Raw genomic sequence first — 57,671 nt, forward strand, 5'->3', positions numbered from 1 at the left:
ACCGCCCTTTTTCGTGCCGGCAGTTGCCCAAAGCAAAACGGCCTCCCTTTCGGGAGGCCGTTCCGCTAACCGTGGGATCTCGTTTCGGGAAAGTCGAGATCAGGCCGCCTTGGCCGTGCGGCGCGGATGGAAAAACAGCGCCTGGCCGATCGCCGCCTTCACCGTTTCCGGCTGGAAGGGCTTGGTGATCAGGAAGGTCGGCTCCGGGCGCTCGCCGGTCAGCAGGCGCTCGGGGAAGGCGGTGATGAAGATCACCGGCACGTCCATGCGGCCCAGGATGTCCTTGACCGCATCGATGCCCGACGAGCCGTCGGCCAGCTGGATGTCGGCCAGGACCAGGCCCGGGGTGCGACGCGCGACGGCTTCCACCGCTTCGGTGCGGGTGGCGGCGATGTCGATGACGTCGTGGCCCAGTTCCTTGACCAGGGCTTCGATGTCGGCCGCGATCACCGGTTCGTCCTCAATGATCAGGACTTCGGTGGCCAGTTCGGCGTCGATCTCGGCCTGGGCGTCGGCGATCAGGCGTTCAACCTCGCCGAAGTCGCAATCCAGGATCTGGGCCGCTTCCGACGGGGTGAAGCCCTCGAGCGCGGTCAGCAGGAACGCCTGGCGCGAACGCGGGGCGATGCGCAGCAGACGCTGGGCGGCGTCGTCGCCGCTGCTGGCGGCCTCTTCACGACGCGCCTCGAGCTGAGCGCCCGAGCTGAGCCAGATCGCGTGGAACACGCGATACAGCGCCACGCGGGGCGACAGCTCGCCATCCAGCGAACGCTCGCCGGCGGCCAGCGCCTCCAGGGCGACGCGGACATAGTGATCACCGGTCGTCTGATCGCCGGTGAGGGCGCGAGCGTAGCGGCGGATATAAGGAAGATGCGGCGCCAGCCGAGCTAGAAGACTCATGACCCCTCCCGATGCGGTGTCTTCGAAAAACATACAAACGAACGGCGAAGCTGCGCCGTTCCGTCGAAGGTCGATAACGTCCCCTCGAATGAGCGGTTCCGTCGATTGCCGTTTTTTGACATCTTATGCTCAAGCTTATGGAACCCGGTACGGAAATCCACGTTGTCGTCTGGCGAAGACACATTCGGCCAAAGGGGGCGGATGCCGATGAATTTCGGTGTCGAGGACATGATCGAACACGTACCCATGGAAGACAAACGCAAGAGCGCCGCGGCGCTGGATGAAGCGCGTCTGCGTCAGCAGGCCATCGGCGTGAAGCTGCGCCAGATGTTCGACGAGGTCGTCAACGAGCCGGTGCCGGACGAATTCCTCGATATTCTGCGCAAGGCTGAGCCTCCGGCGGGAGGTCGCTGAGCATGGATGAGAAGCAAGTGGGGCGTTCTGCGCCCGATCCCGTGCGCGACCCCGTGTTCAAGCGCGAGCTGGTCACGCTGATTCCGCATCTGCGCGCCTTCGCCCGCACCCTGACGGGCGACGCCACCGCGGCCGACGATCTGGCGCAGGACGCCATGATGAAGGCCTGGGACGCGCGCGCCTCGTTCCAGCTGGGCACGAACATGAAGGCCTGGACCTTCATGATCCTGCGCAACCAGTTCTATTCGGAAAAGCGCCGCAGCTGGCGTCAGAGCCAGCTGGACCAGGAAGCCGCCGAGCGGACCCTGGTGGCGGTCGACGATCCCGAGGCGCCCGTCGCCCTGGACGAACTTCGCATGGGTCTGGCCATGCTGCCGGCCGAGCAGCGTGAAGCGCTGATCCTGGTCGGGGCGGGCGGCTTCGCCTACGAGGAAGCGGCCGACATCTGCGGATGCGCGGTCGGTACGGTGAAGAGCCGTGTCAGCCGGGCGCGCCGCGCCCTGCAGGCCATCCTCGAAGCGGGCAACTACGACCGTGACGGGGGCGCCGCCGGCGACGCCATGCGGGCGATCCTGGCCGACGCGGAGCGTTTGAGCTCCTTGCGGTGAATGCTCTGGCCGGCCGCGCTGCGCAGGCCGTAACGTCGATCCGAGTCCGTCTGGCCCTCGCGCTCAGTCTGGCCCTCCTTCCGGTGCTCATCCTGGGCGTCATGCAATCGGTCTTCGCCTTCCGGGCGGAGGCCGATTCGCGACGCCAGAGCCTGGAGCTGGCGGCCGGACGCAGCGCCGCCATCGCGCGCGCTCGAATCGAGGCTGCGGGCGTGCTGCTCCAGACCCTGGGCCCCGGCTCGGTGGGGCTGGAGTGCGCCCAGCGTCTGGCGGACGTGCGCGCGCGCCTGCCGGGCTACGCCAACCTGATCCGCTTCGACGCGCGCGGTCGCGTGGCCTGCGCCGCCGCCACCACGCCTTATGACACCGAGCGCGGCACGCGCGCCTGGTTCCAGTCCTTGCGGACCGGGGCTGGGATGGTCGTGGCCGCCGCGCCGGGCGCCGTCTACGCTAACGAGCCGGCCGTGCTGGCCGCCGTCCGCGCCGGTGGGCCGGACGACTTCCAAGGCGCCATGGCCGCGGTTCTGACGCTGTCGGAACTGAAGGTCGAGACCGCTAACCGCTACATGCCCGGCGGGGCCGAGGTGGCCCTGGCCGACTCCACCGGCAAGGTGTTCGCCGCCACCAATCCGGAGGCCTTCGACACGCCGCGGGCCGGTTGGCGCGAGACCGCCAGCCGCAACGGCTCGGTAATCTGGGGCGGGCACGACGCCCACGGCAAGTCGCGCAGCTATTCGGCCGCGCCGCTGGTCGAGGACAATGTCTTCGTCATCCTGTCGGCCCCGGCGCCGGGCATCATGTCCTGGGCGTCGATCAATCCGATCTCGCGCGTGGCCCTGCCGCTGCTGGCCTTCGTGCTGGCGTTGTCGGCCGTGCTCTACGCCGCCGAGCGCGGGGTGATCCGCTGGATCGTCTATCTGCAGCGCGTGGCGGCGATCTATGCCCGCGGCCGCTTCACCGTCCGCCCGCTGCAGGCCGAGCGCGCGCCGCCGGAGATCCGCGAGCTGGCCGCCACCCTGGACGCCATGGCCGGCGCCATCGTTACCCGTGACGCCTCGCTGATGGACAGCCTGGCCGAGAAGGACGCGCTGATGCGCGAGATCCATCACCGGGTAAAGAATAACCTGCAGATCATCACCTCGCTGCTGAACATGCAGCAGCGGGCCCTGGCCGATCCCGCGGCCAAGGCGGCGATGAACGACACCCGCCAGCGCATCACCGCCCTGGCCCAGATCTACCGCGCCCTCTACCAGGGGCCGGATCTGAAGCGCGTCGACCTGCGGCCGTTCCTGGAGGAGCTGACCGCCCAACTGCTGGCCAACGATATGTCGACCTCGCCGCTGGTGCGGACCGAGGTGCATGCCGACCCGCTGGTCATCGATCCCGACCGCCTGGCGCCCATCGCCCTGTTCGCCGTCGAGGCCATCACCAATGCCCAGAAGCACGCCTTCGGACCGCAGGGCGGGGTGCTGATCGTCGGCTTCCATGTGCGCGGCGAAGAGGCCGAGCTGTCGATCAGTGACGATGGTCCGGGCGCAGCCGAGAGCCTGGGCGGCGGGGTCGGTCGCACCCTGATGACCGCTTTCGCCCGCCAGCTGCGCGGCAAGGTGTCGTTCGAAACCCGCGATCCGCGGGGCCTGACTGTGCGGCTTGTGTTCCCGACGCCACAGGCTTGATCGTGGCGTAAAGAAGCCGGAACCGAGCTTCGCCGCTGACGTTCTCTCCGGGCACTGTTTCAAGCGCCCTTCCCGATCCCTTCGGGGGCGAACAGCGGAGAAGACCATGCGTAAGCTCATCATCCTGGCCGCCATCGCCGCCAGCCTGTCCGTCGCCGCCTGCAACACCGTCGAAGGCGCCGGCCGCGACGTCTCGTCGGCCGGCCGCGCCGTCAGCGACACGGCCAGCGACGTGAAGAACAACTAGGAACGGTCCTCAGCCGTTCTTCGCGGAGGCCCGCCGGTTCATCCGGCGGGCCTTTGTTGTTTCTGGATTCAACGAAACCGTTTCCATTCTGCAACCCAAGGGCGTTCAGCCGATATCCGGCTGAAAAATCCTCGCGCAAGCTTCACCGCCTCTGAACCGAGGCGAAACCCGCTTGCCGACTGCCGATATCCAACCCGTCTTCGTGCACAGCGGCTGGCGTTGCTCCAGCACCTATGTCTGGCACCGGTTCCGGGCGCTGGCCGGCGTGCGCGCCTATTATGAGCCCTGGCACGAACAGCTGGCCCGGATCACCGCCCAGACCATCGACGCCGAAACGCCCGACAACAGCGGCCTGCGCCATCCCGGCGGGACCGAGCCCTATCTGAAGGAATTCCAAGTCGTTCTCGATCCGGCGGGCGGGGTGACAAACTTCAAGGCCGGCTTCGCTCTGGATCGCTTCTGGATCGAGCCCGAGGCCAGCGATCTGGGCCAGCAGGCCTATGTCGAGACCCTGGTCGAGGCCGCGCGCGTTCGGGGCGAGATCCCGGTCCTCGCCTGCTGCCGCACCCTGGGCCGGGTGGGCTGGCTCAAGCGACGGTTCGGCGGCTTCCACGTCGTGCTGGTTCGCGATCCCGTCCAGCAGTGGCTGTCGTTCTATTCGCTGCGCAAGCGGCCCCGGCCGACCTATTTCGAGCAGTGCCACTATGTCCTGCTGTCCGAGATGGCCGGCTGCGAAGACCTTTCCCGCACGATCCTGGGCCATGACTTCGAAGGCGTGGGGACCCTGGCCGACCGGCTGGCCGCCGTGCGCAGCAAGCTCAAGCGCGCTCCGGCCGGCGTGTCGTTCCAGGCCTTCCTGGCGGTGTGGTTGCGCTCATACCTGAAGGCTCTGCCCCAGGCCGACCTGGTGATCGACGTCGATCGGCTGGCTCGCGACCAGATCTATGCCCGCCAGATCGAGGCGGCGATCCAGGTCGGCTGCGGCCTGACACCCGACTTCTCCGACTGCCGCACGCCGGCCCCGCACGGCATCGCGCCGCCGGTGCAATGGCGTCGGGCCGCGCGCGAGGTCGTCGACCTGATGGACCTGCACGGGGCGGTGGTCGGCCCGGACGCGCCGGAGATCCTGTTCCGCAAGCTCGCGCCCGCCTTCGCCGCGGTGACGCCGGCGCCGGTCGGGGCGGTGACGAAGGTGAAAGAGGCGCTGGGCGGCCTGGTCGGCGGCGCCGTGCTCAGCAGGGCCTATGCGGCGGCGGCCGCGGCGCGCACCGACGGATCGCGCAGATAGATGCCCGTCCCGCCTGGCGCAGGCGCCAGGATGTTCTCGAAGTCCGAAACGTCGTCCTCGGCGTCCAGCACCAGCACGCCATCGGCCGGCAGCAGGGCGACCAGGGCCGCGACCACCTTGCCGCGCAGCGACGCGTCCATGCCGCGCAGCACGCCGCGCAGCAGGATGATGTCGAAGCGGCCCATGGCCGACAGGTCGGCCAGCAGGTTCAGCCGCCGCCAGCGCACCATCTGGCGGATGCGCGGCGAGATCGCCCAGGTGTCGTCCTGGTTCTCGAAATACTTGATCAACATGCGGATCGGCAGGCCGCGCTGGACCTCGAACTGCGTGTAGAGGCCGGCCTGGGCCTTCTCCAGCGCCCGTTCCGACAGGTCCGAGCCGAAGAATTCAAACCGCGTGCCGGTCGCCAGATTGCCGGCCTCGTGGGCGGCGATGGCGATCGAATAGACTTCCTGGCCGGTGGCGCAGGCCGCGCTCCAGACGCGGATAGGGCTCTCGCGGCGGCGCTGGGACAGGGCCGGCAGCACATCGTCGCGCAGGGCGGCGAAGGTCTCGCGACCGTTGAAGAAGGTGGTTTCGCCGCGGCACAGGGCCTCGACCACGGCCCAGATCAGCCGATCTTCGCGGCTGGCGCGCAGAGCCGCGATCAGGGCGTCGATCGAGTCATAGCCCTCGCGGCGCGCAAGCGGCGAGAGGCGGCTTTCGATGAGATAAGGTTTCTCGATCTCGACCCGCACGCCGGCGCGGGCGCGGCCCAGGGCCGCCAGCAGGTCCATGTCCTCGGGCGTCACAGCAGGCCCGCCTCGGCGAACTTCGCCTGGATGATGTCGCCGTCAAACGGCTTCATGATGTATTCGTCCGCGCCGGCGTCCAGGGCCGCGCGGATATGGTCGACGCTGCTCTCGACGGTGCAGAACACCACCTTGGGCGCGTCGCCGCCGGGCTCGGCCCGCAGATTGCGCAGGAATTCCAGGCCGTTCATCACCGGCATGTTCCAGTCCAGCAGCACGGCGTCAGGCATGGCCGCGCGACACCACGCCAGGGCCTCCATACCATCGGCGGCCTCAGCGATCTCGAAGCCGATGTCCTCCAGGACTCGGCGGGCGACCTTGCGGATCACCCGGCTGTCGTCGACCACCAGACAGGTCTTCACGGCATGCTCCAATCCAGGCCGCTATCGTGCGAGCGGTCTGGTTAAGGAGCGGTTTGCCCAAACCCGGATCGGGCTGCGGCAAATGTAACATTTACAGTGGAGTTAGGCGGGGACCCAGGCGGCGATGCTGGCGCGCTCCTCGCCGATCTCGACGGCGACCTGGCCGCCGGCCGCGCGGACCAGGGCGTTCAGATAGGCGGCCTGCACCCACGGACCGCCCAGGCCCTCGGCCAGGGGCTCGCCCTTCAGGCCGGCCAGCACCTCAGGACGCAGACGGGCGCGGGGACCGGCCGCGTCGGCGATGATCGAGAAGCGGCCGTCGCCGGCCACGGCCTTGATCGTCGCCACGCCGCCGGCCGGCAAGGCGCTGGCGGCGATCTGAGCGATATTGAGCACCGCGCGCGAAGACGGCTTGTTCATCGCCTGCGGCTCGATTTGCCAGTCGAGCGAGGGGCGCACGTGGGCGAACACGCCCTGGGCCAGTTTTTCCAGCTCGCGGGAGTCGAAGTTCTCGGCTGAGGCCGAAGCGCCGAACGCCACGCGGGTGAATTGCAGCAGGTCGGCCAGCTTGCGGGCCGACGAGGCGATCAGGTTCATGGCGTCGTCGCGCATGTCCTGGGCGGCCGGATCGTCCAGCAGGTCCAGGCCCGAGACGATGGCGCTGGCCGGGCTGATGAAGTCGTGGCACAGGCGCGCGGCCAGCATGGCGGCGAAATCGGGGCCTTGGACGTCCGTTTCGGGGGACGCGGGAGCCGGGGTCTCGGAAACGGTGTCGGTCATGGCGGCGGAGTTTGTCGTGATTTGAGGCTTTGGCAAACCGGCGCTCGCCTCTATGGGAAAGGCCGTGATCGATCCGTTTCTAGAGCCGGGCGTCCTGGTGCGCCATCCCAACCAACCCGATTGGGGGCTGGGGCAGGTTCAATCCGTGATCGGACACCGCGTGACCGTCAATTTCGAAGAGGCCGGCAAGCAGACCATCGACGCCACGCGCGTGCGTCTGGTCTTCGTCGGCGACGACCCCAGGGGATAGGCATGAGCAGCGAGAACCTCGCAGACTGGGGCCGCCAGCTGGCGCTGATCACCGAGGAGGCCGCCAAGGTCATCCTGCCGTTCTGGAAGACCGAGCTGGCCGTGGCCCAGAAGGCCGACGAGAGCCCCGTCACCGAGGCCGATCGCGCCGGCGAGCGCCTGATCCTGCAGCGCCTGGCCGAGCTCTATCCGGATGTTCTGGTGATCTCCGAGGAGCACGCCAGCGAATTTGGCACGCCCGACGCGGTCGGTTCGCGCTTCTTCCTGGTCGATCCGGTCGACGGCACCAAGGCCTTCGTGCGCGGTGACCCCAACTTCACGGTCAATATCGGCCTGATCGAGAACGGCCTGGCGGTGGCCGGCGCCGTCTGCGCCCCGGCCACGGGCGAGGTGTGGTTCACCACGGCCGAGGGGGCGGTCAAGCGCGCCGGGCCGGACGCGCCCGAGACGCCGGTGCGGGTGCGTCCCTGGCCGAAAGGCGAGGCGCTTGGCCTGGTCAGCCACACCATGCGCGAGGAAAAGGCCGCCGAACTGGCCGCCGAGTACGGCTTCGACCTGCGCGCGCCAATGGATAGCTCGATCAAGATGTGCCGCATCGCTGAAGGCTCGGCCGACATCTATCCGCGTCATGGCCCGACCTCGGAGTGGGACACCGCCGCTGGTCATGCCGTGCTGGTCGCCGCGGGCGGGGCCTTCACCCAGCCCGACGGCTCGCCGTTCACCTACGGCAAGGCCGACCAAAGCTTCCGCAACGGCTGGTTCGTGGCCCGCGGCGGCTAGAGGGCGACCTCTTCGGGCGCGATTTCGGGCGGCGTCGTCAGGATCGTGCCGACCGAGGCGGCGATGATCGCGCCGATGGCCAGCCATTGGGTCAGGGCCAGGTGCTCGCCCAGGATTACCAGGCCCGCCAGCGCGCCCACAGCCGGCTCGGCGCTCAGCATGACGCCGAAGCTGCGCTTGGGAATGCTGCGCAGGGCGATCATCTCCAGCGAGTAGGGGATGGCGCTGGACAGCACCGCCGCGGCCAGGCCCATGCCAACGTACTTCAGGTGGAAGAGCTCGGCCCCGGCCGAAGCGATGCCGATCGGGGCGACGATCAGGGCCGCCGTGGTCATGCCCAGGGCCACCGAGCGCCCGGCGTGCAGGTGGCCGATCCGCTTGCCCAGGATGATGTAGAGCGCCCACATCACCGCTGCGACGCAGGCGAAGCCGACGCCGACCGTGTCCAGATGCGTCGCGCTGTCGCCGATCGGCAGCAGCAGGCCCAGGCCCAGAACGGCGAGGCCGATCCAGACGAAGTGGATCAGCTTGCGCGAATAGGCCACCGCCACCAGCAGCGGGCCCATGAACTCGATGGCGATCGCCAGGCCCAACGGGATCGTGCGCAGCGCCATGTAGAAGCTGAGGTTCATCACCCCGACGGCCGCGCCATAGGCGGCGACCTTCTTGAGGTCCGCGCGGGTGATGGGGTGACGCCATGGCCGCCAGATCAGCAGCAGGATGATGGCGGCGAAGGTGACGCGATAGGCCGTCGTGCCGGCGGCGCCGACGGCGGGAAACAGGCTCTTGGCGAACGAGGTGCCGACGCACAGCGTGACGATCGAGCCGAACAGGGCGGCATAGGGCAGAAGATGCGGACGGGAGGCGGACATGGGGTCCTAATACGGACCCAAACCTATCCCGTCATCCCGCGCTTCATGCGCGGGACCCATTGTTCAGCTTTCACGTGAGAGCCTGGTTCCGCTCCGCACCTGCGGCGGACAAATGGGTCCCGCGCACAGGGCGCGGGATGACGAGCTATTTCAGGTCGTTACTTCTTCACCCAACCGCCATCCAGCGGCTTCCAGTACTGGCCCGGGCCCACCTTGGCGTAGAGTTGCTTGGCGGTGGCCTGGCCGGCCGCTTCGGGGGTCACGCCGGTCTTGGCGGCGATGTCCTTGTAGGCGGCGGTGCGGCCGGTGTTGATCTCGGCCACCGCGGCGCGCAGGGCCGCGTCCCCGCCGGACACGATGCCCAGATAGCCGTCGGCCTGCTCGCCGACCGTGCCCGAGGCCTTGCCGGCGTCCACCGCCGCCTTGGCGGCAGCCGACTGGGCCAGGGCCAGGTTCGCGCCGGCGGCGGTCATCGCCAGGCCCAGCGCCAGAACCGTCATCGTCTTGCGGATCATGTCGGTTCCTCCTTCTTAGAACAGGTTCGGGTTCTGCTGGATCAGCGACTGGACTTCCTTGTCCAGCCGCACGCGCACGTCGGCGTCCAGCTTGGCGTAGATGTTGATCGGATCGACCTTGACGCGGACGGTCGGCGTGCACGCGGCCGCGCCGAGCGCTCCCGTCGCGATCAGGGCCATCAAGAGGGCGCGCTTTCTCATGCGTTGGTCTCCATTGCGGACGCGAGATTGGCCGGTCACGGTTGAACCGAACCTGAACGGGGCGGGGCCGCTTCCTCCTCGGCGAACGAGCGGCGCCAGGCCGCCAAAAGCTCGTCGAAGTTCAGCGACGTGTCGAGGGTCAGATCGACCGGCGTCTTGGCCGGCAGAGCGATGCGCTTGTTGAACGCCTGGCCGCGGATCAGGTCGAGGATGCCGACCCGGGCCTTCTCGGCGACCTTGGGATCGTGCTCGCCCTTGATGTGGAACAGCACGCCCAGGCGGCCCTTGTCGGTGCTGTTGACACCGGCTTCCAGCTGCTCGAACGCCAGGTTCTCCATGGCCTGATAGGCGAAGTCCTGGATGGCGTTGACCTGGGCGGGCGCGGCGGGCGGCGCGCCCGGGGCGTCGGCCGGGCTGGCCTCGACGTTCGACAGGGCGGCGCGCGACAGCTCCACTCGGCCGGGCTGGATCGCCCGGATCTTGCCGTCCTGGAAGCGCAGGCCCTCGGGACCGAAGGTGAAGGGCAGGCGCCCGTCGATCACCGCCTCGACCTTGACCTTGTCGGCCAGCGACGAGGCGGCGAGCAGTTCGCCCAGGTCCAGATGCTCGATGACGATGACGCCGCGCATGGTCTTGTCCAGGCCCAGCGGCACGTCGATCGGCTCGATCGACACGCGCCCCTTGGCGGCCTCGAAACTGGCCTTGGAGATCGACAGGCTGTCGGCGCCCAGCTGGAACACCGACTCGATGGCGGTCAGCGGCACGATGGAGTCGACGCGCACCACCTTCAGGCTCTGGCCCGGACGGGTGGTCAGCGGGGCCAGGCTGTCGAAGTCGACCGCGCCGTCCAGGGTGGCGACGAAGCCGATCGGGCTGGTGAAGTCGATTTCCTTGGCTTCCAGGCGGCCTCGGCTGGTCGCGCCCTTGTCGTCCCAGGCGAAGACGCCGGTGAAGCTGGCAGGCCCTTGGGCGTTCTTGGCGAAGGCGGCCATCGGCGACAGGTCGGCCGGCTGCAGCCCGTCCTTGGCGAAGGCCAGCTTGGAGGCGTCGATATCGGCCTGGCCCTTGCCGGTGGCCACCACGTGACGAAGTCGGATCTCGCCCAGCGACTGGCCGATCGGGGTTTCGGCCTGGAAGGTCCCGCCCCAGACGCCGGCTGACAGCGTCAGGCCACCCTTGGCGAGAATGCTGTTGAAGCGGCGCTCGGCGGCGGCGTCGGTGATCGCCGCGCCGTCGACGCGGACATTGGCGTGGTCGAAGCCGCCGGTTCCGCCCAGGGTCGCCTCGCCCTTGATGTTGCTCAAGGTCGCTTCGGCGACCTTCAGCGCGCCTTCGCCCTCCTCGAAACGCAGGGCCGCGCTCCAGCCGTTGGCGCCGGCGGTGACCAGCGGGGCCTTGGCCGGGCACAGGCGCGCCTTGATGCCGGTGACGGGCGCATCGCCCAGGGCATAGGCCTTGGCGGTGATCGGCGCGCACTTGGACTGGGTGAGGGTGAAGCGGCCGCCGGCGATCCGCGCCTGGCCGTCGATCTGGGTGGTGACGCCCTCGATCGGCGGCAGGTCGAAATTCTCGGTAGCTAGCGACAGCGGCGAGGTCATGACTCCGCCGGCCATCTTCCAGTTGGGCGCCAGCGCCTTGACGGTGGGCAGGCCGCCGCCGGACAGCGCGACCTGAAGGGCCCCGCGCGCGCCCTCGGGGCCGGCGTCGACCAGCAAGCCCTTCGGCGCGCTGGCGGTCAGGGTCACGCCGTTGGGCGCGGCCAGGCGGGCTTGTTCGGGCAGAGTGACCCGCGTGCGGCCGCCCTTCATGTCGACCGCGAAGGCCGGCAGGGCCAGGTCGAAGGTCCGCAGGGCCTGGCTCAGCGGCTTGCCGTAGGCGGGGTTGGGGATCAGGGCGGCCAGCCGCTCGGCGTCGGGACCCGAGACTCCGCTGCGGCCGCCGGCCGAGCCGGCCAGGGTCAGGGCCAGGCCGCCGGGGCCCTGGTCCAGCTTGCAGCGGGCGTTCAGCTCGGCATTGGCCAGCGCCAGGGCGCCGGAGGCCAGCCGCGCGGCGGCAGCGTCGATGGCCAGCGGGCCGTTCACGGTCGCGCCCTGGGCGTCGAGGATGAAGGCCAGGTTCGACGAGCCGGCCTTGGCCTTCAGGCCGCTGAGGGCGGTCCCCGCCGCCAGGGCCTGGCGGGCGTCAAGATTGGCCTCGACCGCGCCCCGAGCCGTGGTGCGGTCCTTGCGGTGGTCAACGGTGATGCGTGGTGCGGACAAGGCCAGGCTGGCGCCGCGCGCGTCCAGCGACGGGGCCAGCAGGCGCTCGCCCCGCAGGTTGCCGCGCGAACGGCCCAGGAAGGCGAAGGCGTCCAGCCCGCCGTCCAGGCGGCCGGCCAGGGTCAGGTCGCCGGCCAGCTTCTCGGCCTGGCTGTCGCCGATCCGGCCGCCCTCGGCGCGCAGGGCCAGGCGGGCTTCCAGCGGTCCGCTGGCGGCCATCTTGGCCAGGTCCGGATAGGGCAGGTCGGCGCTGAGCTTGGCGTCGGCGTCGGCCAGCTCGGCGGCCTCGGCCTCCAGGCTGTCGATGGCCATGGTGACCTCGACCGTCAGCCGGTCGCCGCGCTTGCGGGCGGTCACCGTCGCGCCCTGGGCGTCGATCGCCAGGTTCTGGACGGCGTAGCGCAGCGGGGCCAGGCGGCCGTCGAACCGCAGCAGCTGGCCGTTGTCCAGGCTAGCGTCGCCGGTGATGCGCGCGCGGCCGCCGGGGGTGATCAGATCGACGCGGGCGTCTTCGACCAGCACGGCCGGACCCGGGACGTTCGGCTTCTTGGGCGACTTCAGGAATTCGTCCAGCAGCGGCTGCAAGGCGCCGAAGCTGAGTTGGCCCTTCTGGTCGATACTGGCCATCACGCGCGGACGGACCAGGCGCACGGCCTTGGTCTGGATGCCGAACGTCTCGCCGTTCCAGGGCGTGGAGAGGTCATAGGCCACTTCCAGCCGGTCGGCGGCGAACACCGGGGCGTTGCGCGACCCCAGGCGCACCCGGCCGGTGAAGCCGGTGGCGTCCAGGTCGTCCAGCTCGACGGCGGCCTCGATGCCGTGGTCGCGCAGCCAGCTCTCGGCCAGCTCGCGGCTGATCTCGCGGCGGCCCGACCACACGACCAGACCCGTGGCGATGAAGGCCAGCATCGACAGCGACAGGGCTTCCAGGCCCAGGTCGATCAGCCGCTCGCGGCGGCCCCACGTCGGGGTGGGCGTCTTCTTGCTGTCGGGGGCGGTCGAAGGCTCGGCCATCGGATCCTGAAAAGCTCGCGTTCCTAAAAGCCCCCCCGGCTCAGCTTCGATCCCTAGCGGGAAAATCCAAGCACGTCCTGCATGTCGTAGAGGCCTGGCGGCTTTCCCTTTACCCAGGCGGCGGCCTTGACCGCGCCGCGGGCGAACAGGCCCCGGTCGATGGCCGAGTGCGACAGGGTCAGGCTCTCGGACTCGCCGGCGAAGATCACGCTGTGCTCGCCGATGATGCCGCCGCCGCGCACGACCGAAAAGCCGATATTGCCCTCGACGCGCGGACCGGTGACGCCGTCGCGGGCGCGGTCGGCCACGGCCTCCAGATCGACGCCGCGGCCCTGCGCGGCCGCCTCGCCCAGCATCAGGGCCGTGCCCGAGGGGGCGTCGACCTTGCGCTTGTGGTGGGCCTCATAGACCTCGATGTCCCAATCCTCGGCGGGCAGGGCGGCGGCGGCCTGGCGCACCAGACCCATCAGCATGTTGACGCCCAGCGAGTAGTTGCCCGAGCGGACAATCGCCACCTTGGTCGCGGCGGCCTCGATGCGGGCCAGCTGCTCGGGCGAGAAGCCGGTCGAGCCGATGATCAGGGCCGGCGCGTGGGCGTGGTGGACGGCGCGGGCCGCGGCGGCTTCGGCCAGCAGGGCCGAGGCCTCCGGAAGCGTGAAGTCGATCACTGCGTCGGCGGCGGCCAGGGCGGCATCAGCGGTCACCAGATGCTCGCCCTCGGCGCCCGGACGGTCGAAGCGGGCGGCCAGCACGACCTCGTCGCGGGTCTCCACCACCTGGATCACGGCCTGGCCCATGCGGCCTAGGGCGCCGGCGACGGCGATCTTCACGGGCTGGGACAAGGTTCTTCCTCTTACGCGTAGTCGGATTCCTGATCGCCTTTCAGCCGCCGCAGGTCAACCTTTCGAACCCTTACGGAGCGTAAGCCTCGTTGACGCAACGCCAATCCTAACAAGCGTTTGCTGGGATTTTCCAACGTCGGCCGGTTGTGACGCGGCGCCCCCATCGCTACGCTGGACGGCGCATAAGGGCGCGTTCGCACCGATCGGCGCGCCCCTTCATCGACTTGCGCAGGAAATGGGGAACGCCGGATGAGCGACGCGGAACGCAAGACCTTCACGGACGAGGAGGCCTTGGCCTTCCACCGCTACCCGCAGCCCGGCAAGCTGGCGGTGACCCCGACCAAGCCGATGGCGACCCAGCGCGACCTCAGCCTGGCCTATTCGCCCGGCGTCGCCGTGCCGGTCCACGCCATCGCCGCCGATCCCGACGCCGCCTATGAGTACACCTCGAAGGGCAACATGGTCGCCGTGATCTCGAACGGCACCGCCATTCTGGGTCTGGGCGATCTGGGCGCGCTGGCCAGCAAGCCGGTGATGGAGGGCAAGAGCGTCCTCTTCAAGCGCTTCGGCGACGTCGACAGCATCGACATCCTGGTCAGCTCCAAGGATCCCGACGAGATCATCACGGTGGTCAAGAACATCGGGATCACCTTCGGCGGCATCAATCTGGAAGACATCAAGAGCCCCGAGTGCTTCCGCATTGAGACCGAGCTGCAGGACCTGCTCGACATTCCGGTGTTCCACGACGACCAGCACGGCACGGCGATCATCTGCGCCGCCGGCCTGATCAACGCCTGCCACATCACCGGCAAGAAGCTGGAGGACGTGAAGGTCGTGCTGAACGGCCCCGGCGCGGCGGGGATCGCCTCGCTGGAGCTGATCAAGGCCATGGGCGTCCACCCGCAGAACGTCATCGCGGTGGACAGCAAGGGCGTGCTCTACGAGGGCCGCACCGAAGGCATGAACCAGTGGAAGAGCGCCCACGCGGTCAAGACCGACAAGCGCACCCTGGCTGAAGCCGTCGCCGGCGCCGACGTGCTGCTGGGTCTCTCGGCCAAGGGCGCCTTCACGCCCGAGATGATCGCCTCGATGGCTCCCAATCCGGTCATCTTCGCCATGGCCAATCCCGATCCGGAGATCACGCCCGAAGAAGTCCACGCCATCCGCAAGGACGCGATCATGGGCACGGGCCGCAGCGACTATCCCAACCAGGTCAATAACGTCCTGGGCTTCCCCTATATCTTCCGCGGCGCCCTCGACGTGCGCGCGCGTCGTGTGAACCACGAAATGAAGATCGCCTGCGCTCAGGCCTTGGCCATGCTGGCCCGGGAAGACGTGCCGGATGAGGTCGCCGCCGCCTATCACGGCCGCCAGCTGAAGTTCGGCCCCAACTACATCATCCCGTCGGCCTTCGATCCGCGCCTGATCTGGTACGTGCCGCCGTTCGTGGCCCAGGCGGCCATGGACACCGGCGTCGCCCGCCGTCCGATCGCCGACATGGACGCCTATCGCGCCGGCCTGGCCCAGCGCCTGGATCCGACCGCCGGCTTCCTGCAGAAGATCTCCGGCTCGGTGCTGGCCAATCCCAAGCGCATCGTGTTCGCGGAGGGCGAGGACCCCAGCGTCATCCGCGCCGCCTATGCCTTCCAGAGCGGTGGTTTCGGCAAGGCCATCCTGTGCGGCCGCGAGAACCTGGTGCACGAGAACATGCGCCTGGTGGGCCTGGATCCGGCGACCACCGAGCTCGAGATCCACAACGCCCGCCTTTCCGACCGCAATCCGGACTATGTCGATGCGCTGTACGCCCGCCTGCAGCGCCAGGGCTATCTGAAGCGCGACGTCCAGCGCCTGATCAACCAGGACCGCAACAGCTTCGCAGCCTCGATGGTCACCCTGGGCGAGGCCGACGGCATGGTCACCGGCGTCACCCGCAGCTTCGACCAGGCCCTGGAAGAGGTGCTGCGCGTCGTCGACCCGGCCCCTGGCGGCCGGATCATGGGCATGTCGGTGGTGCTGGCCAAGGGCCGCACCGTCTTCGTGGCCGACACCAACGTCACCGAACTGCCCGACAGCGACGAGCTCGTCGAGATCGCCTGCGAGGCCGCCCGCGCCGTCAAGCGCCTGGGCTTCAAGCCGCGCGTGGCCTTCATGAGCTATTCCACCTTCGGCAATCCGATGGGCGAACGTTCCGACAAGGTGCGCGAGGCCGTGGCGATGCTCGACGAGATGGACGTCGACTTCGAGTACGAGGGCGAGATGCCGCCCGAGCTGGCCCTGGATCCGGAAAAGCGCGCCAACTATCCGTTCATGCGCCTGACCGACAGCGCCAACATCCTGGTCATGCCGGCCATCCACTCGGCCTCGATCGCCACCAAGCTGGTGCAGTCGCTGGGCGGCGCCACGGTGATCGGACCGGTGCTGCTGGGCCTGTCCAAATCGGTGCAGATCGCGCCGCTGTCGGCCTCGGTGTCCAAGATCCTGAACATGGCCATGATGGCCGCCTACGACCAACCGGTCGAGGAGAACGCATAAGCTTGACCACAACCTGCGCGGCAGGGCGTCGCACCGTCTTTTCCAGTGCGCGCCCGGCCCCATCTAAGTCCTGTCGGCAACAGTAAGCCGGCGCGTAAGCCCTCCGGCCGGCGTCATTCCCTTGCGGCGCCGGCCGGCCCTTACGCCTTGCGCACGCGGGCGCCGGCGCGGCTCAATCCCCGGCGTTCGCCACCTAGAACCTCACGAAATCAAGTGCTTGTTGATTTTTCGCGCGATCGAATGATCCGCGTTCAGGGCCGTGCTCATACTCTCTGCACCTGACGGCTTGGAAGGGACGTCCGGCCGGCGATCGTGACGGCTGTCAGGGGTGGTCGAGCGGGGGTGGCCTGGGCTGAAATCGCCCAGGCGCTCCGGGACCGGGGTCGTCGCCTCGGCCCGCCCGTCGGGGGCCTCTTTCGGAAGCGGGTTAAAACCCCGCGCGTCGATGGCTCATCGGATAACGGCTGCGCGGAGCGTCTGGCTTCGTCGAAACGGTACTCTAGTTCAAACACTCCGGACGTGGTCCGGACGCTCCGCTTCCCTTTCTGTGACTTCAGCGGGCAGCCGCGTGAAGCGGCGGACTCATGACTGGCCCCCACCTGACCTGCTGCGCAGGTCTGTCCGCCCCCAAGCGGGGCGGAGAGATTTCTCCTCCCCCTGTTGGGGGAGGGGGACCGGCGAAGCCGGTGGAGGAGCCAGCGCCGTCAAAACGCCTCGCTGACGATGGTCCCGTCCAGGAGCAGCGCGGCGCGTTTCAGGCCGCTCGAAGCGAACGGCATGGCCACCTCGCCGTCGCGATCCACGGAGACCAGACCGCCATGACCCCCCAGGTCCGCCACGCCCTGTATCGCCGCGCGAGCGGCCTCTTCCAGGCTCTGGCCGCCGAAGCGAATCCGGTGGGCGATCTGCACCCCCACGGCCGTGCGGATGAAGTACTCGCCCTGGCCGGTGCAAGAGACGGCGGCATGGCCGTCGGCCCAGGCCCCGGCCCCGATGATCGGGCTGTCGCCGACCCGCCCCGGCAGCTTGCCGAACACCCCGGCCGTCGAGGTCGCCGCGGCCAGGCGTCCTTCGGCGTCGCGGACCACGCAACCGACCGTGCCAGTGGGCAGCGCATCCGGCGGATGGTTGTCCTCGAACGCGCCGGCCTGGGTGAACCAGGTCGCCGGATCCTCGACGCTCTCCAGGCCTTGGGCGCGGGCGAAGTCGATGGCCCCCTGGCCGGCCAGCATCACGTGCGGGGTCTTCTCCATCACCGCGCGGGCAGCCAGGATCGGGCTCTTGAAGCCCTGCAGGGCCGCGACCGAGCCGGCCTTCAGGCTAGCGCCGTCCATCAGGCTGGCGTCCAGTTCGTATTCGCCGTCGGCGTTGGGCGAGGCGCCCTTGCCGGCGATGTAGAGGCCGCTGGCCTCCAGCCCGACCACGGTCTCGACTGCGACGTCCAGGGCGCTGGCGCCGGCGGCCAGCCGGTCGCGCGCCGCTTCGACCAGGCCGCGCATGTGGGCGATCTCGACGCTGTAGTCATGACCGGGCTTGGCGCCCGCGCCGCCGTGCAGCGCGAGGCTAAAACGTTTGTTTGACATTCTGCTTCCTTGGGCCGGCGCCCTGCGCTAGCGTCGGCTTGATTAAAGATAAATATCGGGAGAAGCGAGATGAAGGCGGTGCTCAGCAAGGTGGTCGGCGGACCCGAGACCCTGGTGCTGGAAGAACTGCCCGATCCCGTCGCGGGACCCGGCCAAGTGCTGATCAACGTCAAGGCCTGCGGTGTCAACTATCCCGACGTGCTGATCATCGAGGACAAGTACCAGTTCAAGCCCCAGCGCCCGTTCGCGCCGGGCGGCGAGGTGTCGGGCGTGATCTCGGCGGTGGGCGAGGGCGTGACCCGCTTCAAGGTCGGTGACCGCGTGCTGGCCTCGACCGGCTGGGGCGGTTACGCCGAGAAGCTGGCCCTGGAAGAGCAGCGCTGCACCCACATTCCCGACAACATGCCCTTCGACGAGGCCGCGGCCTTCGTCCTGACCTACGGCACCTCGTACTACGCCCTGAAGGATCGGGGCCACGTGAAGCCGGGCGAGACCCTGCTGGTCCTGGGCGCCGCCGGCGGCGTCGGCCTGGCCGCGGTGGAGCTGGGCAAGGCGATGGGGGTGCGCGTTATTGCCGCAGCCTCCAGCCAGGAGAAGGTCGATCTGGCCATCAAGCACGGCGCCGACAGCGGCGTCGTCTACCCCCGCGGCCCGTTCGACAAGGACGGCCAGAAGGCGCTGGCCAGCCTGATCAAGGACGCCTGCGGACCCAACGGCTGGGACGTCGCCTATGACGCGGTCGGCGGCGACTATTCGGAGGCCACCATCCGCGCGGCGGGCTGGAACGGCCGCTTCCTGGTCATCGGTTTCCCGTCCGGGATTCCGAAAATCCCGTTGAATCTCACGCTGTTGAAGTCGTGCGACATCGTCGGAGTGTTCTGGGGCGCGGCGGTGGCGCGCGATCCCAAGGGCCACGCCCAGAACCTCAAGGAACTGATGGACCTCTACGCGGCCGGCAAGATCAAGCCGTACGTCTCCGAGCGTTTCCCGCTGGCCCGGGCCGGTGACGCGATCGCCCACCTGTCCAGCCGCAAGGCGATGGGCAAGGTCGTCATCACCGTCGACTAACATGGTCATTTAGCGTGGTTAAAAGTCGCTAAGTATCCTTTTTAGCGAAAGAAACAGGATACCCGCCGCAGACTGTCTCCAAGATTAGGAGACCTGCGGCGATGTTCGTCCAGAATGAACAAGGCGGTGCGCCAAGCGGTGGGGGCGATGTGGCGCCGGCCGCGGTGCGCCGTCCTTATCGTCTGAACCGGCGCCCGGAAGAGCGCGTGCAGGTGCTGGGCGGGACCATGGATCTGGTGCGTCCCGAAGAAGTCTTTCACTTCGTCACCGGCAAGCTGGCGGCGGGCCAGAGCGCGATCGTGGCCAACCACAATCTCCACAGCCTCTACCTGATCGGCAAGGACCACCAGATCGGTGAGTTCTACAAGGCCGCCGACCTGATCGAGGTCGATAGCGTGCCGCTGATCTTCTGGGCGCGCCTGGTCGGCCGCGCCAGCCGGCGCTTCCACCGCTGCACCTATCTGGACTGGCGCGACGACTTCTGGGCGCTGGCCGCTCGCAAGAGCTGGAAGGTCTTCTTCGTCGGCGGCGCCCCGGGCGTGGCCGAGAAGGCGATCGCGCGCGTCCAGCAGGACTATCCGGCGGCGCAGATCGCCAGCCACCACGGCTATTTCGACGTCACGCCCGGCTCGGCCGAGAACGAGGCGGTGGTCGCCAAGATCCGCGCCTACAAGCCCGACATCGTCCTGGTTGGCATGGGCATGCCGCGCCAGGAGATCTGGACGCTGGAGAACCACAAGGCCTACGGCCCGGCCGTGACCTTCACCGTCGGCGGGGCCTTCGATTATGAGGCCGGCGTTCAGCAGGCCGCGCCGCGCTGGATGGGTCCGATGGGCATGGAGTGGCTGTACCGGCTGATGGCCGACCCGCAGCGTCTGTTCTCGCGCTACTGCGTCGAGCCCTGGTCGCTGATCGGCCCGGCGTGCCGCGATCTTGCGCGCGTTGCGACCCGGCGTGGTCCCAATAGCGACGTCCGCGCCGCGGAAAACGCGCGCTGGGAGCAAATGCGTGCACGGAACGAAGGTGCGCGTTAATGATCGTTTCAGTAAAAGCGTTCGTGATCTCCAAAGAGGGGCTTGGGGGATAATGGGCCTGGATGTTCGTGTCATGACGCTGGAGGCCAATGAGCGCTCCGGCTTTACGCACCGCGCCGTCGCGGGACTGGGCCTGGTGGGACTGGCCCTGGCCTGGGCCGTGCTGCTTGTGCCGTGCATGCTGTGGCTGGGTGTGACTCACCTGGGCCGCCTGCTGCAGCCGCTGGTTCGCCGCCCGGCCTGATTTCCCTGTGGCATTTGCCTGGGTCGGCTGGGGAATAGCCCCTAGCCAACACCTGTTTGCTCCGCGAATATGATCATTGATCACCCTGCCCACTGAGAGGCTGGGGACGCGGAGGAATTTCCATGGTCGGACGTCTGGACGGCAAGGTCGCCGTCGTCACCGGAGGCTGCTCGGGCATCGGCCTGGGCGCGGTCGAACTGTTCGTCGCGCAGGGCGCCAGCGTCGTCGCCGCCGACCTGCAGGACGAAAAGGGGCGGATGCTGGAGCAGCGTTTCCCCGACAAGGTCCGCTTCCAGCGCTGCGACGTCACCGCCGACGACGATCTGGCCGCCACGATGGCGCTGGCTGAGAGCGCGTTCGGCGGCCTGGACATCCTGTTCAACAACGCCGGCCATGGCGGCACGCCCGCAGGGGTCGCGGAACTGACCGCCGAGGGCTGGGACAAGACCTTCGCCCTTCTGGTGCGCGGCCCGGCCATGGGCATGAAGCACGCCACGCCCCTGATGCTGAAGCGTGGCGGCGGCTCGATCATCAACACCGCCTCGATCGCCGGCCTGCAGGCGGGCTTCGGGCCGCTGGCCTATTCGGCGGCCAAGGCGGCGGTGATCCACATGAGCCGCTGTGCGGCGGCCGAGCTGTCGCCGCTGAAGATCCGGGTCAACGCCATCTGCCCGGGCCTGATCGCCACCTCGATCTTCGGGGCCTCGATGGGGCTGCCGCGCGAGGTTGCCGATCAGATGGCCGCCCAGGTCGCCCAGATCGGCCCCAAGATCCAGCCGGTTCCCAAGTCGGGCCTGCCCGAGGACATCGCCGCCGCCGCCCTCTATCTGGCCAGCGACGACTCGGTGTTCGTGACCGGCACGCACATCGTCGTCGACGGCGGCATCACGGTCGGTCCGCGCAGCGCCTGGGACAAGAACACGCCTTCGCCGATCCTGGCCGCCATGGGCATCTCGCCCGAGCAGGCCGAGGCGATGCGCGCCCAGCTGATCGCCGCCGGCGGGGCGGGTTGACCCTCACCCCAAACCTGCGTGGCGCCGTGTGGATGCTGGCCTCGGCGGTCGGCTTCACGGCGATGACCACCCTGATCAAGTTCCTGGGCGACGACTATCCGGCCGCCCTGCAGACCTTCTATCGCCAGCTGGCGGGGGTGATCGTGCTCCTGCCGCTGATCGCCTGCGACTGGCGCGGAGCGTTCCGCACCACGCGGCCGGGGATACTGGTCTTCCGCTCCAGCGCCGGGGTGCTGGCGCTGATCCTGGGCTTCTACGCCTATCAGAAACTGCCCCTGGCCGACGCCAACGCCCTGTCGTTCACCCGGACGCTGTGGCTGGTGCCGCTGGCGGCCTTCGTGCTGCGCGAGCCGATCGGCCCTTTAAGGATCGGCGCGGCCCTGGTCGGCTTCCTGGGCGTGCTGATCATGCTGCGGCCAGGCGCGGGCGGGGTTCAGGCCTGGCTGGGCTGGCCCCAGGCCGCGGCCCTGGCCTCGTCGCTGCTGTTTGCTTTGACCATCACCGGCATGAAGGTAATGACCCGCGACCACAGCCCGTTCGTGCTGCTGGTCTACGCCGCCGTGCTGGGCCTGGTGTTCGCCATTCCGCCCGCCCTGTTCGTCTGGCGCTGGCCGACCTGGCCGGACCTGGGCCTGCTGGCGGCCATGGGGGTGATCGGCACCTTCACGCAAGGGGCCTATATCAGGGGCATGCAGGCCGGCGAGGCGGCGGTCATGGCGCCGATCGACTACACGCGGCTGGTCTTCGCGGTCGGGGCCGGCTTCCTGCTGTTCCACGAGATCCCAAAGCCGGCGACCCTGGCGGGCGCGGCGATCGTCGTGGCCTCGACCCTGTTCATCTCCTGGCGCGAGCACCAGCTGTCGAAGCGCCAGGCGGCTCAGCCGGCGTAGGCGCGCCGCCACGCGACGAAACGGGCCAGGCCCTCCGCCAGCTTGACCTTGGGCTTGTAGCCGCACAGGGCGTGGATCTTGTCGATATTGGCGAAGGTGGCCGGCACGTCGCCCGGCTGCATCGGCAGCATGACCTTCTGGGCCTCGACGCCCAGCGCGGCTTCCAGCGTCGAGATCATCTCCATCAGCCCGACGGGATCGTTGTCGCCGATGTTGTAGACCTCGTGGCCGCCCTCACCCGGCGGATGCTCCAGGACACCCAGGATGCCGTCGACGATGTCGTCGATGAAGGTGAAGTCACGGGCCATCTCGCCCTCGCCATAGACGTCGATCGGCTCGCCCTTCAGCATTTTCTCGGTGAAGCTGAAATAGGCCATGTCCGGTCGGCCCCAGGGGCCATAGACGGTGAAGAACCGCAGGCCCGACTGCGGGAAGCCATACAGCCTGGCGTAGCTCTGGCTCAGCATCTCGCACGAACGCTTGGTGGCCGCGTACAGCGACACCGGATCATTGGCCGGATCGGTCTCGCGGAAGCCGTCGCCGTTCAGCGGCCGGTCGCCATAGACGCTGGATGAGCTGGCATAGACAAGGTGCTCGACGCCGGCGTGGCGGCAGGCTTCCAGCACCGCCAGGTGGCCGGCCAGGTTGCTGCGCTCATAGGCGAAGGGGTTCTCGATCGAGTAGCGGACCCCGGCCTGGGCGGCCAGATGCACGACCCGCTTGGCGCTGGAAGTCTTGACCAGGTCGGCGAAGGCTTGGTGCTCGGCGATGTCCAGGCGGACCATCGTGAAGCCCTCCCGGCCAGCCAGCCGGGCGGCCCGGGCGTCCTTCAGGGCCGGATCGTAATAGGCGTTGAAGACGTCGACCCCGATCACCGTCTCGCCGCGATTCAGCAGGCGTTCGGCCACATGCATGCCGATGAAGCCCGCGGCGCCCGTGACGATGATCGGAGTCGCCATGCCTCAGCCCCGACCGATCGAGGCGTAGGTGAAGCCGTGGCGGACCATCTCGGCCGGCTTGTAGACGTTGCGCAGATCGACGACGACGGGCGTGTTCATCAGGAGCTTCAGGCGGTCCAGGTCGAGGGCCCGGAATTGGTCCCACTCGGTCAGGATGACCAACGCATCGCCCCCCTCGGCAGCTTCATAGGCGCCGGACTTGAAGTCGACGTCCTCCAGTAGGTGGGCGGCTTCCTTGGCGCCTTCGGGATCGAAGGCCTGGACCTTGGCGCCCAGGGCCTGCAGGGCCGGGACGATGTCCAGGCTGGGGGCGTCGCGCATGTCGTCGGTGTTGGGCTTGAAGGTCAGGCCCAGCACGCCGATCGTTTTGCCGGTGAGGTCTTCCGCGCCGATGGCCTTGGCCACCTTGCCGGCCATGGCCTTCTTGCGGGCGTCGTTGACCTCGACCGTGGTCTCGATCAGCCGGGTCGGCGCGCCGTAGTCCTGGGCGGTCTTTACGAGCGCGATGGTGTCCTTCGGGAAGCACGAACCGCCGTAGCCGGGGCCCGCGTTCAGGAACTTGCCGCCGATGCGCTTGTCCAGGCCGATGCCCTTGGCGACCTGCTGAACGTCCGCGCCGACCACTTCGCAGAGATCGGCCATCTCGTTGATGAAGGTGATCTTCATCGCCAGGAACGCGTTGGCGGCGTACTTTATCAGCTCGCTGGTGCGACGGCCGGTGAAGACCAGCGGCGTCTCGTTCAGGGAGAGCGGGCGATAGAGGTCGCGCATCACCGCCTGGGCGCGTTCGTCGTCGGTGCCGACCACGACGCGGTCGGGGCGCTTGAAGTCCTCGATCGCCGCGCCTTCGCGCAGGAACTCGGGGTTCGACACCACAGCGAACTGGGCGTTCGGATTGGTCTTGCGGATGATGGCCTCGACCTCGTCGCCGGTGCCGACGGGCACGGTCGACTTGGTGACCACGACGGTGAAGCCATCGATCAGGCCGGCGATCTCTTCGGCGGCGGCATAGACGTAGCTGAGGTCGGCATGACCGTCGCCGCGACGGGTCGGCGTACCCACGGCGATGAACACCGCGTCGGCGTCCTGGATGGCCTGGGCACCTTCCAGGGTGAAGAACAGTCGGCCTTCACGCATGTTGCGGGCGACCAGGTCATCAAGGCCTGGCTCGAAGATCGGGATCTCGCCGCGCTCTAGCCGCTCGATTTTGCTGGGATCCTTGTCGATGCAGGTCACCACGTGACCGAAGTCGGCGAAACACGCCCCCGACACCAGGCCCACATAACCCGTGCCAATCATCGCTACGCGCATCGAAGCATCCTGGTCCGCATCCACAAGGACGCCGCGGCAAGCGGCGCTCCCGCCTAATCCAGCAATCGCCGCGCCGAGGCAAGCGGCCCCATCAAAACTGCGCGCACCGTGACATTCTCATGACCAGGAACGCCAGTTTCCCGGTAAAACTGTTGCGTCGACTTCAAGACCTTACGTAGCGAAACTGGGATTGCGCCGGGCCGCCGTTTTATTGAGGACCGTCAAGTTAAGGCAGGAAATTGCGCGAGGAATGAGCGCTACGGCCATTTGTCGCGCCCCGACTGTCGCAACGGTTTATTTGTAACTCCTGGCGTAGCTCTCTCCGGAAGTAACTCTCGGGGGACGTGCGTGCTGAAGTTCCTGAACTGCCTGACGACCGAGCATGACCTGCGTCTGGTGGTCGTCGCGGCGGTGGTCTGCATCGCCGGCTGTTTCACGACGTTCCGCCTATATTCACGGATGCGCGGGGCCCGCGGCCACGTGCGCGGCGCCTGGCTGCTGCTGACCGGCCTGGTGGCCGGGTCCAGCGTCTGGGCCACCCACTTCATCGCCATGGTCGCGTTCACCCCGGGCCTCAAGACCGGCTACAGCCCCAGCGGCACGCTGCTGTCGTTGATGATCGCGGTGGTGTTCATGGCCGCCGGCTTCGCGGTCGCCTCGGCCCAGCGCTCGACCACCAACGACCTGACCGGCGGCGTTCTGCTGGGTCTGGGCGTGGCGGCCATGCATTATATGGGCATGTCGGCCTTCGTGACCCAGGGCCAGCTGGTCTGGGAGCACGCCACGGTCGGCATGTCGGCCATCCTGGGCATCGGCGGCGCGGCCGCGGCCCTGGTCCTGGCGGGCACGGCCCGCACCATCAAGCGCCAGATGATCGGCGGCGGCGTGCTGTGCCTGGGCATCGTCTCGCTGCACTTCGTGGGTATGTCGGCCATCACCATCGTGCCGGACGCCACGATCGTCGTCCCCGATCAGCTGCTGTCGGGCGGCATCCTGACCCTGGCCGTCGGCTCGATCACCGGCATGATCATCCTGGGCGGCCTGGGCGCCGTCGCCATCGAATCCCAGACCTCGCGCTCGGCCCTCGAGCGCATCCGCCGCCTGGCCAACGCCGCCTATGAAGGCCTGGTCGTGGTCCAGTCGGGCAAGATCAACGACGCCAACGCCGCCTTCTGCGAACTGGCCGGCGCGCCGCTGTCGGAACTGGTGGGCCGCCCGCTGCTGGGCGCCATTCTGACCTTCGACGATGACGCCGCCGCCCGCGACGGCGTGCGCCGCGAGGGCAAGCTGGCGCCGGTCAATGGCGATCGCCAGATCCCGGTCGAGGTGTTCTCGCGCCTGATGGACGACGGCGCGCGCATCGAGACCACGGGCCTGACGGTCCTGGCCGTCCGCGACCTGCGCGAGCGTCGCGCGGCCGAGGAGAAGATCCGCTACCTGGCCGAACATGACGGTCTGACCGGCCTGCCCAACCGCAATTCGCTGCAGGCCCGCCTGGCCGCCGCCGTCGAGCGCGTCGAGGCCTCGGGCGAGAGCCTGTCGGTCATCTGCATCGACCTGGATCACTTCAAGGAAGCCAACGATCAGCACGGCCACGTGGCCGGCGACTCGCTTCTGGTCGAGACGGCCCGCCGCCTGCAGTCGGTCGTCCAGGCCCCGTCCTTCGCCGCGCGTCTGGGCGGTGACGAATTCATCGTGGTCCAGATCGCCGGTGGCGACCAGCCGACGGCGGCCGCCGAGCTGTCGGGTCGCCTGATCGACCTGCTGGCCGCGCCGGTGATGTACGACAGCCAGGAGCTGGCCATGGGCGCCAGCCTGGGCGTCAGCCTCTATCCCGACGACGGCCGCACCGCCGAGGCTCTGATGGCCAACGCCGACATGGCCCTGTACCGCGCCAAGGAAAGCGGCCGCGGCGTCTATCGCTTCTTCAAGCGCGAGATGGACGACAGCATCCGCGAGCGCCGCAACCTGGCCCGCGACCTGCGCCAGGGCATCGCCGACGAGGAGCTGGTGGTCCACTATCAGCCGCTGGCCCGCGCGGCCGACGGCGAGGTCTGCGGCTTCGAGGCCCTGGTCCGCTGGAACCACCCGACCCGCGGCATGATCTCGCCGCTGGAGTTCATTCCCGTCGCCGAGGAAAACGGCCTGATCGGTCCGCTGGGCGATTGGGTCCTGCGCCGCGCCTGCGCCGACGCCGCGTCCTGGGAAAAGCCGCTGCGCATCGCGGTCAACCTCTCGCCGATCCAGCTGCACAATCCGGCCCTGCCGACCCTGGTGCACGAGGTGCTGATCACCTCGGGCCTGTCGCCGTCGCGCCTCGAGCTGGAGATCACCGAGAGCGCCCTGTTCAAGGACTACCAGCGCGCCCTGGACAACCTGCGCCGCCTGAAGGCGCTGGGTGTGCGGATCGCCATGGACGACTTCGGCACCGGCTTCTCGTCGCTGTCGACCCTGCAGTCGTTCCCGTTCGACAAGATCAAGATCGACAAGAGCTTCGTCGAGAACATCCATCGCCACGACCGCGCCACTGTCATCGTGCGCGCCGTTCTGGGCCTGGGTCGCAGCCTGGAGATCCCCGTCGTGGCCGAGGGTGTCGAGACCGAGGAGCAGATCCTGTTCCTGCGCGGCGAGAACTGCACCGAGCTGCAAGGCTACGCCATCGGCCGCCCGGCCCCGGTCGACGCCATCGGCGCCTGGACCGTGGCCAGCGCTCAGGCGGTCGAGGCCATCGTTCCCTCCGCCGACCCGGCTCGCCGCTCGGCCTGACCCTGATCGGAACCTCCGTCTGCCTGGAACGTTAGGCGAAGCCTAAGCGGGCGGCAGGCGGGGTTTCCAAGGTGCTGGGACGGACGGCCATTAGGTTCGTGACGGCGGCCGATCGGCGGGAGCTTCGCTACGCCCTGGCGCTGCTGTTCGTGCTGCTGGCCATCGCCGCCCGCATGGTCGCGGTCGCCCTGACCGGCGTCACCGTCAACTTCCCCCCGTTCTTCGTGGCTGTGATGGTCGCGGCCATGGTCGGCGGCCTGGGGCCGGGGACTCTGGCCCTGGCCCTCAGCGCCGTGGTCGCCTGGCGGTTCTGGCTGGCGCCGGACGATTCCTGGACGCCGCATTTCCGCGAGACCGTTCAGCTGTCCATGTTCCTGCTGTGCGGCGGCCTGATCGTCGTGCTGGTCGAGGCCCTGCGTCTGGCCGTCCGTTCGGGCCTGGCCGCCGAGGAGCGGTTCCGCTCGGCCCAGGAGGTGTCGCTGGACGCCTTCGTGATCCTGGAGCCGATCCGCGACGCCGGGCGGGTGGTCGACTTCCGCTGGACCTACGCCAATCCGATGGCCGACTCGATGCGGCCCGCCGGCGTCTCGACCCTGCTGGGGCGACGGGTGACGGACGTCTTCCCCGACGAGACCGGTCGCGACATGATCGAGCGCTTCAAGCGCCTGCTGGACGCCGGCGGGCCTGACGACATCGACGTGCGGCGGGTCATCGACGGCGACGAGCGCTGGGTGCGCTCCAGCGGCGTGCGGCTGGGCTGCGACATCGCCGTCACTTTCCGGGACGTGACCCAGGAGCGGAAGGCCGCGGCGGCCTTGCGCAGCAGCGAGGAGCTGTTCCGGGGCGTGGCCAATTCAGCCCCGGTGCTGATCTGGGCGTCGCGCACCGACGGCGCGCCGGACTGGTTCAATCAGGCCTGGCTCGACTTCCGGGGGCGCACCCTGGAGCAGGAGCTGGCCGGCGACTGGTTCGACGGCATGCATTCCGACGACCGCGCGGCCGCCCTGGAGATCGCCGAGGCCGCCGCCCGCCGGCGCGAGACGTTCCATGTCGCCTTCCGCCTGCGCCGCGCCGACGGGACCTGGCGCTGGATCAACAGCGTCGGCGCGCCGCGCTTCGACGCCGCCGGGACCTATGTCGGCCACATCGGCAGCAGCTTCGACTTCACCGAGACGGTCGAGGCCCGGCGCGACCTGGAGGACCGGGTGGTCGAGCGCACCGCCGCCCTGGAGGCCAGCATGGCCGAGACCGCGACGGCCCAGGCGGCTTTGGCCCAGGCCCAGCGGCTGGAGACGGTTGGTCGGCTGACCGGCGGCGTGGCGCACGACTTCAACAACCTGCTGACCGTGATCGTTGGCGGGCTGGACATGATCCTGCGGCGGCCGGGTGACACGGCCCGCGTCACGCGGCTGGGCGAGGCGGCGCTGGCGGCGGGCCGGCGCGGCGAGCGCCTGACCCGGCAACTGCTGGCTTTCTCGCGTAATCAGGAACTGAAGCTGGAGGTGGTCGACGTCGTCGCCATGCTGGGCCAGGCCGAGCCGCTGCTGCGGCGCGCCGTCGGCGAGGCGGTAGCCCTGGAGGTCCTGCGCGGGGACGCAGCGCGAAACGTGCGCGCCGACGCCGCCCAGTTCGAAGCCGCCCTGCTGAACCTGGTGGTCAATGCGGCCGACGCCACCAGCCCGGGCGGCCGGATCCGCATCGCCGTGGAGCCCGCGACCTTGAAGGCCGGCGATGTCCCCGATACCGACGCCGGCGACTATGTGCGGGTGGCGGTCAGCGACACCGGCGCGGGCATGGCCCCCGACGTCCTGGCCCATGTCTTCGAGCCGTTCTTCACGACCAAGGAGGTCGGCAAGGGCACGGGGCTGGGCCTAGCTCAGGTCTACGGCTTCCTGCGCCAGTGCGGCGGCGGGGTGAAGATCGAAAGCGTCGAGGGCGAGGGCACGACCGTGGCCCTGTACCTGCCGGCCACAGACGAGCGCGCCGCGCCGGCCGGGGCGATCGTGGCGCCGCTGGCGGTCCGTCTGGACGGCGCCCGCATCCTGCTGGTCGAGGACGATCCGGCCGTGCGCGAGATCGCCGGCGGCCAGCTGCGCGACCTGGGCGGCGAGGTGACCACGGCCGACAATGGCGCGGCGGCGCTGGAGGCCCTGAAGAGCGGTCAGGTCTTCGACCTGCTGATGACCGACATCATTATGCCCGGCGGCGTGTCGGGCGTGGAATTGGCGCGGGCGGCCTCGACGGATCGGCCGGACCTGGCCGTGCTGCTGACCACCGGCTATGCAGGCGACCACGTAGATCGTGCGCCGGCCGACCTGCCCTGGCCCGTGCTGCGCAAGCCGTTCCAGGTCGATCAGCTGGCCAGCATCGCCGCGGCCCTGCTGGAGGGGCGCACCCCGCCCAAGCGCGCCCGTCGCCGAAAGGTCAGCGCCGCCGGCGCGTGAGCCCGCCCAGCAGGCCGCGCATCAGCTCGCGCCCGGCCGTCGAGGCCACGGTGCGGACCAGGGTGACGGCGAAGGCCTCGGTGACGCTCTGGCGGTTGGAGGCGCGGGGACGGGGCGCCTGACGCGCCTCGCGGGCTTCCTCGCGCTGACGGACCTTGGCCTCTGCGGCCTCACGCTTGTCCTCTTCGGCCTGGGCGCGATCGGCGTCGGCCTGGCGTTGGGCCTGCTGGGCGCGGCCCTGCAGGATCTCGTAGGCGGACTCGCGATCCTGGACGGCGTCATAGACCCCGGCGACCGGGCTCTGGGCCTGGAGGGCGGCGCGTTCGGGCGGGGTCAGCGGGCCAAGGCGCGAGGCCGGCGGGCGGATCAGGGTCTTCTGCACCACGCGCGGCGCGCCCTTCTCGTCCAGGGTCGAGACCAGGGCCTCGCCGACGCCCAGGGCCTGGATGGTCTCGGCGGTGTCGAAGGCCGGATTGACCCGGAACGACTGGGCGGCGGCCTTCAGGCCCTTCTGGTCGGCGGGGGTGTAGGCGCGCAGCGCGTGTTGCACCCGGGCGCCCAGCTGGCCCAGCACCGCGTCGGGAATGTCGGCCGGGTTCTGGGTGACGAAATAGACGCCGACACCCTTGGAGCGGATCAGGCGCACGACCTGCTCGATCTTCTCGAGGAGGGGCTTGGGCGCATCGTTGAACAGCAGGTGCGCCTCGTCGAAGAAGAAGACGAGCTTGGGCTTCTCCGGATCGCCCACCTCGGGCAGCACCTCGAACAGCTCCGACAGTAGCCACAGCAGGAAGGTCGAATACAGCTTGGGCGACTGGATCAGCCGGTCGGCGGCCAGCAGGTTGACGTAGCCGCGCCCGGCGACGTCGGTGCGCATCAGGTCGGTTAGGTCCAGGGCCGGCTCGCCGAAGAAGTGCTCGGCGCCTTGGGTCTGCAGGGTCAGCAGCTTGCGCTGGATGGCGCCGACCGTGGCGGCCGAGACGTTGCCGTACTGGGTGCCGATCTCGTCGGCGTGGTCGGCGACATATTTCAGGCAGGCTTGCAGGTCCTTCAAGTCCAGCAGCAGCAGGCCGTCCTGGTCGGCGACGTGGAAGACGATGTTCATCACGCCTTCCTGCACGTCGTTCAGTTCCAAGAGGCGCGACAGCAAGAGCGGTCCCATCTCGGAGATGGTCGTGCGGATCGGGTGACCCTTCTGCCCGAACAGGTCCCAGAACATCACCGGCGGGGCCGAGGGCGACAGGGCCAGGTCCATCGAGGCGGCGCGAGCCATCATCTTCTCGTTCGGCGTCCCCGGCATGGCCACGCCCGAGAGGTCGCCCTTCACGTCGGCCGCGAACACCGGAACGCCAGCGTCGGAGAAGGCCTGGGCCATCACCTGAAGGGTCACGGTCTTGCCGGTGCCGGTCGCGCCGGCCACGACGCCGTGCCGGTTCGAGCGGTCCAGGCGCTGGGTCACCGGGCCTTCGCCGAGGCCAACCAGGATCTCGTTTTCGCCAATCGACAGGGGCATGGGGCACAAACTCCAGTATTGCTCGTTGGAGCGTAGCTGGCGCCTTGCGCTGCGCCAATCGGCGTAGGCAATGTCCGCCGCCTTCCAGGAGATTTTTTACAAATGCCCGCGCCTGCTTCGCCTCCCGTCACGACGCGTAACGCCGTGGTGTTCCTGGCCGTCGTTGCAGCCGTTGCGGCGCTGTACTGGATGCGCAGCATCCTGATCCCGCTGGCTCTGGCGGTGTTTCTGGCCGTGATGATCGACAGCTTCGCCCGGGTGCTGACGGCGCGAGCTCCAACCCTGTTCCCGCCCCGCGTCGCCCTGCCGGCGGCGGTGGTGCTGTCGATCCTGCTGTTCGGGGCCTCGTTCTGGGTGGTGATCGCCAACGGCAAGGGGTTCTTCGACCAGCTGATGGACTATATCCCGAGGCTGAACGGGATCATCGCCAAGGTCGCCCACGCCGTTGGCATCCAGGTGGCGCCGACCATCGACAGCCTGATCAACCAGCTGAACCCGCAGCGCTATATCGGCCAGGTCGCCAGCTCATTCGGCAACTTCGCCTCCAACGCCCTGCTGGTGATGATCTATCTGGGCTTCATCATCGCCTCGCGCCGGGGCTTCGCCCGCAAGATCGTCGCCCTTTATCCGCAGCACGCCGAGCGCGAGCAGAACATGAAGCTGTTCCAGCGCATCCGCGATGGCGTCGAGCAGTATCTGTGGCTGCAGACGGTGACGGGCGTGATGATCGCCGGCGCGGCCTGGGTGGTGATGATGCTGGTTGGCCTGGACAACGCCTTCTTCTGGGCCTTCCTGATCTTCCTGGCCGCCTACATCCCGATCCTGGGCGGAGCGATCGGCTGTTTCATGCCGCCGCTGTTCGCCCTCGTGCAGTTCCCTGACAGCCTGTGGCCGGCGGTAATCCTGTTCTGCGCCCTGCAGGCGATCTTCTTTGTGGTCGGCAATGTCATCCTGCCCCGGATGCAGGGCGACAGCCTGAACATGGACCCGACTGTGGTGCTGCTGTCCCTGGCCGCCTGGGGTGCGCTGTGGGGCGTGACAGGCATGTTCCTGTCCACGCCGCTGACCGTGGCGGCCATGCTGATCCTGGCGCAGTTCGACGGCTCGCGCTGGATCGCCATCCTGCTGTCGGAAGACGGTGATCCGCAGGGCGAGCGGCTGCTGGCGGCCAAGCCGAAGAAAACCTCAAATCCGAAAATCGCCGGCGCAAAAACTTCGTCACAAAAGAAGTGAGGCGCAGCCCTTAAACCCGGGGCCCTGGCGCCTATGTATGGTCTGTCCGGTTATCCCCCACCCGGACCCCCGCCGATCCCGGCAGGCTTAGCCGCCGCGATCGTGCTTGAAACGCCCGCATCCCCCTCGCGGGCCTGCGCCGCCGGCCCCCCCCAGCCGGCGGCGCTTCCGTATCCGACCTGTAAAAATGGCTGGCAGAAATACATGAGATTTCCCACCTAGTCGGTTGAACGCACGCTCGAAAGGGCTAGGTTGCGACCAAAATTCGCGAGGAAATCCTATGTTCGGCGGAAAAACCGGCCCCGAGTCGTCTGAAGCTCCGATTGGCCCTCTGGTCATCGCCTTTGCTCAAGCGCTCGGGTCGCCGGTCGAAGCCCTCTCCCCCGCCGCGCGCGACTTCGCCGCCCAGGCCCAGGATGACTGGTCCGCCGAGGAGCTGCCGGGCCTGGACGTCGCCGACGTCGCTCGCGCCCTGGCCGACTTCTGGCGCTTCGGCGAGCAGGCCAAGGACCTGTCCGAGCCGGCCCTCCGCATCCGCCGCGCCGACGGTGGCGAGACCCCTTCGGACCTGCTGGAGATCGTCCAGCCCGACCGTCCGTTCCTGGTCGACAGCATCATGGGCGAAGTGACCGAGAACGGCTTCTCGGTCCGCGCCATGTTCCACCCCGTATCGGACTGCGGCGGCACGCGCCGCTCGATGATCCAGATCTGGCTGGCCCCGGTCGGCGAGGACCGTGAACAGGCCCTGCTGGAAGGCGTCCGCGAAGTGCTGGGCGATGTCGGCCTGGCCGTCCAGGACTTCGATGCCATGCGCGCCCTGATGCGCCGCACGATCGAGGAGCTGAAGACCGCCGCCGTCCCGGTCTCCGAAGCGGAGAAGGCCGAGGACGTCGCGTTCCTGAACTGGCTGGAAGGCGACCACTTCGTGTTCCTGGGCGCGCGGGTCTATGAATATCCTCGCACCGCAGACGGCGGCTACGCGGCTGAGGAGCCGCTGTACCAGCCCGAGGGCAGCCTGGGCGTGCTGCGTGACCAGGCCCGGACCGTGCTGCGCCGGAGCAGCGAGCCGGCCATCCTGTCGGCCCACATCCGCACCCAGATCGACATCGGCGACCCGATCGTGGTGGCCAAGTCCAACCTGCGCTCGCGTGTCCATCGTCGCGGCTACACCGACTATATCGGCGTTCGCCGCTACGGCGCCGACGGCAAGGCGGCCGGCGAGGTCCGCTTCGTGGGCCTGTTCACCGCCGAGGCCTATGAGACCCAGGCGCGCGACGTCCCGCTGATCCGCCACAAGGTGGCCCAGGTGCTGGCCCGCGCCGGCAAGGATCCCGACAGCCACAACGGCAAGCGTCTGCGTAACATCCTCGAGACCTGGCCGCGCGACGAGCTGTTCCAGACCGACGTCGACCAGCTGCTGGCCATGGCCCTGGGCGTGCTGCACCTGTTCGACCGTCCGCGCGTCAAGCTGTTCGCCCGCCGCGACCCGTTCGACCGCTTCATCTCGGTGCAGCTGTTCGTGCCGCGCGACCGCTATGACTCCGGCGTCCGCGCCCGGGCCGGCGACATCCTGGCTGAGGCCTTCAACGGCCGGGTGTCGGCCTATTATCCCAGCTTCTCGGATGCGCCGCTGGCGCGGGTCCACTACATCCTGGGCGTCCAGCCGGGCGAGCACGGCGAGCCCGACCTGGCCGCCGTCGAGGCCGCCATCGCCGAGACGGCCCGCACCTGGGACGACCGCTTCGAGGCGGTGATCCGCGAGGGCCAAGCCGGCCGCGTCGCCCAACTGCTGACCCGCTATGCCGGCGCCTTCCCGCCCGGCTATCGCGACCAGTATGACGCCGACGAGGCCCTGGCCGACATCCAGGTCATCGACGACTTGGCGCAGGGCGAAGCCGTCCGCGTCCGCGCCTTCCGCCGCGCCGAGGACGACGCGGTAACCATGCGCTTCAAGCTCTATCGTCCGGGCGCCGCCGCGCCGCTGGCCGACGTGCTGCCAATCCTGGAGCACATGGGCCTGAAGGCGCTGATCGAGGAAGGCTTCAAGGTTTCGCCCAAGGGCCAGAAGGTCTGGGTGCACGAGTTCGTCCTGCGCGATGAACGCGGCGAGCACCTGGTGTTCGCCGACATCAAGCAGGCCTTCGAGGCGGCGTTCGTCGCCATCTGGACCGGCCGCGCCGAGAGCGACGGCTTCAACCGCCTGGTGATGGAGCTGGGCATCGGCTGGCGCGAGGCCTCGCTGATCCGCGCGCTGGCCCGCTATCGCCAGCAGTCGGGCCTGGATCCCAGCCAGGGCGTGCAGGAGCAGGCGTTGTCGGATCACCCCGGCGTCGCCCGCCTGATCCTGGATCTGTTCCAGACCAAGTTCGATCCGGCGGTCCGCGCTGATCTGAAGACCCGCAAGGAGCAGGCCGAGGCCGTCCAGGCCAAGATCGTCGAGGCCCTGCAGGCCGTCGAGAGCCTGGACGCCGACCGCGTGCTGCGCCGCCTGGCCGCTCTGATCGGCGCGATCCAGCGCACCAACTTCTACCAGCCGGACGCCGACGGCGGGCCCAAGGCCTATATCAGCTTCAAGATCGCATCCCGCGAGCTGGAAGACCTGCCTGCGCCCAAGCCCTATCGCGAGATCTATGTCTCGGCGCCGTATGTCGAGGGCGTGCACCTGCGCTTTGGTCCCGTCGCCCGCGGCGGCCTGCGCTGGTCTGACCGCCGTGACGACTTCCGCACCGAGGTCCTGGGCCTGGTGAAGGCCCAGCAGGTCAAGAACGCCGTGATCGTACCGGTCGGCAGCAAGGGCGGCTTCTATCCGAAATGCCTGCCGCGCGGCGGCGATCGCGACGCGATCCAGGCCGAGGCGATCCGCGCCTACAAGACCTTCCTGTCGGGCTTGCTGGACCTGACCGACAACATCGACGCCGACAACCAGGTCGTGCCGCCGCCGTCCGTTGTGGCGCATGACGACCAGGATCCGTACCTGGTCGTGGCCGCCGACAAGGGCACGGCGACCTTCTCCGACATCGCCAACGGCGTGGCGGAGTCGTACGGCTTCTGGCTGGGCGACGCCTTCGCGTCGGGCGGTTCGGTCGGCTACGACCACAAGGTCATGGGCATCACCGCCCGCGGCGCGTGGGAAGCGGTCAAGCGCCACTTCCGCGAGCTGGGCAAGGACATCCAGACCCAGTCGTTCACCGTCGTCGGCGTGGGCGACATGTCGGGCGACGTGTTCGGCAACGGCATGCTGCTGTCCAAGCAGACCAAGCTGCTGGCCGCTTTCGATCACCGTCACATCTTCCTCGACCCCAACCCGGACGTGGCCGTGTCGTGGGAAGAGCGCGACCGGATGTTCAAGCTGCCGCGCTCGTCGTGGGAGGACTATGACAAGTCGAAGATCTCGGCCGGCGGCGGCGTCTTCGCCCGCAGCCTGAAGAGCATCCCGCTGTCGAAGGAAGTGCGCGAGCTGTTCGAGATCAAGGCTGAGTCCGTCTCGCCCGCCGACCTGATGACCGCGATCCTCAAGTCGAAGGCCGAACTGCTGTATCTCGGCGGCATCGGCACCTATGTGAAGGCCAAGGGCGAGACCAACGCCGACGCTGGCGACAAGGCCAATGACGCCATCCGCATCAACGGCTCGGACCTGCGGGTCAAGGTCGTGGGCGAGGGCGCCAACCTGGGTCTCACCCAAGCGGGCCGAATCGAGTTCGCGCAAATGGGCGCAGGAGGGGCCGGCGGCCACATCAACACCGACGCCATCGACAATTCGGCCGGCGTCGACAGCTCCGACCACGAGGTCAACATCAAAATCCTGACCGGGATCCTGGAGCGCGGCGGCGAGCTGACCCGCGAAAGCCGCAACACCCTGCTGGCCTCGATGACCGCCGACGTGGCCCACCACGTGCTGGAGCACAATTTCGACCAGACCCTGGCCCTGACCCTGCTGGAGAGCGACGCGCCGTCGGAGGTCGACGCCCAGATCCGCTACATGGTCGATCTGGAGCAGCGCGGTCGCCTGGACCGCCGCGTCGAGGGCTTGCCGACCAATACCGCGCTGCTGGAGCGCAAAGCGTCGAACAAGGGTCTGACCCGTCCGGAACTGGCGGTGCTGCTGGCCTATGGCAAGCTGGATCTCTTCGACGAAATTGTCGCCAGCCAGGCGCCGGACGATCCGTGGTTCGAGGCCACCCTGCGCGGCTACTTCCCCAAGGCGCTAGATCGATACGCCGACGCCATGCAGAAGCACCGGCTGAAGCGCGAGATCATCGCCACGGTGGTCGGCAACCAAATGGTCAACATGTGTGGCCCGACCTTCCCGAGCCGTCTGAAGGCCGCCGCCGGCACCGATATCGGCGCGGTGGTTGTCGGCTTCGCCGCCGCCCGCGAGATCCTAGGCGTCGACGGGCTGTGGGACCAGGTCAACGGCCTGGACAACAAGGCCTCGGCCGCCGGTCAGACGGCGCTGTACAAGGCCCTGGCCTATGCCCTGCGCAGCCTCAGCTTCTGGCTGGCCCGCCGCGCCCATCGCGACAAGTCGACCGTCCAGCAGCTGGTCGAGACCTATGGTCCCTCGGTCCAGGCGCTTAAGGCCCTGACCCCGGCGATCCTGTCGCCGTTCGAGCAGAAGACGGTGGCCAAGCGGACCAAGGCGTATGTCGCCGAAGGCGCGCCGGAAGCCCTGGCCCAGGCCGTCGCGGCCCTGCAGCCGTCGACCACGGCCGCCGACCTGGTCGATCTGGGCAACGCCTCCAGCTGGAACGTCGAGAACGTGGCTCGCCTGTACCATCAGGTCGGCGCGGCCTTCGGTTTCGACCGCCTGCGCGGCGCGGCCGGTTCGTTCGTGGGCGGCGACGCCTTCGAGCGTCTGGCGGTGCGTCGCCTGATCGAGGACATGCTCAGCGAGCAGACCGCGATCACCCAGTCGGTGCTGAAGTTCGCCGCCACGTCGCAGGCCGGCGAGGACGAGGCTTCGGCCAAGGCGGCGATCAACTCGTGGGCCGCCCTGCGCGGCGATCGTCCCAAGACCGCCAAGCGCACGATCGAGGACATCGAGCAGGCCGGCGGCGGCTGGACCTTCGCCAAGCTGACCATCGCCAACGCCGCCCTGCGCGAGCTCTCGAACGCCGGCTAAGAAGGCTGGCTCCTTCGCCTCCGCTCCCCTAGGGAGTGGAGGTGGAGAGGGAGCTTTAGAATGGACCAGGGCGATCGTCGACGCGTGGCGTGGACGCTCTATGAGTGGGCGCAGCAGCCTTACTGGGCGCTGATCGCAACCTTTATCTTCACGCCCTATTTCGCCGCCGGTTTCGTCGGCGACCCGGTCCGGGGCCAGAGCCTGCTGGGCTTCGCCGGGGTGATCTCGGGCCTCTTGATCGCGGTGCTGTCGCCGCTGGTCGGGGCCAGCATCGACGCCCATCGCCGGCCGCGCGCCTGGCTGATCGGCCTGGCCATTCCCTTCGTCATCGCCAGCGCCGGCCTGTGGCTGGCCGCGCCCGGCGAGACCAGCCGTATCCCGCTGATCCTGGCCTGTCTGGTCGTCGCCGGCGTCGTGGCCGAACTGGGCGTGACGGTGATGAACGCCCTGCTGCCGGCGGTCGCCAAGCCCGGCCAGCTGGGCCGGCTGTCCGGCACCGCTTGGGCCCTGGCCTATGTCGGCGCGCTGATCACCCTGTTCATCGTGCTCTTCTGCTTCTCGCTGCCCGAGGTTCCGATGCTGGGGCTGTCGAAGGCGCTGCATGAGCCGGACCGCATCGTCGGGCCGCTGGTCGCCGTCTGGTTCCTGGCCTTCGCCTGGCCGCTGATGCTGACCGCGCCCAAGCCCGCGGCCGGCAGCGGCGAGAAGCCCCTGAAGGAGCTGTGGGAGACGATCCGCAGCCTGCGGTCCAAGCCGCACATGCTGACCTTCCTGATCGGCCGGATGCTGCTGGGCGACGGCATTTCCAGCTTCATCGCCTTCGGCGGCGTGCTGGCCGCCGGGCTGTTCGGCTGGACGACGACGCAGCTGGGGCTCTACGCAATCGCCCTGTCGGTCGCCGCCGGGATCGGGACCTATATCGGCGGCCGGGTCGACCAGAAGGTCGGCTCCAAGAAGACCGTGCTGCTGGCCACCGGCGTGATCCTGTTCGGCGCGACCGGCGTCGGCCTGGTCGGTCGCGACACGATCTTCTTCCTGATCACGGTCGAGCCGGCCCAGGCCGGAGCCCTGTTCGCCAGCACGCCCGAGCGGATGTTCCTGTTCTTCAGCCTGTTCGTGGGCCTGACCTTCGGCCCGGCCCAGTCGTCCCTGCGGGCCTGGATGGCCGAGCTGGCCCCGCCGGGCGAGACTGGCCGCTGGTTTGGCCTCTACGCTCTGTCCGGAAAGGCCACCGCCTTCCTGGCCCCGCTGGTCATCGCCATCGGCACCCGCCTGGCCGGCGACCAGCGCATCGCCGTGGTGGTCTCGGCGGCCTTTATGGCGCTGGGTGCAGTCGTCCTGGCCAGAGCGCCCAGCCGCGCTCCGGTTGTCGGCTGACGCAAAAGGCGGCAGGCTCCTCCGCCGGGGGAGAGTTTCATGGCCAAGGATCGGATTGTCCTGCTGGATGCGCTGCGCGGTCTGGGGGTGCTGGGCATCCTGCTGTGTAACGCGCCGGACTTTGCCGTCATCCCGGCGCTGTCGGAGTCGGTGCTGCGGCGGCCGCACGGGACGGGTCCCGAGACCCTGAGCGTCTGGGCCGTGACCCAGTGGCTGTTCCAGCGCAAGTTCGTCACCCTGTTCTCGATGCTGTTCGGCGTCTCGCTGTTCCTGGTCGGCGGCGAGCGGGGCGACCCGGAGCGTGGCGGCATGCTGACCCGGCGGCTGGTCTGGATGATCGTGTTCGGCGTCCTGCACGGCTTTCTGCTGTGGTACGGCGACATCCTGCTGAGCTACGCCATTGCCGGCCTCTTCATGATGCGGGCCCGGTCGTGGAGCGCCCATCGCCTGCTGAAGACTGGGATCGCCATCTGGTCGGTCCTGTCGCTGATGTTCATCGTTGGGCCGGTGCTGTCGACCTTGGAGCCGGCCGCGTCCAACGCAGAGCGGTCCGCCAGGATCGCCGCCGAGAACGCCCAGACTGCCGCGGCGTTCAGCGGCGACGCCTGGCGCTCTCTGGTCGCCAACGCCGAAGAGCGTCTGCAGCGCCTGGCCGCCGAACCGGTGATCGTGCTGATGACCAGCGCCCTGATGATGATCGGCCTGGGCTGCTTCAAGACCGGCGTGCTGACCGGCGAGGCCTCGGCCCGGACCTATCGCCGGCTGCTGGCCTGGGGCCTGGCCTCGCTGGTCCTGCTGGGCGGCCTGATCGCCTGGGTCTTCGCCTCGCAGCTGTCGAAGCTGGCGGTCAGCGTGTTCATGGGCGTCCAGAGTGCGACCGCGCCGCTGGCGACCCTGGCCTATGTCAGCCTGATGGTCTTCGCCGCCCGGTCCAGCGGGATCTGGAAGGCGATCCCCCGGCTTCTGGCGCCGGTGGGGCAGATGGCGTTCACGAATTACATCGCCCAGTCGCTGATCATGGTCACGATCTTCTACGGCGGCCGGGGCCTGTCGCTGTTCGGCCAGGTCGACCGGCCGGGGCTGGCGGCGATCACGGCGGCGATCTGGGTCCTGCAGATCCTGTGGTCGCACGCCTGGATGTCGCGGTTCTCGATGGGGCCGCTGGAGTGGGTCTGGCGGCGGCTCTATCGCGGCCCGCAGGCCCCCAGCGCCCCGGTCAGATAGGTCTTCATCTCCAGCACGAGGTCGGGTCGGTAGCGGGCCCTGGGATCATTGGCCTTCTCGTCGTCGAAGGCGTGAGTGGCGTCGGGCAGGAAGCGCTGATCCACCGACAGGCCATCCTTGGCCAACCTGTCCAAGGCCAGCTTCGGCGCCTTCCAGCCCACGACCTGGTCGCGGCCGGCCAGCACAGACCACACCGGAGGCGGCCCCTCGCCCCAGCCATGTCGGGTCGTCAGCGCGGGATAGCCGGCGAAGGGATAGACCAGCAGCGCGCCCTTGACTGCGCCCCGCAGCGCGGCCTGCGAAGCGTCGGCCAGGCCCGTGATCGCGCCCGCCCGCTCACCCAGGGCGAAGGCGTCCATGATCGTCCAGCCGCCATGGCTCCAGCCGGCCAGGAACAACTGCGACGCGTCGGCCCAGTCCTGGGCCTGCAGCCACGCTTGCATGGCGAAGACGTCGGCGGCCCGCTTGCTTCCGCGCAGCCGCATGCCGGTGCAGATGGTCAGCTTGGCGTCCAGCGGGGTCAGGCCGCGCGGCGCCAGGCTGTCGACCACTACGGCCGCCCAGCCCGCCGCCACGGCGACCCGGGCGTAGTCTTCGAGAAACGGCGTCTTGCCGCCGCAGCCGTGCAGGATCAGCGCCACCGGGAACGGGCCCGGACCATCCGGTCGGAAGACCTTCGAGTGCTGGGCGACCTTCTCGCCCCAGGCGGCGCTGTCCATCATGGTTTCATACTTAGTGACGGAACACCCGCACGCCAGTGAAGGCCATGGTCAGGCCCAGCTTGTCGGCCGCCTCGATCACTTCCGGATCGCGCATCGAGCCGCCCGGCTGGATGATCGCCGTCGCGCCCGCTTCCGCCGCCTGGATCAGGCCGTCGGCGAACGGGAAGAAGGCTTCCGAGGCGCAGGCGCAGCCCTTCAGGTCCAGGCCGAAATCGGCCGCGCGCAGCGCCGCGATCCGGGCGCTGTCCTTGCGGTTCATCTGGCCGGCCCCGACGCCCAGGGTCTGGCCGGCGCGGGCGTAGACGATGGCGTTGGACTTGACGTGCTTGCCGACGGTGAAGGCGAACAGCATGTCGCGCACCTCCTCGTCGGTCGGCTGGCGCTGGGTGACGATCTTCAGGTCCTCGGCCTTGATCCGCGCGTCGTCGCGCGACTGCACCAGGAAGCCGCCGGCCACGCTCTTGAAGGTGTCGCCGGTCGACAGCGCGTCCGGCAGGCCGCCGGTCACCAGCAGGCGCAGGTTCTTCTTGGCGGCGAAGACGGCGATGGCGTCGTCGTCGGCCTCGGGGGCGATGACCACCTCGGTGAAGATCTCGACCATGGCTTCGGCCGCCTCGCGGGTCAGGCGCGAGTTGACGGCCACGATGCCGCCGAAGGCCGAGGTCGGGTCGCAGGCCAGGGCCCGCTCATAGGCTTCGCGCTGCGAAGCGCCGACCGCCACGCCGCACGGATTGGCGTGCTTGATGATCGCCACGGCCGGGCCTTGCGCCGGGTCGAACTCGGCGATCAGCTCGAAGGCCGCGTCGGTGTCGTTGATGTTGTTGTAGCTGAGCTCCTTGCCCTGCAGCTGCTTGGCCGTGGCCACGCCCGGGCGCGGGTTCGGGAAGGTGTAGAAGGCCGCCTTCTGGTGCGGGTTCTCGCCATAGCGCATGGTCTGGCGCAGCTCGCCGGCGATCGCCTTGCGGGCCGGGAAGTCCTGCTCAAGAGCCTGGGCGAACCAGGCCGAGATCGCCGCGTCATAGGCCGCCGTGCGGGCATAGGCGCGGGCCGCCAGGGTCTGGCGCAGAGCCAGGGTCGTCCCGCCGGCCTTCAAGGCCTCCAGCACGTCGGAGAGGTCCGACGGATCGGTGCAGACGGCGACATAGCCGTGGTTCTTGGCCGCCGAGCGGATCATGGCCGGACCGCCGATGTCGATGTTCTCGACGCATTCGGCGTAGCTGCCGCCCTTCGCGACGGTCGCCTCGAACGGATAGAGGTTCACGTACAGGATATCGATGCCGCCGATGCCGTGGTCGGCCATGGCCTTGGCGTGCTCGGCCGCGTCGCGGACGCCGAGCAGCCCGCCGTGCACCACCGGGTGCAGGGTCTTGACGCGGCCGTCCATCATCTCGGGGAAGCCCGTCAGGTCCGAGACGTCCTTGACCGGGATCCCGGCCGCGGCGATCGCGGCCTTGGTGCCGCCGGTCGAGACCAGCTCGACGCCGGCGGCGTGCAGCACCTGGGCGGCTTCCACGAGGCCGGTCTTGTCGGAGACCGACAGCAGGGCGCGCTTGGGGGCGACGAGATCGGGGGCGGACGGATAGTCGGGGGCGGCGGGCACGGCGGACTCCAGGTTTCGTGATCGGAAAAGGGAGCCCAGGCGCGCGGCTTATGCGTCGCGGGCTCCCCGGTGGTTTCCCACCTTCAACGCCAGTCACCCGAACGGGCCGGAAAATACGGGGGCGGGCGGGGGAGTCAATGTGCGGCGGGGACGCTTGCCCCCTCCGCGCTTCGCGCTCCTCCCCCAGAGGGGGAAGACGGATCGTCGTCTGCCCCCTCTGGGGGCGGACGACCGCGTAGCGGTCAGGTGGGGGCAAGTGACATCGGCTTCACGCGGCCAGCCGCTGAAGTCACGAAAGGGAAGCGGAGCGCCCGGGCCGCGCCCGGTGTGTTTGAGTAGAGTACCGTTTCGACGAAGCCAGACGCTCCGCGCAGCCGTTATCCGGTGAGCCCTCGACGCGCGGGGTCTTAACCCGCTTCCGAAGGAGGCCCCCGACGGGCGGGCCGGGGCGACGACCCCGGTCCCGGAACGCGAAAGCGATTTCAGCTTCCGCCTGTCGCCCTCATCAGCCCGACATCCCACGCCGTTTTTGTGTTCCAGAGCCGGCCGCTGCCAGAGGGATGCGGTTGCGGCGTTTCCCCCGCACCGACGAGCGCTTCCCGCTCGACCACCCCTGACAGCCGTCACGATCGCCGGCCGGACGTCCCTTTCGTGCTGTCAGGTGGAGTTAGTATGCGGCCGGGCTGAACGCGGATCATTCAGAGCGGCGAAAAATCGACAAGCGCTTGATTTCGTGAGGTTCGAAACAGCGAACGCCGAGCATTCAACGCTCTGAACTCCCTCTCCCATAGGGAGAGGGCGGGGCCCACGCGAAGCGTGGGAGGGTGAGGGGTTACACCCCCGCCGACCGAAGCGCGGCCAGGATCTCCTCCGTCACCCCGCCCGGATCACCCAGCACCCGCTCGTTGGGAAACCGCAGCACCACATACCCGAACAGCCCCAACACCTCAGTCCGCCGTGCGTCGTAGTCCTCCCGCCCATCGTGGGAGGCGCCGTCCAGCTCCACGATCACCTTCGCCGCCTCGCAAGCGAAGTCCGCGAAATAGCGGCCGACCGGGACCTGTCGCTTGAACTTGAAACCGCCCAGACGCCGGTTGCGGACAAGGCCCCACAGCGCCTTCTCCGCCAAGGTCTGGTCCTGCCGAAGGCGACGAGCGTTGGCGATCGTGTCCATGGCGCGAGCATGGGCCGATGGCCCATCTGCCTTCAACGAAAGGAATGAGGATTTTCCGGCCAACGGTGAAACCCCTCACCCTCCCACCGCTCCGCGGCGGGCCCCGCCCTCTCCCTATGGGAGAGGGATTGGTTCGACTCTGCACCTCATGATCTTCACACGGCCAGTTATCGAATTGAATGTAGTTCGTTGTCTGCCCTAGGAAGCATGGGTAGAGCGTAGTATTTTAATGAAAAATGTGAGAAATGCGCCAATGCTAGCCGCTATTATCACGTGATGATCATTCCATAAAAATATCATCTTTAGAACGGTAACTATTGATCCGGCGACCGCTATAGATGGTTGAATTGCTTTAAATGCTTTGTGGTTTATAATGATTTTTCTTGCGAAGAAGGCGCGTTTTCGCCAGTTGGGCAATCTAGCTAATTTTTCGCCGCTGGGCAGCAGGGACGCAAGTTGAACCGGGAAGCTAAAGAAGGAATTCTCCTTCTTTAGGGAAACGATCTTTCCAGAGACCAAGCCCCAGCGGGATAAGTTTCCAAGATATTGAGAAACTTGCCGTGTTCGCTCTTTAAGGGCTGCGGCGTCGTTTGCAGCAATCCCATCACGTTCCAGAATGGCTTTGGCAATATCCTCGCTCGATTTGCCATCCGCTGAAGACATCATCTCACTGCTGACAAAATCGAACCAAATTACCCATCGATCGAGTTGCTCGAACATGGAAGTGGCAGTCGATTTTCTAGAGACCATTCCCCCCACCTGTTGCTCGAATTCAAGAGGGCCTAACGTCCGTCCAACGGGCGCCGGTAGCGATCTAACCCCCCACCCGCTCCCGCACCGCCTTGAACAGCATCGCCATCTCGATGTGCGTGTGGATGTACCCGCGCTCGAACAGATAGGTCAGCATGCGGTCGTAGGCGTCGTCGTAGTCGGACATCGGCGTCGTGGCCGGGTCGCGGCGCAGGACGTCCAGCAGGTCCGGGGCGTTGGCGGCCAGGGCCTCGACGACTTCCGAGATCTCGTCTTCGGTGTACTCCGGCGCCTGGTGCGTGCGGCCAGGGTCCTGCGGGAGGCGGTGTTTGAAACCCATGGGTCAGCCCTCGGCCCGGGTCAGTTTCCAGCGGATCTTGGCGCCGACCTCGGGGCGGACCTGGCTCTTGAGCACGATCTGGCCGGCCTTGCGGGCCAGGCCGTGGTCGAAGTGGGCGCTGGGGGCGATCTCGACGTCGACGGCGTCGTTGCGCAGCCACCAGCCGATGTTGTTGGGCCCCCGGATCAGCACGCTCTTGCCGTCGCGGGCGATCGAGGCGCGGGCCTCGGGGTGCAGGTGGAAGCGCACGGCGAACGGCAGATAGCGGCGCGGGCCGTCGGCCGCCGTGGGATCGAGGGCGATCGGCGAGAGGCTGTCCTCGCCGCGCAGCTCGTCGGCGACGGCGTCGAGGAACAGGCGGCGGGCGTGGGTCAGGCCGTGGCGGCGCCAGCCGTCGTGGATGATGTCCAGCCACACCCCGCCGACGTCGTCATGGCGCTTGGCGTCGACGCGGGTGGGGCCGTCGACCAGCCAGGGACCCAGGGCCTTGGCGCGGAAGCCTGAGAGCGGGCGGCCGGCCGAGCCGTCGCCGACCGAGACGGTGGAGGCCGCGTCGGAGAGGCGGAAGGCGTGGGCGCCGGCGGCCTCGGGGCTCCAGCCGCAGCTGGTGATCAGGCGGTCCTTGGCGCAGACGATCTCGACGGCGGCCGGCTGGGCGCAGGCCGCGACCGACAGCGGGCCGGCGGGCGGCGTCGCGCAATCGGCGATGACCTCGATGCTGCCGCCGATCATCTTGTGATAGCCGCTGTGCGGGGCGGCGTTCAGCGGGCGCGGGCCGCTCTCGTCATGGGCCAGGGCGGCGCGGATGCGGGCCGGAGCGATGGCCTCGCCGCCGTGGAAGGCCGCCAGGTGGCCGTCGCCCAGGGTGAAGAACCGCGCGGCCGTCGACAGGCGGTCGATGGCTCGGGTCAGGGGCTCGGGCGCCGGGCGGCCGCACTGGCCCAGGGCGTCGTCGAGGGTCAGGAGGTCGAACAGGAGCTCCAGGCCGGCCTCGGGCGAGCGGGTGGCGTGGCCGCCGTCGGCCAGCACCATGGTGTCGATCTGGCGGGCGATGACCTTCAGGGCCTTGTCGATCAGGGCCTCGCCCGGCTTGCCGGCCAGGGCGCAGCCGGCGATGGCGGCGGCGACGGCGCGCTCCAGCCGGCGTTCGGGGCTCTTGTCGATCTCCAGCAGGTGGCGGGCCTGGCGGGCCAGGTCCAGGGTCAGGTCGGCGACCTCGGCGTCGCTGCCCTCGGCGGCCAGGATGCGGGCGGCGCAGGCCAGGTGGAAGACGCGGCGCTCCAGGCAGTCGGCGCTCCACGAGAAGGCGTTCCACTTGCCGAACACCCGGCGCCAGTCGTCGATCAGGCGCAGGGACCGGCGAGCCCCATCGGAGCCCGCTGAAGACAGGTCCGGCAGCCAGTCGAAGCGGTGCAGGCTGACGGCGAAGCGGCGCGAGGGGCTGGCGGTGTCGAACGGGTCGCCGTCGGGGCCCAGGCGCAGGGTGCCGCCGTCGAGGGCCAGCGTGCCGGCCAGGATCTTCTTGCCATGCTCGGGATCGACGGGGCGGGGATCGTGCGGCCGGGCGGCCAGGCCTTGCGGCCGGGGCAGGGCGATCTGCAGGCGATGCGGGCCGCAGCCGAACCACTCGCGCTGGGCATGGCTGGCGATCTCGGCCCCGATGGCGCGCAGCAGGACGCCGCCGCCCCCCTCCAGCGCTTTGGGCAGCGTCGGAAACTTGAAGCCGTTGGCGGAGGGACGCTTGACGGCTGGGCTCAAGGATCAGCCGCCCTTCAGCGCGCGGATGTTGGCGGCATAGGCCTCGCGACCGCCCTTGAACACCGCCGAACCGGCGACGAGGGCGGTGGCGCCGGCCGCGACGCACTGGGGCGCGGTGACCGAGGTGACGCCGCCGTCGACCTCGATGATGATGTCGAGGCCGGCCTTGTCGACCATCTGGCGCAGGGCCTCGACCTTGCGCAGCTGGCCGGGAATGAAGCTCTGGCCGCCGAAGCCGGGATTGACCGACATCACCAGCAAGAGGTCGACGTCCTCCAGGATCCACTCGACATGGTCGATGCTGGTGGACGGGTTGAAGACGACCCCGGCCTTGGCGCCCAGCTCACGGATGCGCTTGAGGCTGCGGTGCAGGTGCGGGCCGGCTTCCGGGTGGATGCTGATCAGGTCCGCCCCGGCGGCGCGAAACGCTTCCAGGTACGGGTCGGCGGGGCTGATCATCAGGTGCACGTCGAACGGGATCGTGGCGTGCGGCCGGATGGCTTTGACGATGTCGGGGCCCAGGGTGATGTTGGGCACGAAGTGGCCGTCCATCACATCGACGTGGACCCAGTCGGCGCCGGCCGCCTGGATGGCGGCGACCTCCTCGCCCAGGCGAGCGAAGTCGGAAGCGAGGATGGAGGGGGCGATGATCGGCGCGGTCATGGTCCTGGGATAACCGCGTCGGCGCGTCCTGTCAGCCCTTTAGACCTTGCGGAATCGGGCGGCGAAGAAGCCGTCCTGGCCGCCGTCGCGGTGATGCGGCAGCAGGCGCAGGGTCCCGCGGGCGGTCAGGCTGGCTTCGGGCGAGCCGCCTTCGCCGGCGGTGATCGGCTCCAGCGTCATGTCCTTGCGGCGCGCGAGAAACGCCTCGACCTGGGCCTCGCCCTCTTCGGGCTCCAGCGAGCAGACGCAATAGACCAGCTGGCCGCCGGGCTTCAGGCGATCAGCGGCGCTATCCAGAATGCGCGACTGCACGCCGGCCAGGCTGGCCACATCGCCGGGGCGGGCGGCCCACAGCACGTCCGGATGGCGGCGGAAGGTGCCGGTCGCCGAGCAGGGGGCGTCTAGCAGGATGGCGTCGAAGGTGCGGGTATCGTCCCAGACCGCGGCGTCGGCGGCGACGACCTCGGCGGTCATCTGCGTGCGCTCGAGGTTCTCGTCGACGCGCTTGAGGCGGGCGGCCGAGCGGTCCAGGGCCACGACGGTCGCGCCGGTGGCGGCCAGCTGCAGGGTCTTGCCGCCGGGAGCCGCGCACAGGTCCAGCACGCTGTCGCCGGGCTTGATGGACAGCAGGCGGGCGGGGACGGCGGCGGCGGCGTCCTGCACCCACCAGGTCCCGTCCTCGAAGTGCGGCCAGGTGGCGACGTCGCCCTTGCGGCGCAGGCGCAGGGAGCCGCCGTCCAGGACCTCGGCTTCCAGGGCTTCGGCCAGGGCGGTCGCATCGGCCGAGGGCTTCAGCGACAGGTCGGTTGCGGGCTCCAGGGCGATCTGGCCGGCGACCTCGCGGGCGGTGGCCTCGCCGAAGGCGGCGACCCAGCGGGCATAGAGCCACGGCGGGGCCAGCAGGGCCGGATCATCGCCCGGCGCGCCGTCGCGCAGCAGGCCGCGCAGCACGGCGTTGACCAGACCCTTGAACGGCCGGCTGGCCTTGTGAGCGCCGGCCAGCTCCACCGAGGTCGCCACGGCGGCGAAGGCAGGGACCTCCAGATAGAAGGCTTGGGCCGCGCCCAGGCGCAGCAGGTTCATCACCCGCTCGGGTGGGGCCTTCTGCAGCTTGGCGGTCAGGGCGCGGTCGATGGGGCCCAGATGGCGCAGCACGGCCATGGCCAGGGCGCGGGCGAACGCGCGCTCGCGCGGTTCCAGGAAGCGGAAGCCGTTGGCGGAAGCGGCTTCGTCGATGCCGCCGCGACGCGACAGGGCCGCTTCGATCAGGGTCAGGGCGGCTTCCCGGGCAGGGAGGCCGTCGTTCAATTCTTGAGTCACCGCCTCGCCGTGCCAAGTGCGGAGCCTTAGCGCAAGCGTCTTCCGCAAAAAATCGGGGGGCGAACCCGGCCTAAACTGCTAGAATCGCCCAATGTCCGAGCCTTCCGAGCCCCTTTCCGACCTCCCGCCCGAAGTCCTCCCTGAAGTCTTGGGGGCTGCGCCGGGCAAGGAACTGACCCCCGCCGCCCGCCGGGCGCTGGAGGAGGCCGCCGCCCGCCGCGCGGCCGAAGAGGCCCTGGCCCTGCCCACCGAGCAGGGCGGCCGCGACGGCCCCGAGCCCACGCGCTTCGGCGACTGGGAGAAGAAGGGCGTCGCCGTCGACTTCTAAGGTCAGGCGTAGGCGACCCAGCCGCGCCAGGTGAAGGCGGCGTAGAACTGCGTCACATCCGAGAAGCCCGCCTGGCGCAGGATGGCCTCATCCTGCTCGGGCGAGAACATCGACACGTGGGCCGCGACCGCCTCGCGCGCGCCGCGGGCCTTGTCCGCATCGAAACCCGACGCGATGGCGAAGGCGGCATAGCGATCCAGCCACAGATCCCGCTCGCCCGGGCCTTGCGGGAAGCTGCCATGGGCGGCAACGAACGGCGCGCCGGGCTTGAGGCGCTTGCGGATCTCGCCGGCGGTGCGCACACGCTCGTCCGTGTCCAGGAAATGCAGGGTCAGCAGGCAGGCGGCGGCGTCGAAGTCGCCGGCCGCCACGTCCTCGACATAGCCCTCGACCAGCTCGACCCGGTCGTTCAGCGGACCCAGCAGCCGCTCGGCGCCGCGCAGCATCTCGGCGGCCGGATCGACGCCGACGAAGGTCCATCCGGGATAGGCCTGCGCCAGATGTTTCAGCTCCATGCCGCCGCCGGCCCCGACCACCAGCACGCGGGCGTTCTGCGACGCGCGCTCGGCCAGCAGTACGCCGCACATGCGGTGCAGGCTCTCCAGTCCGGGCACGAAACGCGGCGGGCCATCGACGTAGCGGGCGGCCGCTTCGGGGTCGTTGAAGGCGTCGATGAAATGGCGCGCGCCGGCGCTGGGAGGGGCGGCTTTCAAAGTCATGTAACTTTATATGTTGCGAGAATCGGCAGGCGTCAAGGCGACCTCAGACACACTCGGCTACACGTCACGGGGTGGTCATGCGTCGCCGTTGCCCGTAACCATGGCGTGCAGGGGTCGAGGGAACGGACAGGATAAGATGCGAAAATTCTCGCTGCGCCCCCGCGGCCTGGTCGCCGGCTCCATCCTGGTGGTGGTGGTCGTGGGCCTGGTCGAGCTGGTGGCCAGCGTCGCCTTCTACCAGGCGATCGACCGACAGACCCTGCGCGAAGACCAGGCCCGCCGCATCGCCGAGTTCCTGGTCGTGGGCGATCGGGTCAACCGGCTGGGCATCGAGGTCAACCAGGTGATGACCTCGCACTATCTGGAGGCCACGGTCATGGCCGGCCCGCCGACGCGCACCGACCCGCAGGGGGACGAGGCCGAGGCGATCGCCGACTATGTTCGCCAATGGGAGCCGTCGCTGTCGGGCCGCTCGCTGCGCCTGTGGTCCGAGGACCAGGCTGACGGCGGCCGCGACCTGGTCGGCACCCTCGAGCTGGAGGACGGCCGCTGGCTGTCGTTCCGCTCGCACCATTTCCCGCGCCCCTGGCCCATCGCCCTGCGCGCCGGCGCCACCACCCTGGCCTTCACCCTGATCTGCGTGGCCCTGGGCGTCTTCGCCCTGCGCCAGCTGGGCGCGCCGCTGCGTCGCCTGACGCGGGCGGTTCAGACGGTCGGCGAAGGCCCGCCCTCGCCGGTCGCCGTCGAGGGACCGGCCGACCTGGCCGCCCTGGGCAGCGCCTTCAACGACATGCAGCGGCGCATCACCGGCCTGATCGAGGACCAGGCTCGGGCGATGGAAGCGCTAAGCCACGACCTGCGCACGCCGCTCAGCCGCCTGAAGCTGGCCTCCGACTTTGTCGAGCCGCCCGAGATGCGCACCCTGGTCTCGGACAATGTCGACGAGCTGGGCGACATGCTGAAATCGCTGTCGGCCTGGCTGCGCGCCCAGCACGAGGCCAGCACCGCCGAGGAGGTCGACCTGCCGGGCCTGGTGCGCCAGGTGCTGGCCCGCTGGCCCGACGGGGCCGTCCGCTATGAAGGTCCCAAGACCCTGACCCTGCAGGCCCATCGCGGTCCGCTGGAGCAGGCCCTGATCCGCCTGGTCGACAACGCCGTGCGCTTTGGCGGCCGCGCCACCGTGCGGCTGGTCGACGACGCCGATGGTCGCCGTCTCGAGGTCCTGGACGAAGGCCCCGGGCTGTCGGCCGAGAACCTGGCGCGGATCTACGAGCCGTTCTTCCGCGGCGACGCCGCCCGCGCCCGCGACACCGGCGGCTTTGGCCTGGGGATCCCGACGGCCGAGCGTCTGCTGAAGCGCTTCGGCGGCCGGCTGGCGATCGTCAACCGGCCCGAAGGCGGCCTGCGGGCGTGCATCTGGCCGCCGCTGGCCACGGCGGAGTAAGGGCGCTCAGGGCTAGGGCGGGCCGACATTCAGAATCGATAACCCCCAAAAATCGCTCATCCCCGCGAAAGCGGGGATCCAAGCTGAGTCCGAGAAGAGGCTCCGGCAGCAGATGGATCCGCAAACGCCGCTTGGGTCCCCGCTTTCGCGGGGATGAGCGGTTTGGGTTAGGTCGGTCCGCTGAATGTCTTTGGCCTTAGTCCTTGAAGGCGGGGATCAGGCCGCCCAGGCGCTGACCCATCTCGGCGGCCAGGGCCTGGACGCCGTTCATCGGCCGCATCATCACCTCGAAGTCGACGATCAGCCCGTCGTCGTCGAAGCGGACGAAGTCGATGCCCTTGACGCCCTTGTCGCCGACCCGGGCGGCAAACTCGAGCACCACGTTCTGCCCGTCGGGCGTGGCGGCTTGGCGGTGGTACTCGAAGTCCTCGAACACGGTGATCACCGTCGACAGCGCCAGGATCACCGCCTGGGCGCTGCGATAGGGCTTGAAGGCCACGGGCGAGCGGAAGGTCGCGTCCGGATGGACGATCGAAGCCAGGTCGCTGAGGTCGCCGCGGGCGATCATGTCGTGCCACTTGGCCAGGGACGCCGCCGCCGCGGGCGTCAGGTTCAGATCCGTCGTCATGGCTGGTGTCCCTCCCTGGGTTCTTAGGAGCGAGGCTAACGGACCCAGGCCGCGCCGGGCAACACCGCAAGCCGAGAGGTCGTATCGGCTAAATTGGTTGACCAATTGGTACGATGTTGCGGGCGGTCTTGGTGTGAAAATAGGTTGACAAAAGTGCCATGCCAATCCAGCGTCCCGGCAACAAATAAAAGACAGTTGGGAGGCTATGATGCGTCGGATGATGATCGGCGGGGCTCGAACGGGTTCCAGCGTGCGGTTGACCACGCTTCTGCTGGCGGGAACCGCGATCCTGTTCGCCGAGCCCGCCCTCGCTCAGACCGCGCCCGCCGCCCCGGTAGAAGACACTGCGGTCGAGGAGATCGTCGTCAGCGGCATCCGCGCCTCGCTGCAGAGCGCCCTGGTCCAGAAGCGCAACGCCGACAACCTGGTCGAGGTCATCCAGGCCGAGGATATCGGCAAGCTGCCCGACCAGAACCTGGCTGAAGTCCTGGAAAACGTCACCGGCGTGCAGATCACCCGCGAGGCCGGCGTCGGCCGCGGCGTGCAGATCCGCGGCACTGACGCCAACCGCGTCGAGATCAACGGCGTGTCGACCGTCGGTTCGGGCTCGGGCCGTTCGGGTATCAGCTTCGACGACCTGGCCGCCTCGATGATCAGCGCGGTCGAGGTCGTGAAGGTGCCCGAGGCCCGCACGATCGAAGGCTCGGTCGGCGGCACGATCAACCTGAAGACCATCCGCCCGCTGGATCTGTCCAAGCCTCTGTTCGCGTTCCGCGCCCAGGCCGAAAACAGCGACCTGTCCAAGACCACGACGCCCCGCCTGTCGGGCACGGTCGGCAAGCGTTGGGACACCAGCATCGGCCAGATCGGCCTGGTCGGCAGCTTCAGCTACGCTGAGCAGGACGTCGTCGCCTTCCGCCCGCGCGTCGACCGCGACGCGGTGGTCACTCCGACCTCGGGCCGCACCAGCGCCCAGGCCTTCCCGTTCCTGCGCATCCAGTTCTTCAACCAGGATCTGGACAATTTCGAGTATGAAACCAAGAACTTCGCCGGCTCGGCCGAGTGGAAACCGAACGACAATCTGAAGTTCTATGTCGACGCGACGCTGAACAACCAGACCCGCGCCGAGCAGAGCACCAGCGTCCAGATCTCGACGGTCTCGGACAACGGCGTGGTCGACAACACCCGCAACACCGCCTTTGAGACGGTCGATCTGGGCACGGCTCAGGGCCCGAACGGCGACATCGACCTGGGCTCGGTCCAGGCCGCCCTGGCGGGGATCATCCTGCCGCGCACCAACGGCAACCTGGCGCCCTATCTGCGCACCACCAGCGACACCGGTTCGCGCCTGACCAAGAGCCGCGTCTTCTCGACCGGCGGCGAGTGGAAGGGCGAGCGTCTGACCGTCGAGGCCCAGGCGGCCCTGTCGACGTCGGACTCCACCCTGCCCAGCTTCAACACCACGCTGGAGTTCGTGAACCCCAACTCGCCGGCCCCGACCCAGGGCGTGACCCTGGCCAACGGCGTGCCGATCGAGTTCGACCTGCGCGACGGCACGTTGCAGTTCGGCATCGCGCAAGGCCAGGCCAGCACCCCGACCTCGGCCATGCTGCTGAACCCCGCCAACTACCGCCTGCAGCAGGTGGCCCAGGCGCGCAGCATCCGCGAGAACAAGGAAAAGGCGCTGCGTGTCGACGTGTCGTACGACACCAAGGGCGTGCTGCCGTTCATCAGCGCGATCAAGGCCGGCGCTCGGTGGAACGAGACGAGCGCGCTGAACGACAACATCACCGGCACGACGGGCTTCACCAATGTGACCTCGTCGTTCTATCGCCCCAGCGGCAACCTGTTCTCCGACCTGATGGTCGCCGGGCCGAACAACTTCAATGACGCCGATGGCCGGCGCCTGTGGTTCGCCGACTACATGACCCTGGACGGCGCCGCCGCCTTCAAGAATCCCGACGCCACCCTGGCGGCGCTGAACAAGGCGATCGCGGCGAGCAACGCCGCCAACGGCTCCAACATCGCCCTGCTGGGCGCGCCGACCTCGCAGGCCAGCGCCTACTTCAAGATCACCGAAGACACCAAGACCGCCTACTTCCAGGCCAATTTCGATACCGAAGTCTTCGGCACGCCCATCCGCGGCAACGCCGGCGTGCGCTACGTGCAGACCGACCTGACCTCGATCGGCAACACCGTCGCCACGGGCGGGACCTCGACCCGGGCCGAGAACGAGGCGTCCTACAAGTTCTGGCTGCCGCGCTTCAACCTGGTCGCCGAGCCGATGGACAAGGTGATCGTCCGCGCCGGCGTGGCCCGCGACATCCGCCGTCCCGACTTCAACACCCTGTCGACCTCGGTGACCTTCGCCACCAGCGAGAACACCGCCGTCAACCGCGGCAATCCGAACCTGCAGCCGGAGACGGTTCTGTCGTTCGACCTGTCGGCCGAATACTACTTCGCGCCGTCCAGCCTGATCAGCGTGGGCGTGTTCCACAAGGTGCGCGACAACCTGTTCGCCAGCGTCACCGAGAGCCCGCCGGACAACGCCGTCGGCGGCGTCGTCAACCGCAGCCGCGACCAGTCGTGCCCTGGCGGCGGCATCTACAACCCGATCGCCATCATCAACCAGAACAGCCCGGATCGCGGCCAGGTGGGCATCTGCGTGCCGCTGACCTCGACCTTCAACGTCGACGGCGAAACCACCCAGACCGGCATCGAGGCGGCGTTCCAGTACGACCTTTCGCAGTGGGAGGATCGCCTGGGCTGGGCCTCGGGCTTCGGCTTCATCGGCAACTTCACCTACCAGAAGACCGGCGGCGACGTGGCCAACTACCGGACCATCGGCCTGACCCGGAACACCACGCGCGACCTGGGCTTCACCACCCTGCCGCAGGACCGGGTCGAGCTGGAGAACCTCTCCAAGTACGCCTACAACGCGACCCTGTTCTACGAGCGCGGCGGTCTCAGCGCCCGCATGCGCTACACGTGGCGCTCGCACTTCATCAACACCGAGGCCTTCACCTCGGCCTTCGACGTGCCGCGCATCAGCGGCGATCGCGGCCAGCTGAACGCCAGCGTCAACTACGACATCAACGACTGGGCCACCCTGGGCATCGAGGGCATCAACCTGACTCGCCAGGACGCCAACGAGTACTGCATCAACGACAAGGCGCTGCTTTGCTACAACGGCCTGACCGATCGTCGGGTGGTCGTGGGCCTCAGCGTGAAATTCTAACGCCTCCCAGGGAGGGCGCCGCTTCGGCGGCGTCTCTGCGCAAACTTAAAAGCCCCGCTGCGGTGACCGCAGCGGGGCTTCTTGTTGTTGGACTGGAAGAGAAAGGAGCGGGCTCAGGCCTGGGCCGACAGGGTGGCCATGAAGCGGGCCCGGTCGTGCTGCATCCGGCGGCGGACTTCCGCGAGCGCCTCGGCCTCCTCGGCGGCCAGCATGGCCTCGAACAGGCGGTGGAAGTGGTCGCGCATGGCGGCGCGCGAAGCCTGCGGATCGCGGTTGCGCAGGGCCGACAGGATGGCGGCGTGCTCGTCGGTGCGCGAGTCCCAGTCGTGGTGGCAGACGCTCTGATAGACCTGCTTGACCTTGGGCAGCTCGTTGCGCATCCGCCAGATCAGCTTGATGCAGTACTCGACCACCGGATTGCCGGCGATGCGGGCGATGGCCTCGTGGAACTTCTGATCGGCGGCGCTGGACTGGGCGTCGGTGGTGGCCGGGTCGGACATGATGGCGACCAGGGCGTCCAGCTCGGCCAGGGCGGCCTCGTCGATATTGGCGGCGGCCAGGGCCGCGGCCTCGGCCTCGAACACCGCACGGGCGGCGGTCAGGTCGAAGGCGGTGACGTCGGGCAGGCGGCCGGCGGCGTGGGCGTCGCGCGACAGGACATAGACGCCCGAGCCGGTCTTGATCGAGATCCAGCCCAGGGTCTCCAGGGCGATCTCGGCCTCGCGGATCGTGACGCGGCTGACGTTGAAGCGTTCGGCCAGTTCGCGCTCGCCGGGCAGGCGGGCGCCGACGGGGAATTCCCCGGCCTCGATCGCCTCGCGGATCTGCTTCGCGACAGACTGATAAAGGCGTTGCTCGGACATCGGCGACTCTTAGACCTCTTTGGCTGATCAATACACCCTTCCACGGGGCGCTTCGCAAGCGTCTCTGCGGGCTGGGCCTAACGATCGATGGTGGTGAGGTGCAGGCAGCGCCGCCTTAGCGGGCGGCCTGTGCGGCTCCGGCCAGGTATGGGGCGCATCAGACCCTCCGGTTTTGACTCGGCAATCGTGTCAACCAATTGGCGCGAAATCGATCATACCAGAATGATCGCGATTTTGCTGCCGAAATGTCCGCAAGTGGTCTGGAAATTTGGTTGACGGCTTGAGCGCAACTTCCTAGCGTCAGGATCAGAGGTCGCGAAGATCCGAGCGGGAGGAATCGATGTCGAAGCCGGATCTGAAGCGCTCGCTTTGCGCGGTCGCCGTCATGGCGGCGGCCAGTGTTCCGTCCTTGGCTCTGGCCGAGTCCGCCCTGGTCCGGACCCAGGCCGAGTTCGCCTCGGCCCTGCCGCGCTTGCAGCCGGGCGACACCCTGACCCTGGCGGACGGCGAGTGGCGCGACTTCCAGATCGTGTTCATCGGAAAGGGCGCGGCCGAGCGCCCGATCACCCTGACCGCCCAGACGCCGGGCAAGGTGCTGCTGACCGGCCGCTCGAACCTCAGCCTGGCCGGCGAGCACCTGGTGGTGTCGAACCTGGTCTTCCGCGACGGCTTCTCGCCCACCGGCGAGGTCGTGTCGTTCCGCACCTCGCGCACCGAGCGCGCCAACTACAGCCGCATCACCGGCGTGGTCATCGACGGCTTCTCCAAGCCCAGCCGCGCCGACTCCGACAACTGGGTGGCGCTGTACGGCCATCACAACCGCTTCGATCACAACCAGCTGAGCGGCAAGACCAACGCCGGCACGACCCTGGTGGTGATCCGCGATCCCGAGCAGGGGCTCGAGAACCGCCACGCCATCGACCACAACTATTTCGGCGCCCGCCCGGTGCTGGGCTCGAACGGCGGTGAGACCATCCGGGTCGGCACCAGCCACGCCTCGGCCACCAGCTCGTTCACGACCGTCGAGAACAATTGGTTCGAGCACTGCAGCGGCGAGGTCGAGATCGTCTCGAACAAGTCGGGCGGCAACATCTATCGCGGCAACGTCTTCTTCGAGTCCGAGGGCGCGATGGTGCTGCGCCATGGCGACGACAATCTGGTCGAGAACAACGTCTTCATCGGCAACGGCAAGGCCAACACCGGCGGCGTGCGGGTGATCAATCGCCGCAACACCGTGCGCAACAACTACATGGAAGGCCTGGCCGGCTCGAACTTCGGCAGCGCCCTGACCATCATGTACGGCGTGCCCAACTCGCCGGTGCACCGCTATGTCCAGGTCGACGGGGCGGTAATCGAGAACAACACCCTGGTCGATGCGCGCGAGATGTCGTTCGGGGCCGGCATGGACGCCGAGCGCTCGGCCGCGCCGATCAACAGCCGCTTCGCCAAGAACCTGATCGTCAACCGCGACGGCCGCGACCCGATCCGCGTGCAGGGCGACATGAGCGGCGTCGCCTTCGAGGGCAACGTCCAGTCGCCGACCGCCACCAAGGCCCTGCCGGGCGTCGCCGGCCGCAAGGTCACGCTGGAGCGCCAGGGCGCGCTGCTGCTGCCCAAGGGCCTGAAGGACGTTGGCGTCCGCCACGACCTGAAGGTCATTCCGCGCGAGGAGACCGGCGTCAGCTGGTATCCCAAGACCCACCCCGTCGCCGCCTTGGACAGCGGCGCGGTCGTCGCCGTCGCGCCGGGCGAGGACACCCTGACCCAGGCGATCGCCAAGGCCGCGCCCGGCGACCGCCTCACGCTCCAGTCCGGGGTCTATATCGTCAACCAGGTCGTCGGCCTGGACCGCGCCGTCAGCGTTCAGGGCCCGGCCAAGGGTCGCGCCGAGATCCAGTTCTCGCGGCCCAGCCTGTTCGAACTGGAGAGCGGCGGCGCCTTGCGCCTGTCGCACGTCACGGTCACCGGCGCCCTGGCCCCCGACATCGCCGGCGCCGCCGTGATCCGGGCGGGG

Annotated in this window: 47 protein-coding genes, 1 pseudogene and 1 riboswitch (1 of these 49 cut by a window edge); of the genes and pseudogenes, 24 read left to right on the forward strand and 24 right to left on the reverse strand. The window is 68.7% G+C overall.

The genetic code is table 11. The features are described from left to right. Positions 1-99: 99 nt before the first annotated feature. A complete protein-coding gene (locus ABDW31_RS05920; protein WP_184715457.1) occupies positions 100-900 on the reverse strand; it encodes a response regulator in 801 nt (266 codons plus the stop codon). A 228-nt stretch (positions 901-1,128) separates the two neighbouring features. Here ABDW31_RS05920 and ABDW31_RS05925 point away from each other — a divergent pair, with 228 nt between their 5' ends. The 5 genes from ABDW31_RS05925 (at position 1,129) to ABDW31_RS05945 (ending at position 5,133) form a co-directional block, all read left to right on the forward strand. Beyond that, entirely contained in the window at positions 1,129-1,314 is a 186-nt protein-coding gene (locus tag ABDW31_RS05925; protein ID WP_081612907.1) for a NepR family anti-sigma factor, read from the forward strand. A 2-nt stretch (positions 1,315-1,316) separates the two neighbouring features. Beyond that, entirely contained in the window at positions 1,317-1,922 is a 606-nt protein-coding gene (locus tag ABDW31_RS05930) for a sigma-70 family RNA polymerase sigma factor (RefSeq protein WP_184715459.1), read from the forward strand. A gap of 101 nt (positions 1,923-2,023) precedes the next feature. Then, on the forward strand, positions 2,024-3,598 hold the full coding sequence (locus tag ABDW31_RS05935) for a sensor histidine kinase (RefSeq protein ID WP_343698443.1): 1,575 nt from the start codon (positions 2,024-2,026) through the stop codon (positions 3,596-3,598). Positions 3,599-3,704: 106 nt separating this feature from the next. After that, entirely contained in the window at positions 3,705-3,845 is a 141-nt protein-coding gene (locus ABDW31_RS05940) for an entericidin A/B family lipoprotein (protein ID WP_172267491.1), read from the forward strand. 172 nt (positions 3,846-4,017) lie between these two features. After that, a complete protein-coding gene (locus ABDW31_RS05945; RefSeq protein WP_221444597.1) occupies positions 4,018-5,133 on the forward strand; it encodes a hypothetical protein in 1,116 nt (371 codons plus the stop codon). On the opposite strand, the gene ABDW31_RS05950 is transcribed toward ABDW31_RS05945, so the two are convergent. From ABDW31_RS05950 to chpT, 3 genes are all read right to left on the reverse strand, one after another. Then, complete coding sequence (locus ABDW31_RS05950; protein ID WP_184715463.1) at positions 5,088-5,924, reverse strand: protein-glutamate O-methyltransferase CheR; 837 nt, start codon at positions 5,922-5,924, stop codon at positions 5,088-5,090. The genes ABDW31_RS05945 and ABDW31_RS05950 overlap by 46 nt on opposite strands. After that, positions 5,921-6,298 carry a response regulator gene (locus ABDW31_RS05955; protein ID WP_184715465.1) on the reverse strand — a complete coding sequence of 126 codons (378 nt, stop codon included), beginning with the start codon at positions 6,296-6,298 and terminating at the stop codon, positions 5,921-5,923. The genes ABDW31_RS05950 and ABDW31_RS05955 overlap by 4 nt, the downstream gene beginning before the upstream one ends. A gap of 90 nt (positions 6,299-6,388) precedes the next feature. After that, positions 6,389-7,066 (reverse strand): histidine phosphotransferase ChpT, encoded by a 678-nt coding sequence (chpT, locus tag ABDW31_RS05960; protein WP_184715467.1) that lies wholly within the window; start codon positions 7,064-7,066, stop codon positions 6,389-6,391. 64 nt (positions 7,067-7,130) lie between these two features. Here chpT and ABDW31_RS05965 point away from each other — a divergent pair, with 64 nt between their 5' ends. Both ABDW31_RS05965 and cysQ read left to right on the forward strand, forming a co-directional pair. Continuing rightward, a complete protein-coding gene (locus tag ABDW31_RS05965) occupies positions 7,131-7,316 on the forward strand; it encodes a DUF3553 domain-containing protein (RefSeq protein WP_184715469.1) in 186 nt (61 codons plus the stop codon). A gap of 2 nt (positions 7,317-7,318) precedes the next feature. Next, positions 7,319-8,095: a 3'(2'),5'-bisphosphate nucleotidase CysQ gene (gene cysQ, locus ABDW31_RS05970; protein WP_184715471.1), complete on the forward strand. Its 777-nt coding sequence runs from the start codon at positions 7,319-7,321 to the stop codon at positions 8,093-8,095. On the opposite strand, the gene ABDW31_RS05975 is transcribed toward cysQ, so the two are convergent. Further along, positions 8,092-8,967 carry a DMT family transporter gene (locus tag ABDW31_RS05975; protein WP_184715472.1) on the reverse strand — a complete coding sequence of 292 codons (876 nt, stop codon included), beginning with the start codon at positions 8,965-8,967 and terminating at the stop codon, positions 8,092-8,094. The two genes, cysQ and ABDW31_RS05975, sit on opposite strands and share 4 nt — an antisense overlap. 58 nt (positions 8,968-9,025) lie before the next feature. On the opposite strand from ABDW31_RS05975, the pseudogene ABDW31_RS05980 reads away from it, so the two are divergent. Next, positions 9,026-9,109 (forward strand): annotated as a pseudogene (locus tag ABDW31_RS05980) (hypothetical protein); the annotation flags it as partial. A gap of 16 nt (positions 9,110-9,125) precedes the next feature. On the opposite strand, the gene ABDW31_RS05985 reads toward ABDW31_RS05980, so the two are convergent. The 4 genes from ABDW31_RS05985 to dapB are packed head-to-tail and all read right to left on the reverse strand — an operon-like array spanning position 9,126 to position 13,797. Continuing rightward, positions 9,126-9,482 carry a DUF1318 domain-containing protein gene (locus ABDW31_RS05985; RefSeq protein ID WP_184715474.1) on the reverse strand — a complete coding sequence of 119 codons (357 nt, stop codon included), beginning with the start codon at positions 9,480-9,482 and terminating at the stop codon, positions 9,126-9,128. A gap of 15 nt (positions 9,483-9,497) precedes the next feature. Further along, on the reverse strand, positions 9,498-9,683 hold the full coding sequence (locus ABDW31_RS05990) for a YnbE family lipoprotein (RefSeq protein ID WP_024265977.1): 186 nt from the start codon (positions 9,681-9,683) through the stop codon (positions 9,498-9,500). Between the two features lie 35 nt (positions 9,684-9,718). After that, the gene (locus tag ABDW31_RS05995; protein WP_184715476.1) at positions 9,719-12,955 is read right to left on the reverse strand and encodes a YdbH domain-containing protein; all 3,237 of its coding nucleotides are present in this window, start codon (positions 12,953-12,955) and stop codon (positions 9,719-9,721) included. 53 nt (positions 12,956-13,008) lie between these two features. Continuing rightward, complete coding sequence (dapB, locus tag ABDW31_RS06000) at positions 13,009-13,797, reverse strand: 4-hydroxy-tetrahydrodipicolinate reductase (protein WP_184715478.1); 789 nt, start codon at positions 13,795-13,797, stop codon at positions 13,009-13,011. A 249-nt stretch (positions 13,798-14,046) separates the two neighbouring features. Here dapB and ABDW31_RS06005 point away from each other — a divergent pair, with 249 nt between their 5' ends. Further along, a complete protein-coding gene (locus ABDW31_RS06005) occupies positions 14,047-16,329 on the forward strand; it encodes an NADP-dependent malic enzyme (protein WP_184715480.1) in 2,283 nt (760 codons plus the stop codon). A 704-nt stretch (positions 16,330-17,033) separates the two neighbouring features. On the opposite strand, the gene ABDW31_RS06010 is transcribed toward ABDW31_RS06005, so the two are convergent. Further along, positions 17,034-17,912, reverse strand: coding sequence for an isoaspartyl peptidase/L-asparaginase (locus tag ABDW31_RS06010; RefSeq protein ID WP_184715481.1), 879 nt, complete (start codon positions 17,910-17,912; stop codon positions 17,034-17,036). Between the two features lie 69 nt (positions 17,913-17,981). Here ABDW31_RS06010 and ABDW31_RS06015 point away from each other — a divergent pair, with 69 nt between their 5' ends. From ABDW31_RS06015 to ABDW31_RS06035, 5 genes are all read left to right on the forward strand, one after another. Next, positions 17,982-18,980 (forward strand): NADPH:quinone oxidoreductase family protein, encoded by a 999-nt coding sequence (locus ABDW31_RS06015; RefSeq protein ID WP_184715483.1) that lies wholly within the window; start codon positions 17,982-17,984, stop codon positions 18,978-18,980. 101 nt (positions 18,981-19,081) lie between these two features. Continuing rightward, complete coding sequence (locus ABDW31_RS06020) at positions 19,082-20,014, forward strand: WecB/TagA/CpsF family glycosyltransferase (RefSeq protein ID WP_184715485.1); 933 nt, start codon at positions 19,082-19,084, stop codon at positions 20,012-20,014. Between the two features lie 52 nt (positions 20,015-20,066). Continuing rightward, entirely contained in the window at positions 20,067-20,258 is a 192-nt protein-coding gene (locus ABDW31_RS06025) for a hypothetical protein (protein ID WP_184715488.1), read from the forward strand. Between the two features lie 122 nt (positions 20,259-20,380). Beyond that, entirely contained in the window at positions 20,381-21,271 is an 891-nt protein-coding gene (locus tag ABDW31_RS06030) for a glucose 1-dehydrogenase (protein ID WP_184715490.1), read from the forward strand. Further along, the gene (locus tag ABDW31_RS06035) at positions 21,268-22,161 is read left to right on the forward strand and encodes a DMT family transporter (protein ID WP_184715492.1); all 894 of its coding nucleotides are present in this window, start codon (positions 21,268-21,270) and stop codon (positions 22,159-22,161) included. The genes ABDW31_RS06030 and ABDW31_RS06035 overlap by 4 nt, the downstream gene beginning before the upstream one ends. On the opposite strand, the gene ABDW31_RS06040 is transcribed toward ABDW31_RS06035, so the two are convergent. Next, positions 22,149-23,120, reverse strand: coding sequence for an NAD-dependent epimerase/dehydratase family protein (locus ABDW31_RS06040; RefSeq protein WP_184715494.1), 972 nt, complete (start codon positions 23,118-23,120; stop codon positions 22,149-22,151). The genes ABDW31_RS06035 and ABDW31_RS06040 overlap by 13 nt on opposite strands. A gap of 3 nt (positions 23,121-23,123) precedes the next feature. Continuing rightward, positions 23,124-24,431: a UDP-glucose/GDP-mannose dehydrogenase family protein gene (locus ABDW31_RS06045; RefSeq protein WP_184715496.1), complete on the reverse strand. Its 1,308-nt coding sequence runs from the start codon at positions 24,429-24,431 to the stop codon at positions 23,124-23,126. Positions 24,432-24,779: 348 nt separating this feature from the next. Between ABDW31_RS06045 and ABDW31_RS06050 the strand changes: the two genes are divergently transcribed. Further along, on the forward strand, positions 24,780-27,197 hold the full coding sequence (locus tag ABDW31_RS06050; RefSeq protein ID WP_184715498.1) for an EAL domain-containing protein: 2,418 nt from the start codon (positions 24,780-24,782) through the stop codon (positions 27,195-27,197). Positions 27,198-27,268: 71 nt separating this feature from the next. Further along, on the forward strand, positions 27,269-29,641 hold the full coding sequence (locus ABDW31_RS06055; protein WP_343698428.1) for an ATP-binding protein: 2,373 nt from the start codon (positions 27,269-27,271) through the stop codon (positions 29,639-29,641). Here the strand turns inward: ABDW31_RS06055 and ABDW31_RS06060 are convergent. Then, positions 29,622-31,154 (reverse strand): helicase HerA-like C-terminal domain-containing protein, encoded by a 1,533-nt coding sequence (locus ABDW31_RS06060; protein WP_184715501.1) that lies wholly within the window; start codon positions 31,152-31,154, stop codon positions 29,622-29,624. The two genes, ABDW31_RS06055 and ABDW31_RS06060, sit on opposite strands and share 20 nt — an antisense overlap. Before the next feature lie 102 nt (positions 31,155-31,256). Between ABDW31_RS06060 and ABDW31_RS06065 the strand changes: the two genes are divergently transcribed. From ABDW31_RS06065 to ABDW31_RS06080, 4 genes are all read left to right on the forward strand, one after another. Continuing rightward, positions 31,257-32,387, forward strand: a complete 1,131-nt coding sequence (locus ABDW31_RS06065; RefSeq protein ID WP_184715503.1) for an AI-2E family transporter — start codon at positions 31,257-31,259, stop codon at positions 32,385-32,387. Between the two features lie 280 nt (positions 32,388-32,667). Continuing rightward, the gene (locus ABDW31_RS06070; protein ID WP_184715505.1) at positions 32,668-37,509 is read left to right on the forward strand and encodes an NAD-glutamate dehydrogenase; all 4,842 of its coding nucleotides are present in this window, start codon (positions 32,668-32,670) and stop codon (positions 37,507-37,509) included. 60 nt (positions 37,510-37,569) lie between these two features. Further along, on the forward strand, positions 37,570-38,886 hold the full coding sequence (locus tag ABDW31_RS06075) for an MFS transporter (RefSeq protein ID WP_184715507.1): 1,317 nt from the start codon (positions 37,570-37,572) through the stop codon (positions 38,884-38,886). A gap of 39 nt (positions 38,887-38,925) precedes the next feature. Beyond that, on the forward strand, positions 38,926-40,110 hold the full coding sequence (locus ABDW31_RS06080; RefSeq protein WP_184715510.1) for a DUF418 domain-containing protein: 1,185 nt from the start codon (positions 38,926-38,928) through the stop codon (positions 40,108-40,110). Here the strand turns inward: ABDW31_RS06080 and ABDW31_RS06085 are convergent. The 8 genes from ABDW31_RS06085 to ABDW31_RS06120 all read right to left on the reverse strand — a co-directional run bounded on the left by ABDW31_RS06085 (position 40,071) and on the right by ABDW31_RS06120 (position 48,437). After that, on the reverse strand, positions 40,071-40,829 hold the full coding sequence (locus tag ABDW31_RS06085; protein WP_184723547.1) for a prolyl oligopeptidase family serine peptidase: 759 nt from the start codon (positions 40,827-40,829) through the stop codon (positions 40,071-40,073). The two genes, ABDW31_RS06080 and ABDW31_RS06085, sit on opposite strands and share 40 nt — an antisense overlap. A gap of 13 nt (positions 40,830-40,842) precedes the next feature. After that, on the reverse strand, positions 40,843-42,432 hold the full coding sequence (purH, locus tag ABDW31_RS06090; protein WP_184715512.1) for a bifunctional phosphoribosylaminoimidazolecarboxamide formyltransferase/IMP cyclohydrolase: 1,590 nt from the start codon (positions 42,430-42,432) through the stop codon (positions 40,843-40,845). 26 nt (positions 42,433-42,458) lie between these two features. Further along, a riboswitch (ZMP/ZTP riboswitch) is annotated at positions 42,459-42,539 on the reverse strand. A 725-nt stretch (positions 42,540-43,264) separates the two neighbouring features. Continuing rightward, on the reverse strand, positions 43,265-43,606 hold the full coding sequence (locus ABDW31_RS06095; protein WP_184715514.1) for an endonuclease domain-containing protein: 342 nt from the start codon (positions 43,604-43,606) through the stop codon (positions 43,265-43,267). Positions 43,607-43,804: 198 nt separating this feature from the next. Further along, the gene (locus ABDW31_RS06100) at positions 43,805-44,326 is read right to left on the reverse strand and encodes a hypothetical protein (protein WP_184715516.1); all 522 of its coding nucleotides are present in this window, start codon (positions 44,324-44,326) and stop codon (positions 43,805-43,807) included. 94 nt (positions 44,327-44,420) lie between these two features. Next, complete coding sequence (locus ABDW31_RS06105) at positions 44,421-44,696, reverse strand: hypothetical protein (RefSeq protein WP_184715518.1); 276 nt, start codon at positions 44,694-44,696, stop codon at positions 44,421-44,423. A 3-nt stretch (positions 44,697-44,699) separates the two neighbouring features. After that, positions 44,700-46,403 carry a heparinase II/III family protein gene (locus tag ABDW31_RS06110; protein WP_184723550.1) on the reverse strand — a complete coding sequence of 568 codons (1,704 nt, stop codon included), beginning with the start codon at positions 46,401-46,403 and terminating at the stop codon, positions 44,700-44,702. Positions 46,404-46,457: 54 nt separating this feature from the next. After that, complete coding sequence (rpe, locus tag ABDW31_RS06115; protein ID WP_184715520.1) at positions 46,458-47,117, reverse strand: ribulose-phosphate 3-epimerase; 660 nt, start codon at positions 47,115-47,117, stop codon at positions 46,458-46,460. Between the two features lie 39 nt (positions 47,118-47,156). After that, positions 47,157-48,437 (reverse strand): RsmB/NOP family class I SAM-dependent RNA methyltransferase, encoded by a 1,281-nt coding sequence (locus ABDW31_RS06120; RefSeq protein WP_184715522.1) that lies wholly within the window; start codon positions 48,435-48,437, stop codon positions 47,157-47,159. Positions 48,438-48,528: 91 nt separating this feature from the next. Between ABDW31_RS06120 and ABDW31_RS06125 the strand changes: the two genes are divergently transcribed. After that, entirely contained in the window at positions 48,529-48,765 is a 237-nt protein-coding gene (locus ABDW31_RS06125; protein WP_184715524.1) for a DUF1674 domain-containing protein, read from the forward strand. A gap of 2 nt (positions 48,766-48,767) precedes the next feature. On the opposite strand, the gene ABDW31_RS06130 is transcribed toward ABDW31_RS06125, so the two are convergent. Beyond that, positions 48,768-49,484, reverse strand: a complete 717-nt coding sequence (locus ABDW31_RS06130) for a class I SAM-dependent methyltransferase (RefSeq protein ID WP_184715526.1) — start codon at positions 49,482-49,484, stop codon at positions 48,768-48,770. A 136-nt stretch (positions 49,485-49,620) separates the two neighbouring features. On the opposite strand from ABDW31_RS06130, the gene ABDW31_RS06135 reads away from it, so the two are divergent. Beyond that, complete coding sequence (locus ABDW31_RS06135; protein WP_184715528.1) at positions 49,621-50,928, forward strand: ATP-binding protein; 1,308 nt, start codon at positions 49,621-49,623, stop codon at positions 50,926-50,928. 196 nt (positions 50,929-51,124) lie between these two features. Here the strand turns inward: ABDW31_RS06135 and ABDW31_RS06140 are convergent, their stop codons facing one another. Continuing rightward, positions 51,125-51,556 carry a nuclear transport factor 2 family protein gene (locus tag ABDW31_RS06140; RefSeq protein ID WP_184715530.1) on the reverse strand — a complete coding sequence of 144 codons (432 nt, stop codon included), beginning with the start codon at positions 51,554-51,556 and terminating at the stop codon, positions 51,125-51,127. Between the two features lie 208 nt (positions 51,557-51,764). On the opposite strand from ABDW31_RS06140, the gene ABDW31_RS06145 reads away from it, so the two are divergent. Then, positions 51,765-54,794, forward strand: a complete 3,030-nt coding sequence (locus tag ABDW31_RS06145; protein ID WP_184715532.1) for a TonB-dependent receptor — start codon at positions 51,765-51,767, stop codon at positions 54,792-54,794. Positions 54,795-54,907: 113 nt separating this feature from the next. Here the strand turns inward: ABDW31_RS06145 and ABDW31_RS06150 are convergent, their stop codons facing one another. Next, positions 54,908-55,657: an FCD domain-containing protein gene (locus ABDW31_RS06150; protein WP_172268278.1), complete on the reverse strand. Its 750-nt coding sequence runs from the start codon at positions 55,655-55,657 to the stop codon at positions 54,908-54,910. A 340-nt stretch (positions 55,658-55,997) separates the two neighbouring features. Between ABDW31_RS06150 and ABDW31_RS06155 the strand changes: the two genes are divergently transcribed. Next, positions 55,998-57,671, forward strand: the 5' portion of a protein-coding gene (locus tag ABDW31_RS06155; protein WP_184715534.1) for a polysaccharide lyase 6 family protein. It continues 543 nt past the right edge of the window; only the first 1,674 of its 2,217 coding nucleotides appear in the window; its start codon is at positions 55,998-56,000; the stop codon falls past the right edge of the window.

Source organism: Caulobacter sp. (assembly GCF_039596335.1).
In the GTDB taxonomy this organism is placed as follows: Bacteria; Pseudomonadota; Alphaproteobacteria; order Caulobacterales; family Caulobacteraceae; genus Caulobacter.

Coding starts and splice junctions, on each gene's coding strand:
- ABDW31_RS06020 (WP_184715485.1), top strand. CDS start 19,082: ATGTTCGTCCAGAATGAACAAGGCGGTGCGCCAAGCGGTGGGGGCGAT.
- ABDW31_RS06085 (WP_184723547.1), bottom strand. CDS start 40,829: ATGGACAGCGCCGCCTGGGGCGAGAAGGTCGCCCAGCACTCGAAGGTC.
- ABDW31_RS06145 (WP_184715532.1), top strand. CDS start 51,765: ATGCGTCGGATGATGATCGGCGGGGCTCGAACGGGTTCCAGCGTGCGG.
- ABDW31_RS06070 (WP_184715505.1), top strand. CDS start 32,668: ATGTTCGGCGGAAAAACCGGCCCCGAGTCGTCTGAAGCTCCGATTGGC.
- ABDW31_RS06065 (WP_184715503.1), top strand. CDS start 31,257: ATGCCCGCGCCTGCTTCGCCTCCCGTCACGACGCGTAACGCCGTGGTG.
- ABDW31_RS05920 (WP_184715457.1), bottom strand. CDS start 900: ATGAGTCTTCTAGCTCGGCTGGCGCCGCATCTTCCTTATATCCGCCGC.
- ABDW31_RS06095 (WP_184715514.1), bottom strand. CDS start 43,606: ATGGACACGATCGCCAACGCTCGTCGCCTTCGGCAGGACCAGACCTTG.
- ABDW31_RS05930 (WP_184715459.1), top strand. CDS start 1,317: ATGGATGAGAAGCAAGTGGGGCGTTCTGCGCCCGATCCCGTGCGCGAC.
- ABDW31_RS06040 (WP_184715494.1), bottom strand. CDS start 23,120: ATGGCGACTCCGATCATCGTCACGGGCGCCGCGGGCTTCATCGGCATG.
- ABDW31_RS05935 (WP_343698443.1), top strand. CDS start 2,024: ATGCAATCGGTCTTCGCCTTCCGGGCGGAGGCCGATTCGCGACGCCAG.
- ABDW31_RS05975 (WP_184715472.1), bottom strand. CDS start 8,967: ATGTCCGCCTCCCGTCCGCATCTTCTGCCCTATGCCGCCCTGTTCGGC.
- ABDW31_RS06075 (WP_184715507.1), top strand. CDS start 37,570: ATGGACCAGGGCGATCGTCGACGCGTGGCGTGGACGCTCTATGAGTGG.
- ABDW31_RS06100 (WP_184715516.1), bottom strand. CDS start 44,326: ATGTTCGAGCAACTCGATCGATGGGTAATTTGGTTCGATTTTGTCAGC.
- ABDW31_RS06080 (WP_184715510.1), top strand. CDS start 38,926: ATGGCCAAGGATCGGATTGTCCTGCTGGATGCGCTGCGCGGTCTGGGG.
- cysQ (WP_184715471.1), top strand. CDS start 7,319: ATGAGCAGCGAGAACCTCGCAGACTGGGGCCGCCAGCTGGCGCTGATC.
- chpT (WP_184715467.1), bottom strand. CDS start 7,066: ATGACCGACACCGTTTCCGAGACCCCGGCTCCCGCGTCCCCCGAAACG.
- ABDW31_RS05995 (WP_184715476.1), bottom strand. CDS start 12,955: ATGGCCGAGCCTTCGACCGCCCCCGACAGCAAGAAGACGCCCACCCCG.
- ABDW31_RS06140 (WP_184715530.1), bottom strand. CDS start 51,556: ATGACGACGGATCTGAACCTGACGCCCGCGGCGGCGGCGTCCCTGGCC.
- ABDW31_RS06045 (WP_184715496.1), bottom strand. CDS start 24,431: ATGCGCGTAGCGATGATTGGCACGGGTTATGTGGGCCTGGTGTCGGGG.
- ABDW31_RS05985 (WP_184715474.1), bottom strand. CDS start 9,482: ATGATCCGCAAGACGATGACGGTTCTGGCGCTGGGCCTGGCGATGACC.
- ABDW31_RS05940 (WP_172267491.1), top strand. CDS start 3,705: ATGCGTAAGCTCATCATCCTGGCCGCCATCGCCGCCAGCCTGTCCGTC.
- ABDW31_RS06010 (WP_184715481.1), bottom strand. CDS start 17,912: ATGTCAAACAAACGTTTTAGCCTCGCGCTGCACGGCGGCGCGGGCGCC.
- ABDW31_RS06135 (WP_184715528.1), top strand. CDS start 49,621: ATGCGAAAATTCTCGCTGCGCCCCCGCGGCCTGGTCGCCGGCTCCATC.
- ABDW31_RS06015 (WP_184715483.1), top strand. CDS start 17,982: ATGAAGGCGGTGCTCAGCAAGGTGGTCGGCGGACCCGAGACCCTGGTG.
- ABDW31_RS06150 (WP_172268278.1), bottom strand. CDS start 55,657: ATGTCCGAGCAACGCCTTTATCAGTCTGTCGCGAAGCAGATCCGCGAG.
- rpe (WP_184715520.1), bottom strand. CDS start 47,117: ATGACCGCGCCGATCATCGCCCCCTCCATCCTCGCTTCCGACTTCGCT.
- ABDW31_RS06030 (WP_184715490.1), top strand. CDS start 20,381: ATGGTCGGACGTCTGGACGGCAAGGTCGCCGTCGTCACCGGAGGCTGC.
- ABDW31_RS05925 (WP_081612907.1), top strand. CDS start 1,129: ATGATCGAACACGTACCCATGGAAGACAAACGCAAGAGCGCCGCGGCG.
- ABDW31_RS06125 (WP_184715524.1), top strand. CDS start 48,529: ATGTCCGAGCCTTCCGAGCCCCTTTCCGACCTCCCGCCCGAAGTCCTC.
- ABDW31_RS06005 (WP_184715480.1), top strand. CDS start 14,047: ATGAGCGACGCGGAACGCAAGACCTTCACGGACGAGGAGGCCTTGGCC.
- ABDW31_RS06105 (WP_184715518.1), bottom strand. CDS start 44,696: ATGGGTTTCAAACACCGCCTCCCGCAGGACCCTGGCCGCACGCACCAG.
- ABDW31_RS06060 (WP_184715501.1), bottom strand. CDS start 31,154: ATGCCCCTGTCGATTGGCGAAAACGAGATCCTGGTTGGCCTCGGCGAA.
- ABDW31_RS05990 (WP_024265977.1), bottom strand. CDS start 9,683: ATGAGAAAGCGCGCCCTCTTGATGGCCCTGATCGCGACGGGAGCGCTC.
- ABDW31_RS06025 (WP_184715488.1), top strand. CDS start 20,067: ATGGGCCTGGATGTTCGTGTCATGACGCTGGAGGCCAATGAGCGCTCC.
- ABDW31_RS06130 (WP_184715526.1), bottom strand. CDS start 49,484: ATGACTTTGAAAGCCGCCCCTCCCAGCGCCGGCGCGCGCCATTTCATC.